A 57671-nucleotide genomic window follows, 5' to 3' on the forward strand; every position below is an offset into this window, starting at 1 on the left:
ACAAGGCTTGCTCCATACCTTGCAGGAAAATGTCCTGGGGCAGATCGATACCAATAAATACCATTTTGCTACAACGTTTTTCGTCTTTGGCCCATGCCGGGCCCAGGTCACTGCCCATCAACTGGTGCACGCCCTGGAAAATCACCTTGCGCTCGGTGCCCTGCATGTACAGCACACCTTTGTAGCGCAACATGCGCGGGCCATAGATGTTGACCACCGCGCCCAGAAAGTCTTCGAGCTTGGCCGGATCGAACGCGCGATCTGAACGGAACACAAAACTTTTCACGTCGTCATCGTGGGCGTGGTGGTGGCCATCATGCTGGTGCGACGGGTGGTTGCAATGTTCACCATGTGCGTGGTCATGGTGTTCGTGATGATCGTGCTCGTCTTCCTTGAGGAAGTCCGGGTCAATGTCGAGTTTGGTGTTGAGGTTAAAACCGCGCAGGTCAAACACCTCACTGAGCGCCACCTCACCAAAATGCACGGCTTTTTGCGGCGCACGCGGGTTCATGTGTTTGAGGCGATGCTGCAGGTCCGCCACCTCGTCGGCCGACACCAGATCGGTCTTGCTGAGGAAAATCTGGTCGGCAAACCCCACCTGGCGGCGGGCTTCCTGGCGGTCATCAAGCTGCTGGTTGGCGTGTTTGGCATCCACCAGGGTCAGGATCGAATCGAGCAGATAACTCTCGGCGATCTCGTCGTCCATGAAAAAGGTCTGCGCCACCGGGCCGGGGTCGGCCACACCAGTGGTTTCGATCACCACGCGGTCAAAGTCAAGCAGGCCCTGACGCTTCTTGGCGGCCAGCAGCTGCAGCGCTTCACGCAAGTCTTCGCGGATGGAACAGCAGATGCAGCCATTGCTCATCTGGATGATCTGCTCCTTGGAGTCGGTCACCAGGATGTCGTTGTCGATGTTTTCCTCACCAAACTCGTTCTCGATCACAGCAATCTTCTGGCCATGCGCCTCGGCCAGCACACGTTTGAGCAGTGTGGTTTTGCCGGAGCCGAGAAAGCCGGTAAGGATCGTGGCAGGAATCAGGGACATGGTAGAGCGGGGGTTGGAAAGGCAGCGAGTGTAACGACGAACCGGCTACAGCTTACTTACGCATGACCACCAGACCTTTCAGGTATTCCCCCTCGGGGAAATGGATGGTCATCGGGTGGTCTGGCGCGCCGCCCAAACGCTCGTGGATGAAACCGTCGACCCCGGCGTCACATCCGGCCGAGGCCACAATTTTGTGGAACAGGTCGGCGCTGATGCCGCCCGAGCAGCTGTAGGTGAACAACACACCCCCGGGCTCCAAAATCTTGAAGGCCAGGCGGTTGATGTCTTTGTAAGCGCGTGCGGCGCGTTCGGCATGTGCCACCGTGGGTGCAAACTTGGGCGGGTCCAGCACGATGGCATCAAACGTGCGGCCCTGTTCGGCAAACTGGCGCAGCGAGGCGTTCACATCCGCGTCCATAAAACTGGCACGTTCTGGCGCCAGCCCATTGAGCGCCACATTGGCCGCTGCCTTGGCCAAGGCCGGGCCGCTGGAGTCGATCGAGGTGACATGCGCCGCGCCGCCCTGCAGCCCGGCCACAGTGAAACCACCGGTATAACAGTAACAATTGAGCACCCGCTCAAACCGGAGCCGTTGGCAGTAGTCAAAAAAGCGTTTGCGGCTGTCGCGCTGGTCCAGGTAAAAGCCGGTTTTGTGGCCTTCGGCGATGTTCACCGCGAGCTGCCAGCTGTGCTCCTGCAACAGCAGCTCCACCTCACCCTCACCACGCAGCCAGCCGGTGGCCTCGGCCAAGCCTTCGAGCGTGCGGCTGCTGGCGTCGCTGCGCTCGTACAGTTTGGTCAGGCCCGTGGCGGCGAGCAATGCGTCGGCAATCACGTCTTTCCAGCGCTCGACACCGGCACTGGTGAACTGCGCCACCAGCGTGTCTGCGTAGCGGTCCACAATCAGCCCGGGCAAACCGTCAGACTCGCCATGGATCAGGCGCACACCATTACTTTGTATGCCAAATCGGCCTCTAGCCCTTATCGCGTTTGAGCAAGTAGCTACAAAAAACGATGCATCGATGCGTTGCTTTTCGTCAAAACTCCAGGCTCGGGCGCGGATTTTGGAGCTGGGGCTGAACGCCGCCCAAGCCAGAAACTGGCCTTCGCTCGATTCCACACGCACGGTTTCACCGGGGTCGGCACTCCCGCGGGCGATGGCCGACTCAAAAATCCAGGGGTGTTGGCGCAGGAGGGAACGCTCCTTGCCAGGTCGTAGACGGATAATTTTCATTCAATAGGTGATGGCCATGGCAGGCACATCGACACGGATCATGGGTTTGCCCAGCGCCGAACTCACCGCTGCAACGTAGCCAGCGGCCCACTTCGGATCTTTCAACAACGCGGCACCGGCGGCTTGGGTTACCACCAGCACCTTGTCAGCGGTCAGCACCTTGCCACTGGCGCGCAGCGGCTCACACTCCAGTTCGGTGAACTGTTTGTCGAGCCAGGCACGTGCGGCGTCGTGCGCCAGAGGGGTGCCATCGGGCACGGGGAAAGTCAGTTCAACTCCTTTGTCCAAGACAACGCTGATTTGCTTTTGCATAGGGCACCTGTTGATGAGAAGTTGAGGGGAAAGTCGCTATTTTGAACTACCCGGCTTGAGGTGAGCGCGCGGGTGCGCCGCATCATAGGCCTTGGTCAGGTGGCCAAAGTCCAGCCGGGTGTAGATCTGGGTGGTGCTGATGTTGGCATGGCCCAGCAACTCCTGCACCCCACGCAGGTCGCTGCTGGACTGCAACACATGGCTGGCAAAGGAATGGCGCAGCATGTGCGGGTGCACCGGTGCGGCCAGTCCGGCTTGCAGACTGCGTGACTGCAGCCGCTTCCAGACCGACTGCGCCGACAAACGCGTGCCGTTGCGCCCAATAAACAGCGCGGCCTGCTGAGTCGGCTCGGACAAGCGGGCCAGTCCCTGATCCCGCACAGCCAGCCAGCGCTGCACCGCAGCCACCGCCTGGCTGCCGACCGGCACAATGCGTCGTTTGCTGCCTTTGCCCAACACATGGGCCTCACCGGCTTGTAAATCGAGCCAGCCACGTGCGCTGGCGCTGGCCACCACATCCAGACCGGTGACTTCGGCCAGACGCAGGCCACTGCCGTAGAGCAACTCGACCAGGGCCGCGTCACGCGCTTCCAGCCAGGGCTTGTCACTCTCATTTTGGAAGCTGGCGAGTTGCACCGCGTCGTCCACTGTGAGCGCCTTGGGCAAGGGTTTGGCGGCCTTGGGCGAGCGCACATTGAGCACCGGGTTGACCTGCACCAGGCCTTCATGGCCCAGCCAGGTATAAAAACCGCGCCAGCCCGACAGAATCAGCGCAATCCCCCGGCCACTGCGGCCACCGCTGTGCATCTGCGCCGCCCAGCGCCGGATGTGGGCCGGCTGGACCTCGGTCAGCCCCACACCGGCGGCAGCGGCCAGGTCCGCCAATTTGGCCAGGTCCAGGCCGTAAAGCGTGACCGTGCGCTCGGCCAGGCGTTTTTCAAAACGCACATGGTCCAGATAACGCTGAACCAGGGGGTCGATCATGCGCGGTACAAGCGGTGCAACAGAGACTAACGCAGCGGCGAGAGCGCGGCGCTGGCCAGCTCGGAAATACGCGCCAGGAAATCGGTACCCATGGTGCTGGCAAAACGTTGTGCGTCGGGGGAGGCCAGCACCAGCAGACCAAACGCTGGCGCCACACCGCCGTGTGCGCCGTTGGTCTCGGGCAAACCACGCAGCGGCAAAATCGCCAGTGACACCGCCGCCTGGGGTTCGGGCAGCCAGTTGATCGCCTCCAGCCCGGTGTTGACACCGCAAAACGGTTCGGTCAGCGAGGTGGCAAAGGACTTGGCATCGTCGCTGACGCCGGTAGCAAACTCGCAGGACGCGTACTGTGGCGCCACACCCCAGACCTTGATGCCGACCTGCGGCACCGAAAACTGGTCGGCCAGTTCGTCGGCAATCAGCTGCGGCAATGCCTGCACATCGGTGTTGAGGAACAGGGTGCGCGCCCAATACAGCAGCTTGTCGGACAACACCATGTTTTCGTTGACATTGCGGATCATGTCCATGATGCGCTGCTCCAGCATCCGGATTTTTTCGCGCAACAAGGTGGCCTGGCGCTCTTGCAGGCTGACCGCACGCTGGCTGTGCGGGCTGGTGAGCTGCACGGCGGCCAGCAACTCGGCATGGCGTTCAAAAAAGTCGGGCGTGTTGGCCAGGTAGTTGGCGATGTCGTCTTCGGTGATCGGGCTGCCAATGGCGCTGGGGAGATGGGAGGTGGGTGACATGTTTGCCTTCAGTTCGGGAGTTCAATTTCGCCATCAAAAACCACGGTGGCCGGGCCGGTCAGCAGCACCGGCGCGCTGCCGCCCTGCCAAGCAATGGTGAGGGTGCCGCCGTGGGTGGCCACATCAACCGTGGCGTCGAGCAGGCCCAGGCGGATGCCCGCCACCACCGCCGCACAGGCACCGGTGCCACAGGCCAGGGTTTCACCGGCGCCGCGTTCATACACGCGCAGGCGGATGTGGCTGCGGTCTTGCACCTGCATAAACCCCACATTGACACCACGCGGGAAAGCGCCTTGCTGCTGCACCAGCGGCCCCAGAGTCAACACCGGGGCCGTGTCCACATCGTCCATCAGCATCACCGCATGGGGGTTGCCCATGGACACAAGCGCTACTTTAACAATAGTATTCAGCCCTTGATTATCAAGGGCTAGAGGCCATTTTTGCCATGATCCAGAGGATTCGGCCTGCAAACCGGTGGCATCAAATGGCAGGTGGGCCAGCGCAAAGTCTGGCGCTTCCATGTCGACCGTCACGCGGCCATCGGGCTGGCGTTGCAACTGCAAAACGCGGTTCATGGTCTGCACCGTCACCTGGTCTTTGGCTGTGAGGCCCTGGCGGCGCACAAAAGCCATGAAACAGCGTGCGCCGTTGCCGCAGTGCTCGACCTGGCCACCGTCGGCGTTGTGGATGACGTAGGAGAAATCCATATCGGGACTGGTGGCCGGGCGCACCGTGAGGATCTGGTCGGCACCCACACCAAAGTGGCGGTCGGCCAGAAAGCGGTATTGCGCGGGGCTGAGGCCGTAGTGGGTGCGGGTTTCGTCCAGCACCACAAAGTCGTTGCCAGCACCTTGCATTTTGGTAAAGGGGATTCGCATGGGTGGCATTATCTATGGGTGTCAAGTCAGGCGCCGCCTTCTGGGTCCGCACAGGCTCCACTTTTTATCCGGGGTGCAGACAGTGCAGATGCCGGGGGCTCATGACGCTTCGCTTTTTGAAATCGCCCCCGACCTCCGCCCAGCCCGCACCCCTGCCGATGTGGTATCACACGCTTGTCACCTCTGTGTCGTCATAATTTCCCCATGCCACGCCCCAGCCAACAACTTCACCCCCACCGCGAACCCGCCCCGGCGCGGCTGGCGGCTACCGTGCTATTGCTGCGTGACGGTACGGACGGGCTGGAGGTGCTGATGACCCGGCGCTCTGACACGGCGCGTTTTGCACCGGGCGCTTATGTGTTTCCGGGCGGCGGTGTGGATGCGGCCGACGCCTTGCACCATCACCTGGCCACCAGACGCCCAGGGCAACACGATGAACCCCTCACCGAGGCCATTGCCGCGATCCGCGAGAGCCTGGAGGAACTCGGTGTGTTGCTGGCGCGCCACCCGGATGGGCGCTGGGCCAACCAGCAGGACATTGACACCCTGGACCGCCAGCGCGACTTCTTTGCCCAGGTTGAGGCACGCGGCCTGACGTTGGCGGCCGACCAGGTGTTTGTGCTGGCGCGCTGGACCACCGACCGCCAGCTGCCCCAGCGTTACGAGGTGCCGTTTCTGGTGTCGCGTATGCCCGACGGCCAGGTGCCGGTGGCCGATGAAGCGGAACAGTTTGAACCAGTCTGGCTGCGCCCGGCGGATGCGCTGGCGCGCCATGCGGCGGGCAATTTCTTCATGATCTTCCCGACGATCCGCACCTTGGAGCGGCTGCGGAACTTCCCCGACGTGGCGGCCGTGCTGTTGGCCTGCGCCGAGACCGAGGCGCCGCTGTGGATCAGCTGCCCCCGCACTGGGCAAATGGGGGGGCGCGAAGTCCGTTACATGGAGTTTGAGAGCGCCTTTGGTGAGCTGGCCCTGGTCTGCCCAGACGGCCAGGCGCAACACCCGCTCGATTGGCAGAGTGAACGGGTGGTGCCGTTGCTTAAAAATGTGCAGCGCCTGACCGCACCCAACCCCGGCGCGATGACCGGCCCGGGCACCAACAGCTACCTGGTGGGTGACCCCAACACCGGCTACATCGTGATCGACCCCGGCCCGGCCGACCCGCAGCACTTGGAGCAACTCTGGCGCGCAGCGGGCGGTGACATCCGGGGCATCGTCTGCACCCATTCCCACCCCGACCACGCCCCCGGCGCCCGGCCCCTGCAGGCTTTGTGCCAACCGAAACCGCCGGTTCTGGGCCTGCCCAGCGCACCCACGGCGCGTGCTGCCAGCCAGTTCAGTCCCGACAGGACGCTACAACATCATGAGCTGCTAGCCCTTCATCCAAAAGGGCTAGAAAGTGATTTAGCTTATAACGCTGGCCACACGCTGCAGGTGATCCACACGCCCGGCCACGCCGCCAACCACTTGTGCCTGGTGCTGCTGCAGGACGGGCTGCTGTTCTCAGGCGACCACATCCTCAACGGCAGCACCACGGTGGTTGACCCGCCCGATGGCGACATGGACGACTACATGGCCTCGCTGGATCTGCTCAGCCACACCTGTACAGAACTGGGTGTGCACTACATCCTGCCCGCCCATGGTTATGTGATCGGCGGCCCAGAGGACGAAGCACAAACGGCCATCGCCCGCCTGAAAGCCCACCGCCAACAGCGCGAAGCCAAGGTGCTGGCGGCAATGCAAAGCATGCCCGATGGCAGCCCCGACGACTGGCTGGCGCTGGCCTATGCCGATGTACCCGAACGCATGTGGCCAGTGGCCAAACGCTCACTGATGGCGCACCTGGCGCGTATCACCGCCCACGTGCGCTGAAAAACGCCCGCCAGCCACAAGGGCACGCGGGTTAACATGCCCGGCATATGACCTTGCCCCGACCGCCACGCACCGCCGCGCCCAAGCGCCCCACGCTCAAAGTTCCCGCGCGCGCGCCAGCGCCTGCCCCACTTGCCCACAGCGCCTCCCAAAACGTCGTGGCACGCGCCCCTGCTCCTGTGCCCAAACCGGCTCCTGCCAAAGCGCCCCGCCCCGCTTCCGCCAAAACCCCGAGCCAAGCACGCGCGCGCCAAACCTCGCCCGCTGGCGGCGCCATCAAGCCACGCCTGCACAAAAACACACCACCACCCGCCCCAGAGATGGCCGGTGTGCGCCTGTCCAAACTGGTGGCAGCGCAAGTCAACTGCTCACGCCGCGAGGCCGAACAGATCATTGAGGGCGGCTGGGTGCAGGTCAATGGCAAGGTGGTGGAGGAACCGATGGCGCGGGTGCTGGACCAAAGCGTGGTGGTTGACCCGCAGGCCAACCCGATGGCTTTGAGCGAGGTCACGCTGCTGTTGCACAAACCGCCCGGTTTTGAGGCCATGGCGCCCTTGGGTGCCGCCAACAAACGGCTCAAGCCCGCACACACCCTCTTACAAGCAGCCACGCACTGGGAGCAGGACGAATCGAACGAACGCGTGCTCAAACGCCATCTGGCCAAACTCACCGCGGGTGTGCCGCTGGAGCTGGCAGCCAGCGGGCTGATCGTCTTCACCCAGGACTGGCGCGTGCTGCGCAAGCTGACCGAAGACGCGGCGCAGATCGAACATGAGTTGGCGGTGGAGGTGCAAGGCGAGGTATCGCCCGAGCAGTTGCAGCGCATGAACGTGCCGTCCACCCATGCGGGCAGCACGCTGCCGCCAGTCAAAGTCAGTGTCAACAGCACCGGTGAAACCTCAACCCGGCTGCGTTTTGCCGTCAAGGGTGCGCACCCCGGGCTGGCGGCTTACCTGTGTGAACGTGCCGGGCTGCAGATCCTGAGTGTCAAGCGCCTGCGTATTGGCCGCGTTACGCTGGCCCATCTGCCCGAAGGGCAATGGCGCTACCTGCTACCGCACGAGCGGTTTTAAACCCTCAGGCCAGCAGCGCCCGGCCTTCGACCTCGTCGCTCAGCGGCGGATAACGGGTTGGCTCGGGCAGGTTGTAATGCCACCACTCGTGCGGGTGGTGCGCCCAGCCCCCAGCGGTCATCACATCGAGCAACAGGCGCCGGTTGTGCTGCGCCTGCTCAGAAATGTCGGTGCGGCCATGGCGTGACTGCTCGGTCATCTCGTCAAACTCGGTGCCCATGTCCAGCGGTGTGCCGTCCGCCTGGCACAGCGTCAAATCCACCGCCACACCGCGCGTGTGCATCGAGCCGATGCGCGGGTCGGCCACAAACATCGGGTTGGGCAACACCGCCCACAGCCGCCACTGCGCGGCCGAGGGCCGGTACGCGTCCAACACACACAAGCGCAGGCCCTGCGCCTGCGCCAAGTCGGCGGCGGCCACCAAGGCGGCCAAGGCGTCTTGGTGCAAAAAGGCGACGGCGTGCTGGTAAATCGGGATGCCAGTGAGGTTGTTGGCCGTGGCGTAACGCAGATCGATGTCGATGGCGGGGTGGGAGATTTCTTGCAAAGGCATGGGTGTGCATTATCCCGGCAGCATTTGCGGGGACTTACAGATTGAAAAGTTGCCCCCGGGCGGCGTCGGTGATCGCCTGCACACAAGGGTGGCTGATGCGCCGCTCCACCGACACCGCATAAAACTCCTCCACCAGCTCATCGGTGCGGCCAATCACCGACACCCCGAACTGGGCGCAGGTCTCCTCTTCCAGCACACGCGGCGCCATGAACACACCTTGGCCTTCCCGACCAAAGGCTTTCATGAGCGCGGCGTCGTCAATCTCACCCACCACCACAGGCGCCACCTGGTGCCGGGCAAACCAGCCCTCCAGCTGGCGGCGCACGGAGGACGACGCGCCGGGCACCAGCATCGGCGCACCGTCCAGGCACGCCGGAAACGGGCCATTCACCCGTGGTTTCAGTCCCGGCGCGCAAAAGAAACTCATCACACTGCGGCCCAGCGCGTGGTTGAAGGCCTTGACACTGACGCGCCGTGGCATCGGCTCGTCGGCAATCACCAGGTCCAGCCGGTGCAGCGCCAGTGCGGCCAGCAAATCGTCAAAAGTGCCCTCACTGGCCAGCAGCTTGACCGGTTGCGCCATCGACAAGGCCGGCTCCAGCAGGCGGTAGGCCAGCGACTTGGACACCGAATCCGCCACCCCGACTCGGAAGTCCAGCCGCTTTTGTGCACCACGTGTCTGACGCAGCGCGGTCTCCAGGTCTTGCCCCAGGCTGAAGATCTGGTCGGCATACCCCAGCGCCAAGCGGCCGTGCTCGGTCAGCTCCAGCTGGCGGCCACTTTTGCGAAACAGCTTGCGCCCTAACCGGTCTTCGAGTAACTTGATCTGCCCCGACAGGGTTTGCGGCGTGATGTGCAACTGCTCCCCCGCGCGCATGATGCCGCCGGCCCGGGCCGTGACCCAAAAATAATAGAGGTGCTTGAAATTCATCTGACCAGCCTCATGTGTCTGCTTGATTGTTCGTTTTAATCGAAGTTTAAATGCCTTAAATTCGAATTTACGCGAAGTGAGTTGAACTTTATAGTTCCATCCGTGTCATCTTCACAGACACTGACAGGAGTAATACATATGCGCTTAAGTACCAAAGGTCGTTTTGCCGTCACCGCCATGATTGATGTCGCCTTGCGCGAGAAACAAGGGCCGGTGCCGTTGTCTGACATTTCCGTGCGGCAGCAAATTTCACTGTCGTACCTGGAACAAATGTTCAGCAAACTGCGCCAGCAGGGTCTGGTGCGCAGCACACGTGGGCCGGGCGGTGGTTACACCCTGGGTCACCGCACCGATGCGATCACGGTGGCCGACATCATCTGCGCGGTGGAAGACGCCGTGCCAGAAGTCAAGCCAGCCGAGGCGGCTGACACCAAAGACATGGCTCAGGACCTGTGGGACTCGATGAATGCCAAGGTGTTCGAGTTCATGCAGTCGGTCAGCTTGCGCAGTCTGGTGCTGGAACAACTGGCCAAGGGTGTCAAGATCGAACAAAAACCTGCTGCTAACCGCGGTGTGTTCAAAAAGCCGGTGCATGCGCCGCTGCGCACCAGCGCACCGAACTCGGTGTTTGCCCTCGGCCAAAGCCTGCTGGCACGCGGCTGATTGGCCTCTGGCCCAGGTAGCACCTGGGCTGAGCGCTATGAAAAAGTGTGAAGCCCGCCGATAAGCCGGATTCTGTGCACCCGGGTTGCCCCGGGTGTGACTGCCATTAATCTGGGCTGTTGGTCACCCAACAGCTCGGTGCTACCTACCCGCCAACTCCGGGGGCCCCGTCAACGTTGGCCTACTTGGTATTGCTGCGCGTAGAGATTGCCCGTTTCACCCGAACTTAATCGGCTCGTCTCTGTTGCTCTGATCCTCACCTTATACCCCTGGCTTGCGCCAAAGGCTTTCAGTGGACAGCCGTTAGCTGCTACGCTGCCCTATGCAGTCCGGACGTTCCTCCAGTGCTCTGTTTCCAGAATTGCACCAGCGGCAGTCTGGCGGGCTTCACACGGGGGATTATCGCGGCAATCGGCGCGGCCTTTCCCAGTGGTTCATCAGATAGACCGCACCCCACGTGCTGGCATAAGCTTATATGCATTCGGACAGAACAACTGGTTCAAAATAGCTTCACTCACGCACACGGCGTGACCCATTCGAGGAGCCCTGATGAAAGTCGACAACGTCCTGCAGACCATTGGCAACACGCCACACATCCGTATCAACCGCCTGTTTGGCAACACACACAAGGTGTACGTCAAATCCGAGCGCGGCAACCCCGGCGGCTCGATCAAGGACCGCATTGCGCTGGCAATGGTCGAGGCTGCCGAAAAATCAGGGGAACTCAAACCCGGCGCCACCATCATTGAGCCCACCTCGGGCAACACCGGTGTCGGGCTGGCGCTGGTGGCTGCGGTTAAAGGCTACAAGCTGATCCTAGTGATGCCCGACAGCATGAGTATTGAGCGCCGCCGCCTGATGCTGGCCTATGGCGCCAGTTTCGATTTGACACCGCGTGAAAAAGGCATGAAGGGTGCGATTGCCCGCGCCCAGGAACTCGCCGCCAGCACCCCCGGTGCCTGGATCCCGCAACAGTTTGACAACCCCGCCAACCCGGCGGTACACGCCCGCACCACGGCCCAGGAAATCCTGGCCGACTTCCCCGAGGGTGTGGATGTGCTCATCACCGGTGTCGGCACCGGCGGCCACCTCAGTGGTGTGGCCGAGGTGCTCAAGGCCAAGTGGCCGCAGCTCAAGGTCTACGCGGTGGAGCCTTCGGCCTCGCCGGTGATCTCGGGCGGCGCACCTTCACCGCACCCGATCCAGGGCATTGGCGCCGGCTTTGTGCCCAAAAACCTCAACACCAGCCTGCTCGACGGTGTGATCCAGGTCGACGCCGAACCCGCGCGTGAATACGCCCGGCGCAGCGCGGCTGAAGAAGGCTTGCTGGTCGGCATCTCCAGCGGCGCCACGCTGGCCGCGATTGCACAGAAGCTGCCCGAGATCGCCCCCGGCGCCACCGTGCTGGGCTTCAACTACGACACCGGTGAGCGTTATCTGTCGGTGGAAGGTTTCCTGCCGACATAAACGTTCCCGCCAGTAGGGCTGCCCGCTTGTCGGGCGAAAAACGCTCTATGGCGTAGCGCAACATGGTGCGCGGCATGGCCCGCTGGTGCTGGCTCAGAAAGTCTTCCAAGACCGCTGCGTCACGCTTGCCAACTTCGCGCAGCATCCAGCCGCAGGCCTTGTGCATCAAGTCCTGCGGGTCAGCCAGCAGCAACTCGGTCAGACGCAAGGTGTCGGCAAAGTCCTTGGCCCGGATGAAGGTCAACGTGGCCAGCACCGCGATCCGGCGCTCCCAGAGCATGGGCGAGCGCACCCATTCATACAACACCGACCGATCGCGCGTCAGCAAGTGCCTGCCCACGATCTTGGGCGCCGAGTTGTCCACCAGATTCCAGTTGTTGATCCGCTGGCGATGGGACACGTAAAACTGGTACACCTTGTCCTGGGTGGCTTGGTCCGCTTTGGGGTACTGCCCCACCAGAATCAGCAAGGCCAACAGCCGCTCTTCGTTATAGGGTGAGGCCAGCAAGACGTCGCAGTCAGCCAGTGGCAGCAGACGAAACTGCTTGGCAAGCTCGCGCACGGCGGGGACCACAACACCCAGAAAGTGATCACCTTCGCCGTACTGGCCTGGTCCGGTTTTGAAAAATCCGGCCAAGAACTTCGCTTTCTCAGGGTCGGCCCATGCCCGCAAGGCCGCTTGGGCACGCAGGCAGTCTGCACTCCCGACACATTCAGCACCGAGCGACAGGTTGGAAGCGGCCGTCTTGTTCATTTTTTCGTCGCAGAGTTTGCAGAAATTCTAGACCGCAGGCTTGCGCGCTGAGCACCCGCCAGGCCCAATCTGACGGCGCAGCGTACCGCGCCATTTATCATCACCCCCCTGCTTGATGAACACGAGCCCGCCATGATCAGACTCTCAGAACTCAAACTTCCCCTGTCCGCCCTGCCGGTGGTGACCCGCCGCTCTGCCGATGCCCCGGCTGAAACCGATGCCGACCGCGCACCCATCATCCATCCGTTTGAGGCCCTGACGCGAATGAGCGCGCAGGCGTTGGGTGTGGACCTAGCAGACATCACCCACTTGCACGTCTTCAAACGCAGTTTTGACGCGCGCAAGGCCGAACTGCTGGCGGTGTTCATCGTCGACGTCACGTTGAACGATCCGGCGCTGGAAACCCGGCTGCTGGCCCAGTTTCAAGGCAACCCACACATCCAGCCCACACCCGACATGGCTTACAAGCTGGTGGCCAGCGCGCCCGCCAATTTGCCGCGGCGTCCGGTGGTGGTGGGTTTTGGCCCGTGTGGCATGTTTGCCGCGCTCATTTTGGCGCAGATGGGGTTCAAACCCATCGTGCTGGAGCGTGGCCGCAAGGTGCGTGAACGCACCAAAGACACCTGGGGCCTGTGGCGCAAACACGTGCTCAACCCCGAGAGCAATGTGCAGTTTGGTGAAGGCGGCGCCGGCACGTTTTCGGACGGTAAGTTGTGGAGCCAGATCAAAGACCCGCGCCACCTGGGCCGCCAGGTGATGACCGAGTTTGTGAATTTTGGCGCGCCGCCCGAGATTCTGGTGGAAGCGCACCCGCACATCGGCACCTTCAAGCTGGTCAAGGTGGTCGAGAACCTGCGCGAACGCATCATCGCCCTGGGTGGCGAAATTCGCTTTGAGCAGCGCGTGATGGATGTCGAGGTCGACACAGCCAACGGCAAACGCCAGCTGCGTAGCCTGACGGTGCTGGATCAGGCCAGCGGTCAGACGTATGACTTGCGCGCCGACCAGGTCATCCTGGCGCTGGGCCACAGCGCACGCGACACCTTTGCCATGTTGCATGGGCGTGGTGTGGCCACCCAGGCCAAACCGTTTTCGGTGGGCTTTCGGATTGAACACCCACAAAGCCTGATCGACCGCGCACTGTGGGGCCGCCACGCGGGCAACCCGGTGCTGGGCGCCGCTGCCTACAAGCTGGTGCACCACGCGCAAAACGGCCGCGCCGTCTACAGCTTTTGCATGTGCCCGGGCGGCACCGTGGTGGCCGCCACGAGTGAGCCGGGCCGGGTCGTGACCAACGGCATGAGCCAGTACTCACGCGCCGAGCGCAACGCCAACGCCGGGCTGGTGGTGGGCATCGAGCCCATCGACTACCCGCAAGACAGCGCCGCGTTTATCGAGGCTTTTGGGCCTGTGACCGGCGAACAATATGCGCAGGAAGCTCTGGAATTGAGAGCACTCGACCCGAAAGCCGTGCACCCACTGGCGGGCATCAACCTGCAGCGCCAGCTCGAAGCCAACGCCTATGTGCTGGGCGGCAGCACCTACGAAGCACCCGGCCAGCTGGTGGGTGACTTCATCCGGGGTGAGGCATCGAGCCAGTTTGGCAGTGTGTTGCCCTCGTACAAACCGGGCGTCAAGCTGGGCGATTTGCATGGCGCCCTGCCCGACTACGCGATAACCGCGCTGCGTGAGGCGCTGCCGGTGTTTGGCAAAAAGATCAAAGGTTTTGACCTGCCCGACGCGGTGTTGACCGGGGTGGAGACCCGCACCTCGTCGCCCTTGCGCATGCCGCGTGGTGAGGATTTTCAGAGCATCAACACGGCGGGTCTGTATCCGGGTGGTGAAGGCGCGGGTTACGCGGGCGGCATCCTGTCGGCGGCGGTGGATGGCATCAAGCTGGCGGAGGCGCTGGCGCGGCGGGTAGTTGGGTAGTTATTGGTCACATTGGCCTGCAGCCCTTATCTTTCAAGGGCCTGTAGCTATCGTTTCTTTGGATTGCTTGGTGCGCGTGGCGCTAGGCGAGCGGCGGGGTAACCGTTCTGCCGACGACGATATCCCTTGACAGTCAAGTCTCGATAAAAAAATCAGACCACATACGTCTACCCTCCGATAAGACCGATTTGGTTTCCCTTCGGCCCGCGGACTACGACATCTACTTTACGGACCTCGTACTCGGTGTGTACCACTTCGTTGTCATATCCGTAGGAGACTTCTTCATAGAGAGTAACGCGAAGCGAGTCACCAGGACCCAGCTCCACGAGTCCCTTTTGAAAGTTGTCGAGCCAATATTCATCACAAATCTTAGCCTCAATAGTCAGCGTCCCGTACTTGAATGTCCACTTTGAGGTTCCGAGATAGTCAGGCTTTTTGACTTTGAGGATTCGCTCCCCAGTGTTTTCTAACCGTTCCCGCGTAACTATCTCACGAATGACTTCACCAGAAACAACAAGGTCTGGATTGAAACTGGATCTACCTTCCAGGGATGCGAAAGTTGCGCGATCACGCTTTTCAAGCGGCACCATTGCGTCGTTTACCGCTGATATGTCAGACAGGAGCGAGGGAGTGTCAATCTGAGCATATGCGGGAAGAAGCTTAATGTCAGTGTCATGGGCGAGCTTTGTTAGATCAGCTTCGAGTCGCTTCACATCCTCTCGGTCAGATATTTCATTTCTTTCCCCGCACCAATCAAGGATTGTGTGCTTACCCTTTAGCAGGAAGTGACCGATCAGCTTCTTTATGTCACCCTGCTGAAGCGGTTCGTCTGGTATCGCGTCAATGACAGTTCGCAAACGTGACTTTAACGAGGCGGCTTCGATATCTTGAAGAACAAGGCTTGTCCGAACGGAAGCGCCGAGCATCGGAGCAAGATGACCATCTAACCGTTGGAAGGCATCAATTAGTCCCGCCATGGAGCGGAAAACTCGCGTCGGATCACCTTCGCCTCTGGCGAACTCGATGCGAATATCGAAGTCGACAAATGCTCGGTCATTCACGATATATCCACCTCCGGTCTAACTTGATGTGGCCCAGTCGTCCCGCTTGCTGAATCAGTTGCGGAAGATACCGGGGTTCAAGCACTATAGCCAGCGCATCACCCCGGCAAACTTACATGGCATGAAGTTCTTCTTCCAGTGGCAACAGCACAACGGTGATTCGCGTTGTCTGTGCGGCATGGGGGGACGTATCTGCACGATTGGCAGCCCATCTCAGCGCCAACACACCTTTGCGCAAAAAGTGCCTACATCCCTCATAGATTAAGGGATAGCCGCTATCAATACCATACTAATCCAGCCACCCTCACAAGCTGGCGGTTGGCTCTGACTCAAGCCGCTTCCCCAGCTTCCAGCCGTAGCAGCAAGTCGTTGGCCTCCACAAACTGCGCCTCGCTGAAGACGCGGATACCGGCACTTTCCAGCAGAGCCGCTGTCACGCCGCGCTCGACCATGCGCTGGCCGGTGAAACTGCCGTCGTAGATGTAACCCGAGCCGCAGGAGGGGCTGCCTTCCTTGAGCACGGCCACGCGGATGTCTTGGCTTTGGGCTTGTACCAGCACGTGCCGGGCGCCGGAGATGAATGCATCCGACACGTCCTGGCCTTGTCGGTCAATCACCCTGGCTTGGCCCAGCAAAACCTTGGCGCCGCCCGCGCCCAAACTGATTTCAGCGGGTGGGCGTGGCACGGGCAGGCCGCCTGAGACCTCGGGGCACACCGGGACCACGCGGCCCTGTGCTAACCAGCGTGCCAACACCTCGCTGTCGCAGCGTTTGTGGATGGCGTTGTAACGGACCGGGCTGCCAAGCAGGCAGGCGCTGACCAGCACCAGCGGCAAGGGTGCCGGCCAGACGGAGGGGGGTGCGGCGTCGCGGCTCATCGTGGCACCAAAACAAACACGCCCCAGCCCAGGTACTCGCGGGTGTAGGTGGCGTAGCGCTGTGGCTCGGAGTGGAGCCGGGCGCGCACCTCGGGGGCAAAGTCGTCGCCCGGGTTGGCATCCAGCCAGCGGCGCATGGTGAGCCATTTGGCGGCCTCGTAGCGGTCCCAGCTGTCCTGGTCGGCCAACACCATTTCAACCACGTCGTAGCCCAGGTGGCCCCAATAGGCGATCAGCGCGGGCAGTGTGTAGAAGTCGCTGATGGCGTGGGCCTGGCAGCCTTGGGCCACCTCTTCGGTCGGGGGCAACTGGCGCCAAAACGGCTCACCAATGAGGATGATCCCGCCGGGGCTCAGGCTCTGCGCCAGCAGCGCCGCCGTGCCCGCAATACCCCCGGCAATCCAGGTGGCGCCCACACACGCGGCCACATCCACCTTCTGGTCAGAAACGTACCCTGCTGCATCACCGTGGATGAACTTGACCTGGTGGGCCACGCCGAGTTCTTGCGCACGGTGTTGGGCTTGCTCGGTGAACAGCTGGCTCATGTCAACACCGGTGCCGGTGATGTGGTGGTCACGCGCCCAGGTGCACAACATCTCGCCCGAGCCGCTGCCCAGGTCGAGCAGACTGGCCCCAGGCGTCAGTCGTAATGCCGCGCCGAGGGTGGCGAGTTTGTCGGGGGAGAACGGGTTGTGGATGCGGTGCGCGCTCTCGGTGATGGTGAAGATCCGTGGGATGTCCATGGCAGAGAAAGTCCTGGCAGGTGTTAAGGGTCCATGTGATCACGTTGTGAGTGATGTCACCAACCGCCCAGAGGGGTGGACGGCTGTGCCCTGTGGTCCTGCGGGCTGGATCAGCGGCGAGAGGCACCGGGCTGCAAAGACTATAGCGCGCGCCTCACAGCGGCATGGCAGGAATGGGAAGAGGAATTTGTCCCAGTGGCGCTGTCGCAACAGCCCAGCGGGAGACAGCCACCACCGTCAGCCTCTCAATGAACCCGTAGAAGCCTTGAGCACAGAGCAAGATGTCTTCAGGCACCAGCACGTCAGAACCGCTGGCGGCTGACGACCTGTGAAAGATATGCGTCGGGCGGCGCCATCTCTCGACGGGGGTCGAAGGCTATGGGTTTGTCATCGAGCCCTACTCGGTGACGCGCTTGTCTGCCTGCGAATGGCCGCCACCCAGCGCCTTGTAAAGCGCAACGGCGTTGGCCATCTCGGCGCTGCGCAGATCCAGCAGGGTTTGCCGCGCGGCATACAGTTGCCGTTGTGCATCGAGCAACTCCAGGCGGCCATCGACACCGGCTCGGTAGCGAAGGTCTGACAGCGCAAGCCGCCTTGTCGCGCTGACCACCACCCGCTGTTGCGCATCCACTTGACGGCCGTAGGTTTCCCGCCCAGCGAGCCCATCGGCAACTTCGCGGAACGCGATCTGGATGGCTCGCTCGTATTCGGCCACCGCGCTGGATGTGCGCACTTCAGCCAGACGCAACTCGGAACGCAATCTGCCCGCATTAAAAATCGGAAGGCTGAGCTGTGGCGCAAAACTCCAGACCCGGCTGCCGCTGTTGAACAAGTTGCCCATCTCCGGGCTGGCATAACCCAGAGCGCCGGTCAGCGACAGACGCGGAAAGAACGCTGCTCGTGCCGCACCGACATCGGCATTGGCGGCGCGCAAATTGTGTTCGGCTTGAAGAATGTCCGGGCGGTGTGTCAGCAGCTCGGAAGGCAGTCCTGCCGACAGTACGGGCCGGGGCAGATCGTCCAGCAACAGCGCAGTCGGCAAACCGTCGGGAATCGCTGTGCCAAGCAGCAATTGCAGGGCATTGCGGGTTTGCTCCAGCGCACGGGTGCGCGCCTCCAGGTCGGCCTCGGCGCTGGCCACCTGCCCCTCCGCTTGGGAGACATCCAGCCCGCTGCTCTGCTTTGCGGCTTTCAGACTACGGGCCAACTCAAGGGATTGCCGCCAATCCGTCAAGGTTTGCTGCGCCAGCCGCAACTGTTCCTGCGCAAAGAGCCCGGCATGGTAGGCATCTGCCACCGCGCCGATCAGGGCGACCTGAGCGGTCTTTTGCCCTTGCTCACTGGCCAGATAGCGGGAAAATGCCGCGTCGCTGAGCGCACGTGCGCGGCCAAACAGGTCAAGCTCGAACGCACTGATGCCCAGCCCCAGGTTGTGCTGGGTGCTGACAGAAGATCCGGCGCTGCGGCTTTCGCCACGTTGGCGGGTGACACCCGCAGTTGCGTCGATTGCGGGCAGTTGCATCGCGCGCTGAATACCGTATTGCGCTTGCACGGCCTGGACGTTCAAGGCAGCCAAACGGAGATCGCGGTTGTTCTCAAGCGCCAGGCTGATCAGACCTTGTAGATGTGGGTCGGGAAACATCGCTCGCCAGTCCAAGTCTGAGATCTTGGCTTGTGTATCCGCGCCACTCGCCAACGGGTAGCGCGTCGGCACGGGCGCTTCGGGCGTTACCAAGGGGGGTGTCAGCGAACAAGCCGACAGGCCCAAGGCTAGTGCCAGCAAAAACAGGTGTCGTCTCATGGGTATCACTCCTCTTGAGCCTGAACATGACGCGACTGGCGCGCTGCGCGCCAGGATGCGAAACGCTCCTGGAAGCCCATCACAAACACAAAAAACACGGGCACAAAGAAGATCGCCAGAACGGTGGCGCTGACCATGCCGCCGAACACCCCTGTACCGATGGCATGCTGGGTTTCGGCACTGGCCCCCATGGCCAGCATCAAAGGAACAACGCCCAGACCGAAGGCCAGCGAGGTCATCAGAATCGGCCGCAGCCGCAAGCGCGACGCTGTGAGCGCCGCATCGACCAAGCTGCTGCCTTGGTCACGCAGCTGTCTGGCCACTTCGACAATCAGGATCGCGTTCTTGGCGGAAAGCCCGATCACAGTGATCATGCCGACCTTGAAGAACACATCGTTGGGCATACCTCGCAGCAGCACCGCAAGCACGGCGCCCAGCAAACCCAAAGGCACCACCAGCATCACCGATACCGGAATACTCCAGCTTTCGTAAAGTGCCGCCAGCACCAGAAACACCACCAGCATCGACAGGGCCATCAGCATGGGGGCCTGTGCTGCGGATTGGCGCTCCTGCAAGGACTGCCCCGTCCAGGATACGCCAAAACCGGGTGGCAGCTGTTTGACCAGACGTTCCATCTCGGCCATGGCCTGGCCGCTGGAGACCCCCGGTGCTGCGCTGCCGGTGACTCGCACCGCCGGGAACCCCTGGAAACGCACCAACTGTTGCGGCGTGTCGCTCCAGACCGGCTTCACCAGTTCGGAGAGAGACACCATGCCGCCGTTGGCGTTGCGTACATGGAGCTTGAGCACATCATCGATCTGCATGCGTGCGGGTGCATCCGCCTGAACAATCACTTGCTGCATACGCCCGGCATTCGGGAAATCATTGACATAAAGTGAGCCCATGGCCGTAGACAGCGTGTCGCTGATGCTGGTGAAAGCGACGCCCAGGGCCTCTGCCTTCTGACGGTCGATATCCAGGCGGATGCTGGTTCCGGTCGGCAGCCCTTCCGGAATGACTTCGGTCACCAGCTTGCTTTGCGCCGCCAGCTTGAGCAGTCTGGCCTCGGCGGATTTCAATGCCGCGTGTCCCTGGCCTGTGCGGTCCAGCAGGCGCATGGTGAAGCCCGAGGTCGTGCCCAGCTCATCAATGGCAGGCGGTAGATGACTCATGACCATTCCATCAGACGTATCGGCCATGGCCTCTTGGGTCAAGGTCAGCTCTTCACGTGCCGTCGCACCGTCGCGTTGCCCCCAGTCCTTCAAGGTTGTGAAGGACATCGCAGCATTCGGGCCAGAGCCTGAGAAACCAAAGCCGAGGACGGACAGGCTGGACTCGATACCCGGGCGCGACACAATGTGGCGCTCGAACTTTCGCACGACATCCAGGGTTCGCTCACTGGTTGCATCGGCCGGCAACTGGAATACCGTCATGAAGTAACCCTGATCCTCCTCGGGCAGAAACGAGGAAGGCAGTTGCCTGTATCCGACCAGCAGGACCGCCGTCAGCGCAGCAAATACCAGCATGACCCTGCCGGACCGCATGATCAGCCTGCCGACCTGAGTTTGATAACTTTGGCTCATCTGCTCAAAGCGCCGGTTGAACCAGGTCGAAAAGCGATCTCGCGGGTGATGCGCCGGATCAACAGGCTTCAGCAGCGTGGCACACAAAGCGGGCGTCAGGCTCAGTGCCAGGAAAGCCGAGAACAGAATCGATACGGCCATCGACAGACTGAATTGTTTGTAGATGGCGCCGACCGAGCCGCTGGCAAACGCCATGGGAATGAACACAGCCGTCAGCACCAGCGTGATGCCGATCACTGCCCCAGTGATCTCTTGCATGGCCTTGATGGTGGCGGCGCGCGGAGACAAACCCTCGTGCGCCATGATGCGCTCAACGTTCTCAACCACGACGATCGCGTCATCCACCACGATGCCAATCGCCAGCACCATGCCGAACATGGTCAACACATTGATCGAGAACCCCGCCAACAACATCACGGAGAACGTTCCGAGCAAGGCTATCGGAACCACGATCGCGGGAATCAAGGTGTATCTGATGTTCTGCAAGAACAGGAACATCACCAGGAATACCAGCACCATGGCTTCGGCCAGCGTATGGAGAACCTTTTCGATCGAGATCTTGACGAAAGGCGCCGTATCCAGCGGAACGGAATAACTCATGCCAACCGGCATCGCCTTGCTTAGCTCTTCCAATCGCGCTTTGATGGCATCCGATGTTTTTACCGCGTTGGCGCCTGGCGCAAGTTGCACGGCCGCGGCAGTGGCACTCTTGCCGTTCTCCCGAATGTCAAAACCATAGGCCGCAGCCCCGAGTTCAACACGTGCAACATCGCCAAGCACCACCCTGGAGCCGTTCGCCCCAGCCTTGAGCACAATGCGGGAAAACTCTTCAGGGTCGGTGAGTTGCCCCCGAATTGTGAGTGGCACGGTGACACGCTGACCCGGTAACGTCGGAGCCGAGCCAATACTGCCGGGCGCGATAGGTGCATTCTGCTGGCTGATGGCTGCGGACAGATCGGCCATGGTCAGGCCGTAGGCAATCAGCTTGTCGGGGTTGACCCAGATCCGCATGGCCCGTTCGGCACCGAACAACTGCACACGCCCGACACCCTGGATGCGACGTAGCTCTTCCACCATGTTACGAGCCATGTAGTCACTGAGCTCGACTTCACTGAAGCGACCGTTGTCTGATCTCAGTGCGATGATCATCAGGAAGCCGGACGAAGCCGACTCCACCGTCAGACCATTCTGGCGAACAGCCTGGGGCAGGCGAGATTCAACCGATTTGAGTCTGTTCTGTACGTCGATCTGAGCCATCTCAGGATCTGTGCCCGGTTTGAACGTTATCTCGACCGAGGCCGAACCCGAGGTGTCGGCCGATGACTCGAAATACAACAGGTTCTTGACACCGGACAACTCCTTTTCGATGAGGCTGAGCACCCCATCACTCATCGTCTCCGGCGTGGCGCCCGGATACGTGGCCATCACGGTGACACTGGGCGGCGCAACGGATGGATACTGTGCAATCGGCAGGTTGGGAATCGCGATGACGCCGAGCACGATGATGAACAGGGCGATCACCCAGGCAAAGACCGGGCGATGAATGAAAAACTTGGGCATGGCAAACGTCTCCCGATCAATCAGGCGTGGCGGGTTCAGGAGCGGCATGCTCTCGGGGCAAGACCGGCATGCCATCCGTCAGGCGATTCATGCCCTCGACGGCAATACGCTGGCCATGGGCCACCCCTGAAACGACGCGATAGTTGTGACCAACCAGTTCACCAAGCTCAACCGGCGTGAGGTGCGCAAGGTTTTGAACATCGATCACCCACACGAACACCTTCCCTTTGGATCGCACCACGGCCTGCTGTGGCACGGTCAAGGCGTCGGGATAACGAGCGACGGGCACCCGTGCATGCACGAACATGCCCGGCAGCAGCTGACGCTTCGGGTTATCGACCTGAATGCGCAACAACACATCACCCGTACCGGGATCAACACTGATCCCGGAAAACAGGATCTGACCGCTGGCCACATTGGATTCGCCATTGCTGCTCAGAATGCTGACCGGCAGCCCTTTGCCGACATCCTGCCCCTGGGCAAGAGACTGCTGAAGGCGAGCGAGCGAGGCGGCTGAACGACGCACATCGACATACACCTTGTCGATCTGCTGAATGCGCGCCATCGGCTGGTTATCGGTGCTGCTGACCAGCGCGCCCTCGGCGACCAGTGCCTGATCGATACGACCGGAAATCGGCGCGTCCACGGTGGCGTACTTCAGGTCGAGTTGCTTGCGCACCAGTGTGGCCCGTGCCAGCGCCACGTCAGCCAGCGCTTGGTCGCGCAGTGACACCGTATCGTCGTAGGTCTGACGGCTGATCGCATCGGTGTCCACGAGTGGCCCCAGACGCTGTACTTGAAGCTGAGCACGCGACAGTACGGCCTCTGCCCTTTGCAACGCAGCCGCCGCCGTATCTCTGTCCGCAGCAAGCGGCGCCGGATTGATCTGGAACAAAGGCTGTCCAGCGATGACGTCCCGGCCTTGCTCGAACAGGCGTCGCTGGACGATACCGCCAACTTGCGGACGGATTTCGACGGCACGCAAGGCCTCCACCCGGCCATGTAGGTCTTCAGTCAGTTCCACCGGCGAAGAGGCAACAAGCACCGTGGATACATGGGGGGCAGACGATGCGTCCTCTGGCTCCAGCTTCCCACAGGATCCCAGCATCAAGGTGACGACGACCATCGCGGCCAATGCACAAACCAACTGACAACGTTTATCAAAATTCATATACCGTTCCTTTGAAAACTGGCGACAAAGCGTCCAGCACGTCAAGTTCTGAAGCCACCTTGGGGTTTCGCTACAGACATGTGAAGCCTCATCAGTGCAGGCAATGCAGCCGCACTTCCAAAATCCCTGGCGCGTTTCGGCAACCGATGGCGATCCAGGGAGACACGATCAACCTTCGCTTCATGCATACGGCTCGTCGGTTCGAGCTGAAGGAGAGGATCGCTCTATTGACCGGCGGGATTTCGCGTTCGCGTCAGACTGGAGCGGCGCGGTGCAGGCAGAGGCAAGGTCGTAGCGACTGTCGTAGATACCCGAGCGAATGTCCAGCAGGCCGAGCACAGAATGGAACAGATGGTCGTGCGCAACCGGCTCCACTGCGCGGGCACGCAAGCAATCCGTGTTTAGGGAAAAACTGGAACGGTACTGGTCCGACACCCACATCACCATCGGCACCTCTTTCTGGACCGACGGCGCGACAGCGTAAGGCATACCGTGCAGGTAGAGCCCGTACTCACCAAGCGACTCGCCATGATCGGAGACGAAGATCATCGCCGTGTCGTGGGTGGCCTGCTTCTCCTTCAAAAAGGCGATGGTCTGCGCGAGCACGTGATCGGTGTAGCGCAGCGCGTTGTCGAAGGTGTTGACGATTTCCTGCTGTGTGCAGCGGCCGAGATCGGCCGTTTCACAGGTCGGGGTGAAGTGCCGGAACTCGGCTGGGTAACGCTTGGCGTAGTTTGGGCCATGGTTGCCAATCATGTGCAGGAACAGCACCGTGTTCTCGGCCCTGCCCGCAGTCAGTGTGCGGGCGCCGGAGACCAGGGCGCTGTCGAAACAATTCCCGTCGGGACAGATGGCGGGCATCGCTGCGGGCTCCGGGCGCCATGTTTCCAACCCGTCGCAGGTGCCCTTGCAGCCAGATTGATTGTCGAGCCACACCACGCGCCATCCGGCGTGGGCCAGGACATGCGGCAGGGCTTCGCTGTTGCGAATGCGCTCTTCGTCGTAGGCGCGTCGGCCAACGGCGGAGAGCATACACGGCAGAGATACCTCGGTGCTGGTTCCGCAGGCCGTGACTTTCGGGAAGTTGATCACATCCAGTGCGGCCAGTTGTGGTGTGGTTTGCCGCGCATAACCAGAGAGTCCCCAATTGGCGGCCCGCGCGGTTTCGCCGACGACCACAACCAAAAGTACCGGCTTGGTGCGATCGGCCCACCCTGGGCCGAGCACGGCATCGGTTCCAACGGGCTGTCGCGTCTGCTTGGCGGCACCATCTGCGATGGCGACGCGTACGCTCGAATAAAGAAGGTTGGCTGGTGTGATCAGATAACGTGCCTCCTTGTTCCCGCGCATGAAGGCCGAGAAATCCTTGAACGACGTCATCAATGCCCCGACACCAACGAGCAAAGCAACCGCGACGCAGGCGACGCGCACACCGATGGCGTTCAGTGCCGGTTGGCTGCGAATGTCGACCGCATAAATCAACGCAAGTGGCGGCAGCAGTCTGACCGCTATGGGCAGCACCATCGCGTAGGACAGCAACTCACCCGCCTCGCGCGGATCGGTGGCGAGAACGTTGCGGACCATCCCCGGGTCCAAATAGACGTGGTAGCCCTGCATGAAATAGGTGGCCACCGCCGTTCCCGCCGCGAGAAAGGCCAGCAGGGCACGGACTGTTGGCCGGGGAACAAGTGTTGCGAGCACCGCCAGCAGCACAAAATGCAGTGCCGTCAACGCCACGCCAAGTGCTATTGCATAAAAGATGCTACTTGGTTCGGACAGGGATCGGCCAGCCAGTGCCACGCCCCAAAACAGCGGGTTGGCGGATGCCGTAAACCAAAGGGAGAGGATCAGCGCGAGGGTTTCGATGCGCATGACCAGACGACGGCTGGGCATGCCGACAGAAACAGGGAGCAGTGCAGTGGTGGTCATTGTGGTCTTGTCGGTGTCGCGTTTGCGTTCAGCCACTTCCAGAAGATCGACAGCATGGCGAACAGAAGCACCGTACTGAGCCAAGCCGTGGCGAGGGTGTGAGAAAGGAAATGCATGCCACGCATCTGCTGAACCCAACCCATCGTCAGGCCGACAGAAAGGCCACCACAGAAGGCCAGCGGGCCGTGCAAGTTGGACAACGCCTTTAGGCTGCCCACAAGCAGCGGTTCAGACATGGCGGCGACAACCAGCGCGGTTGGCGCAATCAGGACGAATGCTGAAGCGGCACCTGATTGCGTGTGCGTGGGGATCGTTCTCCTCGTTGTCGGGCCCCGCATTGCCAGAGCCGACGCAGCCGCAAACAAGCGGCCGCGCCAGGAGAACGGATTGGTCTTCATGCATATTCCTTCATTGCGCATTGCTCACGCCCAATTCTCAATAGACCCTATGGAGCGCTCGCTGACACAATGTGAAGATTCAATGGAGACAGATGACGCAATGATCAATCAGCAACCCAACACCAACCCACCTGGAAAAACTCAGGCCTTGGTGCTCATTGCAGAAGACGAAGAAGAGATTGCAGAGATTCTTGCCGCCTACCTCGTTCGCAGTGGCTTGCGCTGCCTGCATGCCAGAAATGGACGGGAAGCCTTGGTTTTGCACCTGCGCCACAAACCCGATCTGGTGCTGTTGGATGTGCAGATGCCTGAAGTGGATGGCTGGCGCGTCCTGTCGGAAATTCGCCATCGGGGCACCACACCGGTGATCATGCTGACCGCCATGGATCAAGACATCGACAAACTGACCGGGCTGCGTATTGGAGCGGATGACTACGTGGTCAAACCCTTCAACCCTGCCGAAGTGGTTGCGCGCACTCAGGCAGTTCTTCGCCGCGCTTCCCCGCAAAGTGGCCGCAACGACAAACAGGTGATGCGCGTTGCGCCGTTTCAGATTGACCTGGACAACCATGAAGTCATGGTGGAGGCAAATGGCAGGATGCAGAAACTGGAACTCACACTAACCGAGTTCAAACTGCTGGCGCAACTGGCGCGCACACCCAAGCGCGTTTTCAGTCGGGCAGAGTTACTTGTCAACTCGCTGCCAGAAGGCGATGCCCTTGAGCGAACCGTGGATAGCCACCTCAGCAAACTGCGCAAAAAGCTTGAGGGCTTGGGCATAACGGGCATTCCCAGCGGGGTGCGCGGAGTGGGCTACCGGCTTTGGAGCGGGGAATGAAGCTGGTCGGGCTCAGCCGACGGATTGCGCTCTCCATGATGGCCATGGCCTTGGGTGCCATCCTGCTGGTTGTCACAACGTCCTATGCCTTTTATTCGCTTTGGGAACAGTACTGGCCTGACAATCCTCCTACGGAAAGTATTGTTCCGACGGGCCCAGAATGGGCCTGGTTGATTGCCACCACACTGGCTTCGCTGGGACTGGCTGCCGTCCTTGCCGTCAACTTGTCGCGCCGCATTCTTGCCCCGCTGAACTCGTTGACAGAGGCCATCCGTCGTGTTGCCCAAGGAGATTTGTCGGCGAGAGCGTCGGCAGATGACAGGTCGCTGGGTGAAGCCACGCAATTGGTGGACGACTTCAACCTGCTCGCCGACAAATTACAGCGCATGAGCAAAGAGCAGGTCTTCTGGAATGCGGCGATCGCCCACGAACTGCGCACCCCAGTCACCATTTTGCGTGGACGCTTGCACGGGCTGGCCGAAGGTGTGTTCGCCCCGGAAGAGGCTCAATTCCGCAGTTTGTTGCTGCAGGTTGAGGGCTTGAACCAGCTCATCGAAGACCTGCGCGTGGTCAGTTTGGCCGAAAGCGGTCATCTTGACGTGCGCGTTCAACAGGTCGACCTGGGCGCAGAAATCAGGTCAGTTGTTGGTCTTGTTGCGGCGTCTCTTGCCAAGGCCGGCCTGCGACCCATCCTGGACCTGCAGGTACAGCATGCGTGTTGCGACCCAGCCAGAATTCGGCAGGCTCTTCTGGCCATTCTGGAGAACGCCAGAAAACACGCCGTGCCCGGCACCATAAGGGTTCTGACACGCTTGGATGATGGTCAGTTTCGCCTCATCGTTGTCGATGAGGGGCCTGGTATCGCCGAAGACTTTTTGCCACATGTTTTCACAGCGTTCCGACGTTCTCCGCAAGCGCGAGGCAGTGGCAGCGGCCTCGGTCTGGCCGTGGTTGCGGCCATTGCACAGGCACATGGCGGACAAGCGAAGTGTTATCCATCACCTGAGACTGGGACAACCTTCGAAATGTGTTGGCCACATCACGATGATCTCGGAGTCACCGAACCACCACGTGCGCCTCAATCACCCTCTGCGGCTGAACCGCCGAGGGACTAAACCGCTTGCGGTACTCGTCGATCAACGAAGTTGGCGATACACCCACCTTCTGATCAGAAACGTACCCGACGGGAGACACCCAGCACCGATTTCATATAAAAAAAGCGCCTGCAGCCCTGATGAATCAAGGGCTAGGCGCTATCAATCGTGTAATGCTGGTTAAGCTGAGCCAGAGGCACGGCTCCCAACGAAGCCTTGCCCCAGCAGCATTTATTTCCCGCTGCGGATCTTCTTGAGCTCAGCCTGGGTTTCGTTCCACAGGTCCATGCCGATATCGGCACCAATGCTGGCGTACACCTTGGTCAGCTTGTCGCGCATGCGGCCGGCTTCAACGGGAGACAGTTCGTTGATCTGCATGCCCTTGGCTTTGAGGTCGCCCATGGCCTTGGCGGCTTCGTCGCGGGTGTCCTTGCGCTCGAAATCACGGCTCACCTTGGCGGCATCCATCAGCACCTTTTGCTCGTCTTTCGAGAGCTGGTCCCACCACTTCTTGCTGGCGGTGACGATCCAGGGGCTGTAGACGTGGTTGGTCACCGTCATGTACTTCTGCACTTCGTAGAACTTGCTCGACAAAATGGTGTTGAACGGGTTTTCCTGGCCGTCGACCGTGTTGGTTTCGAGTGCGCTGAACAGTTCAGAAAAGGCCAGCGGGATGGCGTTGGCACCCAGGGTCTGGAAGCTGCTCAGGAACACGTTGTTCTGCATCACACGCAGCTTGATGCCCTGCATGTCTTCCATCTTGGTGATGGCGCGTTTGCTGTTGGTCAGGTTACGGAAGCCGTTTTCCCAGTAGACCAGGCCCACCATGCCTTTGTCCTGCAGCTTGTTGCGCACCTTGTCACCAATCGGGCCGTCGAGCAGGGTGTCGGCCTCTTTCACGTTGCCAATCAGGAACGGTGTGTCCCACAGCGCCATTTCTTTGCTGATGCCCACCAGGGTGGCGGTAGAGCCGACCATCATTTCCTGCGCGCCACCAATCAGCGCCTGTTGCATCTGGTTGTCCGGGCCGAGCGCGGCGGCGCCAATGGCGCGCACCTTCATCTTGCCACCGGAGAGTTTGGCCACTTCGTCGGCAAACACCTTGGCGGCGCGGCCCTGGTTGCTTTGTTCGTTGAGGCCATAACCAAAACGGATCAGGCGCGGCTTGATGTCTTGCGCCAAGGCGGAAAACGAGGCGCTGAGCACGGCCACACTGGCTGCGGCGATGAGGGTTCTGCGAAGCAATGTCATAAGAATCTCCTGTTGTTGAAATGAAACACGTGAAAAGAGTTGGAAAAATGAACGTCAGCGCATCCAGGCAACGGGTGCGGTAACGATCTGCGGGAACGCAATAAACAGGGCCAGGATGCACAGGTAGGTGATCAAGAACGGGCTGATGCCCCTGATCACATGGTGCAGCGGTACCCGCCCGACACTGGCCACCACGTTGAGCACCGTGCCCACGGGCGGGGTGATCAGCCCGATGGAGCCGTTCAGAATGAACATCAGGCCAAAGTAGACCGGGTCAATACCGGCCTTGACCGCAATCGGCAACATCACCGGGGCGAAGATCAGGATGGTGGGCGTCAGGTCGAGCGAGGTGCCAATCATCACCAGCACCAGCATCATCACCACCATCAGCAGCTTGGGGCTTTCCACCAGGGGCCCGAGCCAGGCGGTCAACACATTGGGCAGGTCAGCCAGGGTCACCATGTAGCTGGCCACCTGGGCACCGGCACACAAGAACATCACGATGGCCGTGGTGCGAGAGGCACGCACCAGCACGTCGTAGATCTGCACCAGCTTCATTTCGCGGTGGATAAACAGCGAAACGGCCAGCGAATAAAACGCAGCCACCACAGCGGCCTCGGTCGGGGTGAACAGGCCAGACTTCATGCCGCCGATGATGATGATGGGCATCAGCAGCGCCCAGAAGGCCTTGAGCGTGGCTTTGAGACGTGCCTTGATCGGAAGCGCCTCACCCTTGGGCAGGCTCAGGTCACGCAGCACCAGCTTCCAGGCAAAGATCAGGCCCACACCCATGATCAGCCCCGGCACGATGCCCGAGAGGAACAGCAGCGAGATCGAGGTGTTGGTGGTCACGCCGTAAATGATGAACGGCATGCTGGGTGGAATGATCGGCGCAATGATGCCACCGGCCCCAATCAGCCCGGCCGAGGTGTGCAAGGGGTAACCTTGCTGGCGCATCATCGGCAGCAAAATGGTCGCCAGCGCAGCGGTGTCGGCCAGTGCCGAGCCGCTCATGCTGGCCATCAACACCGCAGCACCAATCGCCACAAAACCCAGGCCACCACGGATGTGGCCGACCCAGGCCTGCGCCATGGTGATGATGCGTTGGCTGATGCCCCCCGCGTTCATCAATTCACCAGCCAGAATGAAGAAAGGCACCGCCAGCAGCGGAAAGCTGTCGACCCCACCCACCAGGTTTTGCGCCAGCAGCTGGGTGTCCCAGAACCCCAGCACATAAGACATGGCGGCACCGGTGAGCGCCAGCGCCAACCCCATGTTCATGCCAATGCCCAACAGCGACAACATGCCACCGATGAACACAAAAAAAGCCAGACCTTCGATTGACATGACGACTTACTCCTGCTCTGCGGTCACACCCAAAAACAAGGGCGTGCGCTTGATAAATTCGACCAAAGCCATCACACAAATCGCACTGGTACACAAAAAGGCGGGCAAGGGCAACAGCGCGGTGGGGTAACGCAGCACCACCGAATAGCTGTCCAGGCCCACCACCACCTGCTGCCAGGCACCCCAGGCAATCAGGCCGCTCGAGGTCATCACCAGCAGGCGGATCAACAGCGTGGCGGCCAACAAGGCCCGAGGCTTGTGGCGCAACAGCCCGACCAGGCTGGTGAAGGTCATGTGTTCACCGGCCGGGTAAGCGGCGGTGGCACCAATAAACACCATCCAGACAAACAGCAGGCGCGACAGCTCTTCGCTGGCGGCCACACCGCTGCCAAAGCCATAACGCAGCACCACATTGATAAAGACGGAGAGCGCCATCACCCCCAGACAGATCGCCATCAGGGTGCTGGCCAGCCGCCGGAAGGTGCTGTCCTTGGGTGCGATGTGTGTGCTGTTGCTCATGTCAACTCCTTGTGAGTCATCCAGGCCGCGACTTCAGCCTGCAGTTGCGGCAGCGGTTTGGCCGCGTCCAGCGTCAACACACCGGGTTCACCACTGGGATCTTGCAGGGTGGCAAACTGGCTGTCCACCAGCGTGGTGGAGAAAAAATGCGCGTCGCGTGAACCCACCCGCGCCTGGGCATCTTCGCGGCTGATCTGCAAAAAGGCAAATCGCAAGCCCGGCGAAGCCAAGCGCAGCCGGTCGCGGTAGGCTTGTTTGAGCGCCGAGCAGGTCAGCACAATGCCACCCGGCTGCTGGCGCAGCTGCTCACCCAATCGGTCCAGCCAGCCCGCACGGTCCGCGTCAGTCAGGGCGATGCCTTGGCTCATCTTCTGGCGGCTCTCGGGGCTGTGGAAGTCGTCACCCTCCACCAGTGGCAGCTGCAACACCTGGGCCACACCACTGCCCAGGCTGGACTTGCCACACCCGGCCACCCCCATAATCACAATTGAAATATTCATCATCGTTGTTTGGATAGCGCTATCCCAAAAAATCAAATAAAAAGGTGGTGTCGCTGCCAGCTTGCCCCACCGTGCCTCTTGACAACAAGCGGCGAAGGAGCAATCTGGCTTGACTCCGACCTTCGGATAGCGCTATCCTAGTCCCGCTCACTTTGGTTGTACCCTAGTATTTACCCTATGTCCTCCACAAAAAAATCCAGCCCCCGATCTCGTGCCACCGGCCGTGTCACCCTGGCCGATGTGGCCCAACTGGCGCAGGTGAGCCCGATCACCGTGTCACGCGCACTGCGGGGTGAGCGCGCGGTGGACGCGCTGCTGGTGGCTCGGGTGCAGGCGGCGGCCAAGGAGCTGGGCTATGTGCCCGACCCGGCAGCACGCGCCCTGGCCTCTCGCCACAGTGCCCAGGTGGTGGTGCTGGTGCCGCTGCTCTCCAACGCCTTGTTTGTCGATGTGCTGGAGGCGGTGCAGCGCAGTCTGCGCCCGGCGGGTTACCAGATGCTGATGGGGGTGACGCATTACGACGCCAACGAAGAAGAACACCTGCTGCGTGAACTGCTGCAGCACCGCCCGGCGGGCCTGCTGGTCACCGGGTTTGAGCGCAACGAAGCCACCCGCCAGATGATGGCGACCAGTGGGGTGCCCTGTGTGCACCTGATGGAGGTGTCCAACACCGAAGGCGTTTACAGCGTGGGCTTTTCACAAACCGATGCGGGTGCCGAGATGACCCGGCACCTGCTGGCGCGCGGCAAACGCCGCATCGCTTTTGCGGGCGCCCAGCTCGACCCGCGCACCCGCCAGCGGCTGGCGGGCTGGCGCACCGAGCTGCAGCAGGCCCAGCTGTATGACCCGCAACTGGAGTGGCTCAACCCCGCGCCCTCTTCCATGGCCCTGGGTGGGGAGATGTTGACCCAGATCCTGCAAACGCAGCCCGAGGTGGATGCCATCTTTTTCTGCAACGACGACTTGGCGCAAGGCGCCCTGCTGGCGGCCCTGCGTCTGGGGCTGGCGGTGCCAGAGCGGGTGGCGATTGCCGGGTTCAACGACCTGACCGGCAGCGACCAGATGTTGCCAGCGCTCACCACCGTACACACCCCACGCAGCGAAATCGGCACAGCGGCGGCCAATATGCTGGTGGCGCTGATCAACCGCGAACCGGTGGCCTGTCCCGGTGTCGATCTGGGCTACAGGCTGGTGGTGCGCGCCAGCACTTGACCGGTGGATATATAGAAAATCGGCCTATAGCCCTTATATATCAAGGGCCAGCAGCTATCAAAGACGTAACACTCAGGCCGAGCGTTTGAACAGCGCCAGCAGGGACCCGGCCAGCACAAACAGACTGCCAAAGGTGCGGTTCATGGCGCGGATGTGGGCCGGTTTCTTGAGCGCGCCCAGCACCCGTGAAGCCAGCGCGGTGTAACCCGCCATCACCACCATGTCGGTGAACGCTAGCGTGGCGCCGATGATCAGGTACTGCGGCAGTAAGGGCTCGGCGGTGCTGATGAACTGCGGCACCACCGCCAGCAAAAACACCGTGCCTTTTGGGTTGACCACATTGATCATCCAGGCCTTGAGGATCAGCTTGCGCTGGCTCACCACCTCGTCGCTGTCGGATGCCGCCACCATCGGCCGCGCCGGTGCCCGCCACTGCTGGATGCCCAGCCACACCAGGTAAGCCACACCGAGCCACTTGACCACCACAAACGCGGTGTGTGAGGTGGCCATCAGCGCACCGAGCCCCACACCCACAATCAGCAACTGCGTCCAGATGCCCAGCACCAAGCCAAATATCGTGACATAACCGTATTTGAAGCCGTGGTTGAGCCCCGCGCTCATGGACGCAATGGCGCCCGGGCCGGGGGAGATGCTGATGGCCCAGGAGGCCGCGAAAAAGGTGAGCCAGGTTGAGAGTTCCATACGGCAAGTCTAGCGGTTCTGAACGGTGCTTGGTCTGTGCCGATCAGGGTTCGCTGATGGGTACTCGCCAATGAATGATCACCGATGGCACTGGGGCGAATGCTTGCGCGAATGTCCCCCGCCCTGCGGGCTCCTCCTTGATTTCGCTCCACCATTCACCCCAATGTCATCGGTAGCCAACACTTTGGGGTTGTCGCATGACGACCGCAAGCTTGAAGCCTTGTTGGCTGACTCAGGACGGCGTGGCATTCAGCGCAGCGAGGACTTGGGGTTTTGCCACATCAAGGAGGAGCCCGCAGGGCGGGGGACAGCCGCGGAGCTGAGTGCCGCGTCGTCCTGAGTCCTGTGACCAGCGCATAAAAAAGCCCCAACCAAGCTCACCTGGTTGGGGCAGAAAAACAGTACGGAGCGCTTGTGGACTCAGCTCTGTGCGTTTTGCAACGCGGCAATACGGTCTTCCAGCGGCGGGTGGGTCGAGAACAGCTGCCCGATGCCACCGGCAATACCAAAGGCCGCCACACTCTTGGGCAACTCACCGGGCTGCAAACTGCCCAGGCGCGCCAGCGCGTTGATCATCGGTTGTTTGCGGCCCAGCAACTGGGCAGAACCCGCATCGGCACGGAACTCGCGGTGGCGGCTGAACCAGGCCACCACAATGGCAGCGGCAAAACCCAGCACGATGTCGAGCACGATGGTGGTCACGTAATAACCAATGCCGGGGCCAGAGTTTTCCTGGTCACCCTTGCGCAGGAAGCTGTCCACCAGCGAACCCACCACCCGGCTCAGGAACACCACAAACGTGTTCATCACGCCCTGGATCAGGGTCATGGTGACCATGTCGCCGTTGGCCACGTGGGCAATTTCATGGCCGATCACCGCCTCGATCTCGTCGTGTGTCATGCCCTGCAGCAAGCCGGTGCTGACCGCCACCAGGGCCGAATTCTTGAACGCACCGGTGGCAAAAGCGTTGGGGGCCCCCTCAAAAATGCCGACCTCGGGCATGCCGATACCGGCTTTTTCAGACAGCTTGCGCACGGTGTCCACAATCCAGGCTTCGTCGGCGTTGGACGGCTGGTTGATCACCCGCACGCCCGATGTCCACTTGGCCATGGGTTTGCTGATCAACAGCGAAATGATCGCGCCGCCAAAACCCATCACCAGCGCAAAACCCAGCAAAGCACCCAGGTTCAGGCCGTTGCTGGTCAGGAAGCGGTTGACGCCCAGCAGGCTGGCCACAATGCCCAGCACCGCCACCACAAGGACGTTGGTGAGAACAAACAAAAGAATGCGTTTCATGGTTTCCTCTTGATAAAACAGTGTGCTTTGCGGCGAATCTGCCGCGTAATGGCGCGAATGGTAAGGGTGAAGTGCGCGAATTCAAGCCAATCGGCGGCCAAATCCACATGCGGTTTAGCTATTTGTGTGCCGCGCCCGCCGCGCTGCGCGGCGCCCGGAACACCGAGGCATCCTCATAAAAACCAGGCACCTCGTTGCCCGGCCACCAGCCCGGCACACCGAGCACCGGCAGATGGGCAAAAGGTTTCTCAGCCAGCCTGTCTGCGCTCAGATCGGTTGCCAGCCAGGCGTCCAGAGTTGCTATGTCGTCCGTAGCAGGGCACACCCGGTACACGTGGGCTGTGGCCGGTTTTCTTGGGACAACCAGTTTTTCCATCAAAGCATGGCCAAACAGCCACAGGCCCGACTGTTGCCACAGCGGGCGCAGTCTGCCAAACACCGCTGACCAGTCTTTGACCACCAGCGCGTCCCACAAGGCATCGGGCGCACGCAGCAGCGCCACGTTTTCGTCAAACAGCGTGAGCGCATCCCGCGCGGGGCCGCGCACCGGGGCAATGCCCAAGCGCTCGATCTGCGCCGCCTGCAACTGGTTCAGGCGGGTTTTGGTGTGCGGCAGATGCAACCACATCAATCCGTTGAAAAAGTCGTGCAAGCCCTCACGGGTCGGGCATTGGCCGCTCTCAAAAATGTACTGTTCGTAGGCTTTGCCGGGTGGCAAATCGGCCTGTGGCACAAAATGCACCGGGGGCCGATCCGGCGCAGGCCAGAGCTGTTGTGCAGCTGCATTGAGCGCCTCGGGCTGGGCCACACCGGCGCACACCTGCTGCGCGATGGCCTCACCCCGTTGCCGCCAAGGCGCCAGCCAGGGTGCGGCCCAGTCGATGTCAGCAATCAAGCCGCTGGCGGTGCCGGGATGTACTGCACCGTTCTGGGTTTTTCGGGTGGGGCCAGCACAAACAGGTGGGGAAATTTTTTGAGCAGTTTGGTGGCCGTCATGTTCTTGCCACGCAAGCGGGCGTCCAGCAAAGCCTTGGCCACCGCCGCCAGAGGCTGCGCCTGACCGGTTTGCAAGGCAGGCACGGCCGCCAGAATGGCCGCCAGATCCAGCAGGGGCATGGCATGGGCCGCACCTTCAGCAGGTTGGAGCGCTGGTTTCTCGGGTGCAGGTGGTGGCACGGGCACCGGGCTGGTGGCTGGCTGTTCCTGCGGGGCTTTGGTGCGTGCGCTGGTTTTGGCCGCCACTTTTTTGGCGGGGGTTTTCGCCGCCGCTGGTTTGGGGCTGGCCGCCGGGCTGCTGGTTTTGGCGGCCGTTTTGCGCGCGGTCTTGCGGGCCGGCGCTGAGGGTGCTGCGCCCTGCTCCGGCCCAACCAGGATCACCCGGTCGTAGGCGGGCAAAGCCTCACGGCCCATCTTGCTGCGCTCGGAGACACAGACCACACGGATGCCTCGCTCACGCAGGCGTACCACCAGCGGGGTGAAGTCGGCATCCCCCGAGCCGATGACGATCAAGCCGGGCGTGGGGCTCTGGCAAGCCAGTTCCATCGCGTCCACCGCCAGCGCCATGTCGGTGGTGTTTTTGGTCAAAGCCAAATTCACAAACGGGCGCACCGCCCAGGCGCACAAGGTGTCGGCCAGGGCTTTGAGGTTCTCGGCGCTGCCGTAGGCACGGCGCACCGGCAAGGGGCCTTCGGTTTCCTGCAGCACACGAAAGGCCTCGTCCACCCAGGCGCCCGAATTGAGGTTGTCGGCGTCGATCAGGAAAACATTCATGGCAACTCCTTGTGCGGTGGGAATTCTGGCGCGTGCGCTGTGGCTCAGGCCACCAGCCGCCAGGCCAGCGCTTCACCACTGGCCAACGGTTTTAGTTCGGCCTGGCCAAAGGCAAAACTGGCGGGGGGTGTCCAGCTCTCGCGCTTGAGCGTGATCTGGCCGCTGTTGCGTGGCAGACCGTAGAAGTCGGCGCCAAAAAAGCTGGCAAAAGCTTCGAGTTTGTCGAGTGCCCCCACCGAATCAAAAGCCTGCGCATACAGCTCCATCGCGGCATGGGCGGTGTAACAGCCGGCGCAGCCGCTGGCGTGTTCTTTGAGGTGCACCGCGTGCGGTGCGCTGTCGGTGCCCAGGAAAAACTTCGGGTTGCCACTGGTGGCCGCCGCCAGCAGGGCTTGGCGATGGGTTTCACGCTTCAACACCGGCAGGCAGTAATAGTGTGGCCGGATGCCGCCGGTGAAGATGGCATTGCGGTTGTAGAGCAGGTGGTGCGCGGTCAGGGTGGCGCCCAGAAAACGGTCACACTCCTGCACATACTGCGCGGCTTCACGCGTGGTGATGTGCTCGAACACGATCTTCAGCTCAGGGAAATCGCGGCGCAGCGGGATCAGCTGCTGGTCGATGAACACCGCCTCGCGGTCAAACAGGTCGATCTCGGGCGAGGTCACTTCGCCATGCACCAGCAGCAGCAGGCCCGCGCGTTGCATGGCCTCCAGGGTTTTGTAGATCTTCTTGAGGTCGGTCACCCCTGCATCGCTGTTGGTGGTGGCACCGGCCGGGTAGAGCTTGGCGGCGACCACTCCAGCGTCTTTGGCGCGCTGGATTTCGTCGGCGGGCAGCTTGTCGGTGAGGTAGAGCGTCATCAGCGGCTCAAAAGCCACACCAGCTGGCACAGCGGCCTGGATGCGCGCTTTGTAGGCCAGCGCGGCTTCGGTGGTGGTCACCGGCGGGCGCAGATTGGGCATGATGATGGCGCGGCCAAACTGGGCGGCCGTGTGCGGCACCACGGTGGCCAGCGCGTCACCATCACGCACATGCAGGTGCCAGTCGTCGGGGCGGGTCAGGGTGAGGGTCTGGATGGGTGAGGATGTCATGGTGGGTATTGTCATCAAAGCTTGGGAGAGTCTGGCGGCGTCACACGCTGCAGCGCCAGGCGGATGCGCTCCAGGGTGTCGTTGACCGGGGCGTGGGTCGACACCTCCAGTCCGAGACTGCGGGCAATGGCGTTGATGCGGGCCGCGTTGAGCGGGATGCCACCGGCATCAATCGCGGCGATCAGCGCCTGGGCCCGCTGCACATCGGTCAGGACCGGTCGGCTACCCAGGCACGCGGCCTTGAGCCGGCCCCAGAGCTTGGGCGCAGGCATTTACACCCCGACCAGGGCGCGATAAGCCTCGCGCGTGGACGATGCAACCGAGCGCAGCACCTGCGCGTACGGGCTCTTGTGCTGAGCCACGAGCCGCGCCGAGGCCACCATGCGCGAGCGGCAGAACCAGTGGCAGGTGTGTTGCATCAGGAACAGCTCGGCCATCAGGGTGAAGGCCTTGTCTTTCTGGCTCAGGCCAGGCTGCGGGCTGGCTGCCAGGGTGATCGCGTGGGCGTGCAGGCTCAGCGCCTTGCGCGCGTCAAAGCTGTAACCCGGCAGCCATTTGGTGATGTAAGGCAGCGCAAACGGCAGCTTGCTGATGCGCGCCTGGGGTTCGGGCACTTTGGAGAAGGACAGCACAAAAGCGTTGAACTGGTTGCACAGCTCGGTCTCGGCGGGCTCGAGCATGCTCCAGATGGCGGCTCGGCGCTGTGCATCGGGTTCACCCAGGGCGCGTAAATAACCCTGCAACAGGCTCTCCATCAGCTTCTCGATCTGGAATTTGGCCAGGCAGGCGCCAAGCAGAGCAATACGCACCTGCTGGTCACGCTGGGTGAACGAATTCAGGCCAAAACCAATGATGAAGACCGAAATAAAAATATCCATAAAAAAGTACGCTGCCCCTCGTTCTGTATGCGCTTGTTGCTATTTAATCAATAGTTTGCAAAGACCCTACCCAGCCAAGGGTGCCCATGCCAAAATAAACCATGCCCGAACCCATCACCCGTGCCCAAGACACCGTCTCGCTGGACAGCTCGCCCACCATGGCGATGACCACGCTGTACGGCGCGGCGGTTGGCCCGATTGGCAAGGATTATTACCTTCCCATCTTCAGCCGCTTTGAAGCCGCTGGCCAAGCCACCTTGTCGTGGAACCTGTCGGCCTGCCTCTACACCATCAACTGGATGATTTTCCGGCGCCTGTGGGGCCCGGCGCTGGTGTTTGCAGGGGCTCTGCTGGGCAGCGCGGTGCTGCTGGTGGCGCTGGGCCTGCTGGTGTTGGACTGGCCCCACGAGCTGATCTACCAGCTCTTGCTGGCTTGCCTGGGCTTGGGCATGCTGGCCAGCGGCCTGTGGGGCAACGCCCTGCTCTACAACCACTGCCGCCAGGCCATGATGACGGCAGTGGCCGACAACAAGACCCTGGTGCAGGCCTGCGCACAGCTCAGCCAGCAGGCCAGCACGCGCCAGCGTTTTATCCGGCTGCTGCTGACCAACACCTTGTTGCTGACACTGGCGGGGCTCGCTTACCTGCGCTGGGTGGGGTGGGACGGCACAGACACCCCGGTGCCAGACAGCAGCCCAGCGCCCGCGCTGGCGGCCAGTGCCGTTGAACCCGCTGCGCCTGCGGCCAGCCAGGTGGCATCGGCCGCGCTGGCGCCTGCGTCAGCGGCCTCGACACCGCTGGAGGTGCCTGTCCTGTTGGCGGCGCCAGCTGCCTCGGCGGCCAGTGCCACACCAGCATCAGCAGCGGTGTCTGCAGCTGCTTCTGCCCCCCTGGCAATGCCCGCATCGGCCCCGGTTTCGGCGCCCGCCGTGTTGCCGACCACATTCACCCAGCCACCAGCCTCAGCTGCGCTGGTGGCATCCGCCCCGCCCCAAGCTGCGGCTTCGGCCTTGGAGCGCGCAGCCAGCGCGCCACGGGGTCGCAGCGCTGCGCCAGCCTCGGCATACAGCTCGGCTGCGGCACCCTCTGCGTCCAAACCGGCAGCCCGAGCGGCTTCCAAACCCGCAGCGCGCGCTGCCTCCAAACCGGTGGCCAAAGTAGCCAGCGCCAAAACACCAAAACCCACGGCGACCAAGGCCAGTCAGGTCACCAAGGCAGCGCCGCCCACCAAAGGCCTCTACATCAACGCTGGCCTGTTTGCCAACCCAGACAACGCGCGCAATGCATTGGCCAAATTGCAGGCCGCAGGCTTGCCCGCCACGGCACAGGAGATTGACACCAGCCAGGGGTCACGCACCCGGATTCGGGTCGGTCCTTACGCCAAACCGACCCAGGCTGAGGCCAGCATCCAGAAAATCAAAGCCCTTGGTCTGGACGCGGCGCTTGTCAAACCCTGAGCTTGTGATTACATTGGCGCCCTCCCCCTTTGCCACAGGAAGCACCATGGCCTCTGTCTCATCCATTTCCCTCTCAGGCATGAACGCCGCCCAGACCCAGCTCAATGTGGCGGCGCACAACGTGGCCAACCTCAACACCGACGGGTTCACGCGGCAACAGGTGGCTCTGACCGAACAATCCGAAGGCGGTGTGTCGGCCAGTGTGGGCAAGGCGTCCCAACCCGGTGCGGCGTTGGAGGAAGACGTGGTCTCGCAATTACAAGCCAAACACGCCTACCTGGCGAACCTGGCGGTGTTCAAGACCAGCAACAAAATGGCTGGCGCCCTGCTCGACCTCGACGCCTGAGCCAGAGCACCATCAGCTGCCGGACAGCTCAGTCCTCGGCGGTGTGGCAAGCCACACATAACTTGTTGCCATCCGGATCACGAAAATAAGCCCCGTAGTAGTTGGCGTGGTACTGCGGACGCCGACCCGGCGCCCCCTCTGAACGGCCACCATGCTGCAGCGCGACCGCGTAGGCCGCGTCCACCATGGCCCGGCTGCTGGCCAGAAAAGCCACCATCTGCCCATTGCCCGGCGCATGGGGCTGCTGGTCAAACGGCTTGCCCAGCAAAAACAGCGGCCTCGGGTCGGGCTGCGACTGCCAACCGGCCCAAGGCCGATCAGCCTCAACAAACCGCGCCTGCACCCCCAGTACCTCCATCAGCGGCTGGTAAAAGGCCAACGCAGACTCGAAGTGATTGGTGCCAACAAAGATGTGAGAGAACATGGTGTGGTTCCAGCTAGTTAAGCAAAGACAGCTTCATAAAGGCACTCGTGGCACGACTAAGCCTCATCGGACAACGCTTTTTCAACATGCCGCAAGAGCCAAGCGATTGTTGCCGGGTTGAGTTTGCCTTGCCCCCAGTGTGTACTGGTACGCCGGATATAGCGCCCAATCTCTTCGTCTATGCGAGTGACTACGGCTTCGTTCCTTTCTAGCCCAACAAATGGCTTCTTTCCGTACAAAAACTCGTACTCCAGAAATCCGCGCTGATACCAATAGGTGCCACAAGCTGAGGCAGCATGTGCACGAAGCCACGTCCACATGAAATCCGGATCTTCAACGTTGGGAGCCTCGGCGTGGCACTGACCACACAGTAGGACCAAGTTGCTAGGGCATTCGGAGTCGCCAAGGGCACGGGGGTCAATGTGACAACGCTGAAGCTGCCGACTTTGCGCACAGCACCAACATAACTCCTCGGCTTCTGCCGAATCCACAGACAGACCGCACTCACTTTGGTGTTGAGTCCAGTAGTCAACGATTTGGCGGCGAGTTGTCTCCATGTCTTTCAATCAACAAGTCATTTTCAAGCCGAAAGAGCCACTGGTTCTGTTCTCTTTGGCATCGCACACCACCATCACTCGCCAGCCGAAGAGGCATGGGGGTGGCGGCCGATTTCTGGGCCTTTGACAGTATGAGGCCGAAGCCCCCATGCCTCTTCGGTCCCCCACCAGCGCGACCAGTTGCCACCTCGTACAACGGCACCTGGCAGCCCCGCAAGCAGAAATCCCTTATCAATAGCAGTTAGTCCTTGATTCATAAAGGACTAGAAGCCCAAAAGGCTTGCACTCACTGGACCGGTCTTGCTTGGGCCTGAGGCCGCAGGGCCGCGCATTGTCGTCTGGTCAGTGCCAACTTCCTGACGGCTGTTGTGCGGCACATCCATCTTGATCCACATCAAAAAATTACCGATTCTCAAGCTAGCCTCGCTAGAATTTCATGCCACCCAAACACAAGTCGCTCAAGCGACACCGACTGGCACTTGCCACCTAACGCACCCGTCGGCCTCCCCCTCGTTGGTTTTTTTGCTTTTTTTGTTCCCCTGAAGATCTGGAGAGTCAAGCCTGCCCGTTTGTTCAACCTGTCCCACCAAGGAGCGTCATCATGGCCAAGAAGGCACTGTGTATCGGCATCAACAACTACCCCGGCACCCACATGGACCTGCAGGGCTGTGTCAACGACGCCAACGACTGGGCGGACACCTTGGGCGCACGCGGCTTTGGGGTCAGCAAGCTGCTCGACGACCAGGCCACCAAGGCGGCCATGGTGGCGGCTTTGAGCAGCCTGATCAGCAAAGCCAGCAAAAACGACAGCCTGGTGATCACCTTCTCAGGCCACGGCAGCTACCAGCCCGACACCGATGGTGACGAGGCCGACGGGCTCGATGAAGCCCTGTGCCCGTATGACCTGCAGACCAACGGTGAGGCCTTGACCGACGACGAGATCAAAACCCTGTTTGCCGCGCGCAAGCCCGGCGTGCGCCTGGTTTTGATTGCGGACAGCTGCCACTCCGGCACCGTGACCCGTGCCGCCAAGGCGGAGCCCGGCGCCGACACCAGGCCACGTTTTATGCCCATGGGCAACTGGTTGCCGGCCAAAGATTTGCCCAAAAACCGCGCGGGCAAACTGGCAGCCACTGTGCTGGCACCGGCGGGCGCCTCCCCGCTGCTGGGGGCTTATTCACGGCTGCTGGGTGACTTGCTTTTGTCGGGCTGCAAAGAAGGCCCCAACAACTTCAGTTATGACGCGCGCATCAACGGCCGCTACAACGGCGCCTTCACCTACTACGCGCTCAAAGCCCTCAAAACGCTCAAACCAGAAGCCAGCTACGCCGACTGGCACAAGGCCATCCTCAAATACCTGCCCTCGGCCAGTTACCCGCAGTCGCCCCAAATTGTGGGCAGTGACACCGCCCGGAAAAGCAAGGTTTTTGCGTAAGTTCCCGCGCCGGTGTCGCGCGTGCGGCACCGGTTGTGTTCCATCTGGCAGGAGCGTCCCATGGCAGAGCAGCTGTACAAGATCCGCGGCACCCTGAGTGACACCCGCGCACCACGTTTCGGAGGTGTGACACCCAGCCACCGGCTGATCCCCGGTGCCGCACGTGACGGTGCCGGTGACCAGATCGAGGTGGCGGGCAATACCGTGGTGCGGGTCGAGCTGGACAACGGTTTTGCACTCTGGAGCCGGGTGGATGACCTGACGCAAGAGTACGGCGCCTTGCCCAGCCGGGACGCCGGTGCCGCCTGGGAGTTCTCGCGCCTGACACCACGCACCAGCAGCGGGGGTGAACGTGGACTGCTGGGCCTGGCGATCCGGGTGCTGGATTTTTTTGGCCTGGACCTGGCAGAAAAATCCGCCCGCAAACTGGGTCAACACTTTGAACAAAAGCTGCTGGGTGACCACCCTCCTGGCCTGTACCAGCTGGACCTCAGCGGCGATCTGACACTGCGCAGCCTGCCCGACACCAGCCCCATCCCGTCCAACCAGGGCCCGCTGCTGGTGTTTTTACATGGCACGGCCTCCAGCACAGCGGGCAGTTTTGGCAAGTTGTGGGAACCGGGCGCCACCGAAGCAGCGCGTCTGCGCCAATCCTTGGCACCGGTGTATGGTGAGCGGGTGTTGGCGCTGGAGCACCGCAGCCTGACCGAGAGCCCGATCCAGAACGCGCTGACCCTGGTCAAACGCCTGCCCAGCGGCGCCGAGCTGCATCTGGTGAGCCATTCACGCGGCGGCCTGGTGGGTGAGCTGCTGGCCCTCTCTGGCTGCCCCAAGCTGGACCAGCTGCTGACCCCGGACAAGGTGCAACAGCTGTTTGCTGCCGACCGCAGCATCGCCCCCCAACTGGGGCTCTCGCCGCTGTCTGACACCGAGGCCCAGGCACGTGATGCCGACTACCACGCCGACCGCCAGCACCTGCTGGAGCTGGTGGCGCTGCTGGCCCAGAAACAGTTACACGTCACCCGTTTTGCCCGTGTGGCCTGTCCAGCGCGTGGCACCACCCTGGCCTCGGGTCGGTTGGACCGTTGGCTCTCGGTGCTGGACTACCTGGTGAACGCGGCCACCGGCAACGGTCTGTTTGGTGACAGCCTGGATTTCCTGCTGGCGGTAGTGAAAGAGCGCACTGACCCACGCACCCTGCCCGGCATCGAGGCCATGGTGCCCGGCTCGGCGCTGACCCGGCTGCTCAACGGTGTGCCCGAGTTGGTGACCAGTGCCGACCTGAGTGTGATCGCCGGTGACATCGAGCCCGGTGACGGCCTGTGGAACACCCTCAAGGTGCTGGCCAGCGACTGGTTCTACAAAAACGAGCACGACCTGGTGGTGGACACCGCGTCCATGGGGGGGGGTCTGACGCGCCTGGCACCGGGTGCACGTTTCCGCCAGGACAGCGGCCCCAAGGTCAACCATTTCCGTTATTTCAGCAACGAGGCCAGCATCCGCTGGCTGGGCGCAGCGCTGGGGCGCAGCGACGCCGACAGCGGTGGTTTTCTACCTCTCACCGCACCCCCACCCGCCGCCCCGCGCTGCTTGGCCGCCGCAACACGCAGCCGCAGCAGCCCCAACAAACCGCGCCCGATTGTGGTGCTGCTGCCAGGCACCATGGGCAGTCAGCTGCGCGTGCAGGACGACACCGTGTGGCTGGACTACTGGGCGCTGCTCAAAGGCGGCCTGAAACGCCTGGCCATGGATCGGCCAGGCATCAGCCCGGTGGGGCTGGTCGACGACTTTTATGGCCCGCTGGTCGAGTTTTTGGCCCGCAGCCACCAGGTGGAGCTGTTCCCCTACGACTGGCGCCACTCGGTGCGCCAGGCGGCCGCCCGCCTGGCGAGCACGCTGGAGCCGCTGCTGGCCCAGGCCGAACGCAGTGGCCAGCCGCTGCGCCTGGTGGCCCATTCGATGGGGGGCCTGGTGGTGCGCGCCATGATCGCCGACGGTGGCCTGGGCAGCGCAGTGTGGCAGCGCATCACCCGCCTGCCCGGCGCACGCTTCCTGATGCTCGGCACCCCCAATCTGGGCTCGTACGAGGCGGTGCGCTGGCTGACCGGTTTTAACCCGACCCAGACCAAGCTCACGCTGCTCGACATCACCCAGAACACCGACCAGATCATTGGCCTGGTGGCGCGTTACCCGGGCCTGCTGGAGCTGTTGCCCTTTGCCCCGAGTGACCCCGACTTTGCCGACACCAGCCGCTGGGACAAGCTGCGCCAGGCCATTCGCGCCAGCTGGGCCACCGCACCCACCGCCGCGCTGCAGGAAGCCGCCACCACCTGGCAGTTGCTGCGCAGTGCACCGCCCGACCCGCAACATATGGTGTACGTGGCGGGCTGCCAGCCCAGCACGGTGATCGACTACCAGCTCAGTCCGGGCCCCTCCTGGTGGCGGCCTGAGCAGAAGCGCCTGCAGTTCATTGCCACCCACGAGGGCGATGGCACGGTGAGCTGGCAGTCGGGCTGCCTGCCCGGTGTGCCCACCTGGTATGCCGAAGACACCGCACACGATGCCTTGTGTGCCCAGCCTCGGGCCTTTCCCGGCTATCTGGACCTGCTGGTCAACGGCCAGACCCGGCTGCTGCCCAACACACCACCAGCGCGCGCGCGTGGCGCGGCGGGTGAGGAGCGCTTTGTGCTGCCCGACACACCGCCGGTGGACGGTATGCCCGCGCCGGGTGACATCAGCGGCCTGGGCTGGTCTGGTCAGGCGCTGGCGCCACAAGCCACGTCCGAGGCGGCGCTACCACCCATCGAGATCGCCATCCGCCACGGCAACCTGGCCTACGCGCGCCACCCGGTGCTGGTGGGCCACTACCAGGGTGACACCGTGGTCAGCGCCGAGGCGGTGCTGGACCGCCAGCTCGGTGGTGCGCTGACGCGTCGGCTCGATCTGGGCATTTACCCCGGCCCGCTGGGCAGCAACACGGTGTTCCTCAACGACTCGGCCAGTGCCAAACCGGCCGGGGCGGTGGTGGTGGGGCTGGGCCAGGTGGGGGCCTTGAGCCCGGGTCTGCTGGAAGATTCGGTGCGCGCCGCACTGCTGGACTTTGCGCTGGATGTGGCGCACTGGCCCGACCCACGTTTTGGTGAGGGCGGGCGGCCACGCTCGGCGGCAGTGACCTGCCTGCTGGTGGGCACCGGCTCAGGCGGGCTGCCGGTGGCCGATGCGCTGGAGGCGATCTTGCGCGCTGCGGTCTGCGCCAACCGCCGCCTGGCCGATCAGGGCCTGGACAACCGGGTGCTGATCGACCGGCTGGAGTTTCTGGAGCTGTTTGAGGACATTGCGATTGCCGCTGCCGACGCCCTGGGCCGCCTGGTGGATAACGAGGCCCTGGCGGGTGCTGTGCGCTGGGAGGCCAAGGCGGTGGAAACCGGGCAAGGCGGGCACCGGCGCGTGCGTTTTGTGGCCTCACCCGAGTGGTACCAGCGCCTGGAGATCACCGAAGACACCGGGCGCCTGCGTTTTGTGTTCCCAACCGACCGCGCCCGCGCCGAAGAAACCCTGGCCACCGGGCAGCTGGCGTTGGCGCAGAGTTTTGTGCAGATCGCCAGCCAGAGCACCGGGCACAACTCGGAGGCCTCCAAAACCCTGTTTGAGATGCTGCTGCCGCTGCGCCTGCGCGAAATGGCGCTGCAACAGGGCAACCTGGTGGTGATGGTGGACGCGCAAACCGCGCCCTACCCCTGGGAACTGCTAGAAAACCGCTGGGCCACCGGTGAGCGCCCGCCTGCGGTGGCGGCGGGTTTTATCCGCCAGTTCCGCACCAGCACCTTTCGCCAGCGGCCGGTGCACGGCCTGAGCAACACCGCGCTGGTGATTGGCAACCCCGACCTGGGCGGCTCGGCCGACTTTGCCGACCTGCCCGGCGCGCGTGAGGAAGCCCAGCAGGTGGCACAACAACTGAGTCACAACGGCTACGAGGTGCTGGACTGTGTGGACCAGAGCAGCACACCCATTCTGGAGGCGTTGCACAAAAACAGCTGGCGCATTCTGCATCTGGCCGGTCATGGGGTGCACCAGTACCGGCGCCCGGGTGCAGTCGTGGGTGCCGAGGCGATCTCGGGCATGGTGATGGGGGCAGACACCTTCCTGACCCCGGGCGACATCGCGCAACTGCGCTTTGTGCCCGAACTGGTGTTTGTCAACTGCTGCCACCTGGGCCGACTGGACGGCCCGCGCCCGCTGGACCGGCTTGGGCTGGCGGCGAATCTGGGTGAGGAACTGATCCGCATGGGGGTGCGCGCCGTGGTTGCCGCAGGCTGGGCGGTGGACGACCGCGCCGGACAGGTGTTTGCCACCAATTTCTACCAAGGCATGTTGTCGGGTGATGCGTTTGGGGAAGCCGTGCGCCGCGCGCGTGAAGAGGTCTGGACACGTTGCCCCGATGTCAACACCTGGGGCGCCTACCAGTGTTATGGCGACCCGGACTTCCGGCTGCACCGTGACGGCAGCACCACACAAACCGTCTGGCCCGACTTCGGCACACCACATGAGCTGGTGGTGGACCTCAACAACCTGAGCGCCGACCTGTGCGCCGGTGGCCACACCAGCCATGGCAGCGAACGCATCGCCAGCCGACTGGCCCGCGTGCCACAAGCCCAGGCCGAGCAGTGGTTACAACGCGCCGATGTCTGCGCAGCGCTGGGCCTGGCCTGGGGTGAATTGCGCGAGTGGCAGCAGGCGCTGGACTGGCTCGACAAAGCCCTGGCCGCCGAGCGCGGCGACTGCCCAATGCGGGTGCTGGAGCAACATGCCAACTTCCGGGTGCGCCTGGCGCAACACAGCTGGCGCGCCGCGCGCCGCCTGAGCCCGGCCAAACGCGAGAGCGTGCGGCAACAGGCGGTGCACAACATCGACACCGCGGTGGCCGACCTGCAGCTGCTGTGCCAACGCAGCCCCAGCTCTGAGCGGCAGAACCTGCTGGGCAGCGCCCACAAACGCCTGGCCGTGTTACAAACCGATGCCTCGCAACAGCTGGACGCCTTGCGCCAGATGGCGCTGCACTACCAGCAGTCGCTGCTGCGCCACAGCGATGCCTATGCCTTCACCAACTGGCTGGCCGCCACCCTGCTCATCGCTCAACGTGACACCGCGCCCAAGCTCGACACGGCGGGCATCACCGCCCAGCTGGCGCAACAGCGCAGTGCACTGAGCCACCGCCTGGCCGACAACCCCAACTTCTGGGACGCCGCCAGCCTGGCCGACCTGAGCCTGAGCCAGCTGCTGTTACAAGCAGCCAGCCAGCCACGCCGCCGCGCCAAAGTGCCTGCCGGTACGCAAGCTGCTCCGGTGCTGGCGGCCTACCGGGCTGCGATTGGCCGGGCCAGCAGCCCGCGTGAACTGGCCGCGTTGACCGACAACCTCGACTTTTTGCTGAGCCTGTGGTCAGCAACTGACAAACCCACGCGCCACCTGCTGGAGCAGCTGCTGGAGAGCCTGACGTGAGCAGCCACACCCTGCGCGCCAGCAGACAGGCCTGAGCGCCATGGCCTCCGGCAAGATCCTGACCCTGCTGGTCCTCGCCACGCTGCTGGCGGTGGTATGCGCCCAACTGGTGGCCTGGCGTTACCGCGTCAGCATGCAGCGGCTGATGCGCGCGCCCTTGAACGCCGCCGCCCACAGCACCGGGCCCGAGCACAGCACCGGGCCCGAGCACAGCCCCAGCCCGCAGCGGCCCGCCCCGGCAGCCGCGGTCACGCTGGACCACAACCGCGCCGCTTACCACCGGCTGCTGGCGCAGTTTCTGCTGCTGACGCTGCTGATCGCCTTCACACGCACCCTGCTCACCCAGTGGCTGGCCGACGCACCCATCACCTTCAAAACCGTGGCCACGCTGGGCACTGCCTACGCCTGGCCGGTGCTGCCGGTGCTGGCGGTGATAGGCCGCTGGTCGCGCTGGCGCTTTGTGGCTGCCATGCTGGGCTGGTTTGTGCTGGCGGTGCTGTTGCTGAGCTGGCGCACCAATGCGAATGTGACGCTGCTGATGCTTGTTCAATGGATGGCGTTTGACATCGGGCTGCCGCTGCTGGTGGTGACCGCACTGTGCCTGGGCGGCGCCACCCGCGCGGTGGGGCCGTGGCTGGCGCCGGTGTTTGTGCTGCTGTGTGCGTCCTCACAGGCCGGGCTGGATGGTCTGGCCGCGCTGGTGGAGGCCAACAGCGGCTTCATCCAGTGGCTGGCCAGCTGGCTGGGCGCCACTGCTGCGCTGATGCTCTTTGCGCTGCTGCCCTGGCTGCTGGCCTGGTGGCCAGCGCGCTGGCTGGGCCGCCAACTGGCCCAGGCCTACCGCCAGCAACAGGTGTCCGAGCTGTTTTACCTGTTCACCGCGGTGTGGACGGTGGCACTCACCGGCCCGGCGCTGGCCGCCTCCAGCAGCCTGGGCTGGGGCGCGCTGGTGTGTTTTGCACCCTTGTTGTGGATTGTGCTGGCCGGGGCCTGGATGCGCCGCTTGGCCACGCCGCAACAGGCCGGGCGGCCACCGACGTTGCTGGTGTTGCGCGTGTTCCAGCAGGACGCCCAGGTGCAGCAGCTGTTTGACCGGGTGATTGAGCGCTGGCGCCTGACGGGCAACACCGTGCTGATTGCAGGCACCGACTTGCTGGATCGCACCATCGACGTGGATGACATCTTCACCTTCATCGACGGGCGGCTGGGTGAGCGTTTTATCCAGACCCCGGCCGACGTGCCGCGCCGCCTGGCCGAGTTTGTTTGGCGCGCCGATGTGGATGGCCGACACCGTGTCAACGAATGTTATTGCCACGACAACACCTGGCAGCAGGCGCTGGCCGAGCTGGTCCAGCTCAGCGACGTGGTGCTGATGGACCTGCGCAACTTTGAGGCCCACAACCGGGGTTGCCTGCACGAGCTGCAGGTGCTGGCCGAGACCCCCAACCTGCGCCGTGTGGTGGTGCTGACCAATGACCAAACCCACCTGCCCCCGGCCCAGGCGGCCACCACAGCGGCACCGGCGCAACGTTTTGTCTGGCTACACCAGCAAGGTGGCCAACCGCTGGCCACCGAGACGGTGTTGGCGCCGTTGTTTTGATATGGTTTTGGTAGCTATTGGCCCTTTTGTTAAAAGGGCTGGAGACCAAAAAGACTTATAACTTCTCGTGCATGGACCGGTGACTGTTTGAGGCTGGGAGCTGGCATACAGCTTGCCGATCTGCCTGACAAATACTTGCCATTCAATCGAGAAACTTTGAGGTTCCCGGCCAGAGACCCGCCGGCCGCGCGTCAAGTCCTGCGAAATGGGCTTGTCGGCCTGCGTTTGGGAGCTGCACCCTGGTACTGACTGGCGTCAAACGTCTGTCGCTGGCTCAGCAATTCGTCACCGTCGAGGCGTTCTGCCAAGCTGTCCAGGTCGCGCTCCGATACCCCAATGGATTCAAAGTGCGCGCGCCAGGTGTTGACCACCCCGATGACTTGAACGACTTGCGCGGCGGCCTGGGCCGGCGTCAGCCCAAACGCGTCGCACTGGGACATCGCGTTGGCCAGCGTGGAATCTTGTCCGTCCGTCCCGCAGATGAACTCTTGATAGCCCTGCCCGGAGTTGGTGGGCAGTACGTCATAGGCCGGTGCCAGCCTCAGCCGTCCATGGGCGGTGGGGTTCACGACCAGGAGTGCATGGTTCTTCTCATGGTCGTCGGTGTTGTCGACCAGGATGTTGAACACCATTCGGCGGAACAACTCTTGGGCATCGGCCAGATGCGCATCGCCGTGGGTGACGCCGATTCTGCGAAGGATTCGGGCAAGCTGTGGGTACCCCATTTCTGGCTCGTTGCCGGCCGGGGTTGCCGCTCGGATAGCAGTGCCTGCCGAGATGCTGTGAATTCGCCGACCGTTCACGCGGTCGAATCGCCGAATGGCCACGGCGTTCGCCGCCACCAGGCGAATAACCTGGGTCTGGGCGACGGAGATACCGGCCTTCGCCGCCAAGGTCATGGTCGCGTGCTCGATGAGCGGCGCATCCACATACTCGTGGTTGAAGAACTTGATGACCCACTGCTCGCCCTCGATGTCGATCAGCGCCTTGGGCTTTGCGCCGCCTAACGGGCTGCCACCCCCTTCAATGATTTTGGCTTCGAGAGCAGTCAAGGTGTCGCCGGCTTCGATCTTGGCCACAACCTCGCTGAGCTCTTGGGCTTGCGCCAACATCGGCAGGGGGCCACCTTTTCTGGGAAGGTAGGTGTCGGGTGAGGTCGAGACCCCCAACGCACCAAAACGGTCGTCACCAGCGTAGTAGAGCATCTCCATCAACGACGTACGCTTGGGTTTGTCGATGAACCGGATGACTTTTTCACCCCATCGGTCCGGACGCGCGTCATCCACGGCACCGACTGCGCGGGGCGCGTTGGCGCTCAGCCGCCCGGGCGGGGAGAACTCGTTGTCCACGAGAGGCAAGTCTTCGCTGAGTGCGAATCCATTGGCAAGCCAGTCCCCGGCGTAGTGGAGCGAGACGCCCTTGCCAGCAGCAACCAGCTTCAACGCACCTACGTAGCGAGGCGTCGGGTCTCCCAGGTACCAAAGGTACAAGTCATCCAGACGCATGTCAGTCCTTCTTGCTGTTGTTGGGGGGATCTGTGCGCATGCGGGCTTCTGCGGAGGCCTGCGCACGGGCCTGGCCAAGCGCCACTGCTTCTCGAATGTTCAGCTCGAGCGCACCCTGATCCTGTTCTGGTGCCGCCAAGTTTCCCAACTCGCCATCTCGGTTGATGAGCCACAAGGCACTTGCGACGATGCCAATGCTCACGGTCGGGTCGCCGGCTTCGAGACGCTGGAGCGTGGAAAGTGTGACGCCCAAGCGCTTGGCCCAGGTGCGCAGCGATTCCTTGCGGCGTAAGCGGGCCACCGCCAGGTCGGCACCCAGCTTCTGGAGTGCACCCAAGGTGGCCGGAGGCAGCTGTTGGATGGCTTTGGTGGCTTTTGACATACCGCCATATTAGTACAAATTAACCAATATTGTCTATATTTATCGGTACACGAGGAGGCACCGTGCGATTGCTGGCGAGAGATGGTTGATCGGGGCCACGACAGCGGCCGCGAAAAAGCCTCAAGAGTCTGGTTCTTAAAGTCAGTTTAAGGCTGGTTGGAGTCATTCGACATATGGAACTGGTCGCTCAGTTCCGTTCGCCGGCATCTGCAGATCGCTGCAGCGAACTTTGAACGACCTCTTGCTAGAACGCTTCCTGCACGCTAGACGTATGATTTGTCTCGACGAATAAAAACTCTCATTCATGACTAAGGGGGGGGGGAGAGTATGCGTATAGAAAAAATCGCAATCGAAAATTTCAGGCTCTTACAGAGTGCTGAAATGTCGCTTGAACGGACGACGACATTGATCGTTGGCCGAAATAACAGCGGCAAGACCTCCATCACGGAGTTCTTCGCGCACGTCCTAGGGGATGAGCCGAAGAAGCTGAGGCTGGAATATTTTTCGGCAGCAAGAAGGGATGCTTTTCTCGCCGCCAAGCACCTACGTCTTGAAGGCAAGGACGAGAAGGATGTGCTCGCAGCGTTGCCGGTTATCGCGGCTACGGTCTTTGTGTCTTACGACCCAGCCCACGAGCTTGGCGCACTTGCCCCTTTTGTGATCGACCTCGACCCGGAATGCAAGACCGCCAAGATTCGAATTGAGTATCGGCCGGCACAGACGGCTTTAGCTTTGCTGCTTGATCCACCTGTCCCAGCAGGAGGCACTGATGACGCAACGCTTCTCTTTAAGAACCTCAAAGAGGTTGTTCCGAAGGCCTACGAGTACTACGTAGCGGCGGTTGATCCCAACGACTCGACCAACGAGCGCACTATTGAACTGAAGCAGCTTGGGAAGCTTTTTCAATGCGGCCTTGTAGCCGCGCAGAGATCCCTCGATCAACAAAAGCGCGGCGAGCCCAACGTTCTGGGGAAGCTCTTAGAGGCGTTGTTCACCACGGCCGCAAGCGCTACCGCAACGACCGCTGACCAGGCGATTGCCGCAGAGTTGAAAGAGGCCGTTTCGAACATCGAGCAGAGCATTCACAACGGCTTCAACGAGAAGCTCACCGCGTTGCTGCCGAAGATCAAGAGCTTCGGATATCCAGGCCTAAATGACCCGGACTTGCGGACGGAGACGGCTCTGAATGTCGCGAGTCTCCTAAGTGAGCACACAAAGGTCTTTTACACGGGAGCACATGGGGTCCATCTCCCAGAGGGATACAACGGTCTCGGTACACGAAACCTGATCTATATCCTTCTTCAGCTTCTTAGCTTTCACAAGTCTTTTCGCACGAATCCGACTCTGCCGGCAGTCCATCTGATCTTCATCGAGGAACCTGAAGCCCATTTGCATCCTCAGATGCAAGAGGTGTTCATCAAGCAGCTGAACGCAGCAGTTCAGGTCTTTTCAGCGGAGTATCCAGATCAAGAGTGGCCGGTCCAGTTTGTCGTCACGACACACTCCTCGCACATCGCGAACGCCGCCCCGTTTGACGCAGTCCGCTATTTCCTCGCCAAGCCATCCGCGGACGGGGTGACACGGCACACAGTCATCAAGGACTTCCGAAAAGGAGCTGACAAGATCAAGGAGTCCGATCGGAATTTCCTTCACCGATACATGACTTTGACGAAGTGCGACTTGTTCTTCGCCGACAAGGCCATCCTGATTGAAGGTCCAACCGAACGCCTCTTGATGCCGCGCATCTTCCAGCTCATTGACGAGGCGCTAGACGAATCCAAAAAGCTCTCACTGCAATACGTATCGACAGTGGAGGTTGACGGAGCGAACGCGAAGATTTTCTCGCCGCTACTCGATTTCCTTGAGTTGCGGACGCTGGTCATCACCGATCTTGACGCCGTAAAGATGGGCGACAAGGGTCGCTATGTGAAGTGCCCTTACTCGCAGGGCGAGCGGTCGTTGAACACGACCCTACGTGATTGGTTCGATATCAAAGACGGTGAGGCGCTAACCCTCGATTTTTTGAAAGCAAAGACGCCTGAAGAGAAGGTAAAGGGCTATCGGCGAGTCGCTTACCAGGTTCATGAAGCCGGATCGAACTTCTGCGCGCGCACATATGAGGATGCTTTCATCCTTGCAAACCCGACGCTCTTCGGGTTGAAGGAAGGTGATCCTTGGGGCGACCTTGCTTTCGACATTGCCGCAGACATGGGCAAGGTCGAAACCGCATTGAAGTTCGGCCTTTCCGAAGACGCATGGAAGGTGCCTGCCTATATCAACGAAGGCCTGCTGTGGCTAGCGGATTCAGCACCGCTGCCACTGCCACCCGCCGCCCCACCGTTAGATGGAGGGGCGGATCATGGCGCTTGAAACACCAAGTCCCGCTATTGAAGCCGCGCAGAATGCGCAGAAGCGCGTCAACGAGTGCATTGATCAGCACCAGTGTTTCCGTCTCGAGGCCGGCGCAGGTGCAGGGAAAACCTATTCCCTCGTCCAAGCCCTCAAGCGGCTCATCTCTGAGCGTGGCTCGGACTATTTGCGTCGCGGCCAGAAGGTCGCATGCATCACCTACACGAACGTCGCAAAGCGTGAAATTTCGCAGGAAATTGACGAGCACCCTGCCGTGCTGGTGGACACCATTCATGCCTTCTGTTGGGGGTGCATGAGCCAGTTTCAATCGGCTCTCAGAACAGAAGTTGGAAAGCTTGAACGGCATACAGAAAAGATCGCGGAGGCGGGTGGCGTCGGCAAGCGACGCATTGAGTACGACCTCGGATATTTCGGCATTCACGATGACCGGATCACGCTCTATCACGACGACATCCCAGAGCTGATGGCCCGGTTCCTGGCCATGCCGAAGTTCCAGCAGGTGTTCACTGCGTCTTATCCGGTAGTTTTCATTGACGAATACCAGGACACGAATAGCGAGTTCATGGGCGCTCTAGCGACGCACTTTCTTGAGCCCAAGAAGGGACCGTTGATTGGGCTGTTCGGCGATCACTGGCAGACCATTTACCGAGACGATTTCGACTTGGCTGCACTGCCTAACGTCGAGGCAGTGGACAAGGGCGCCAATTTCCGCTCTGTGCCCGCCGTTGTGGACATGCTCAACCGTCTTCGGCCTTCTTTACCTCAGGTCGTCGATGACGAGTCAGCGGAAGGTGAGGCGCGCGCGTTCCATGCCAACAGCTACACAGGGGAGCGGACTGACACTGCGCACTCGAAACAGGACACTCCGGCAGATGTCACGCGCGCCTACGTCGCAGCGCTTCGTAAACAACTTGAGGCTGAGGGCTGGGACTTCTCACCGGCAGTCACGAAAGTACTGATGCTGACGCACGCTGCCTTGGCGGCCGAACAAGGCTACCCCTCAATCGTTGAAATCTTCAAGTCCCACCAAGACGCTATCTCCAAGCTAGATGATGCGACGCTGGAATTTCTTGGCAGAGTCGTTGAGCCCACATGTGCCGCGTACAAGGCGAAGAAGTATGGGCAGATGTTCGACTTGCTTGGCCGAGCGGGCACCCTGAATAAGCCATCTGAGAAGCAGGCGTGGGCGGACGACATGAAGTCTCTCGACGCTCTCCGCGAAAGTGGCACTGTGGGGGAAGTGCTGGACCTTCTGAAGAAGACGCGCCGACCTCGTATGCCTGACAACGTGACCCGTCGTGAAGACGAGATGGCTGCGTTCGATCCGGATGCGGGAGAGCCGGAGAAGCCCTCTGTCAATCGCCATCGACGCTTGCGTGACGTGAAGTATCAAGAGGTCGTGAACCTCGTGCGCTTCGTCGATGGCTTCACGCCCTTCGCCACTCAGCACAGTGTTAAAGGTGCAGAATTTGAAAACGTCCTCGTCGTCTTCGGGGGCGGTTGGAACCACTACAACTGGCCGCGCATGCTCGAATACATGGCTGCTGGTGCGAAACCGACTGCCGCGCATCAGAAAGGCTTCAACCGAGCCAGGAACCTTTTCTACGTTAGTGTCTCGCGGCCAAAGCGCCGTCTAGCGGTCCTATTTACGCAGACGATGAGCGACAAATCGTTGGGGGTGCTCAACACGTTGTTCGCCAACAAGGTTGCCGTGGTTAACCTTCCGTGACCGTAGCTCTATGCGGTCTTTTCGCGCGTTGGTGTCCAATGGCGCAGCGAAATGTGGCCGACGCAGTTCAGGTCAAATGCGTTGACGCGGATATCTCTCCTTCTTTCCTCCCTATAGATTTGTCCATTGATCAATGGCAATGGTTTAGGTTGTCCGGAGCTCAAGCGTAATTTGGCGACCGCCACATGCACGGTGAAAGTTGATCGACTGTCCTGGAGCTTGTGAAAAGTCCGCCTTCGCTGCAAGCCCGACTTACGTGAGACAACGTTCTCCTGCACCCCATTCACTACCATTTAAATAGTGACCAACCCTTATTCCCAAAGGGCCTGCGCCCAAAAATACCCTCAACTACTCCACACTCTGCTGCAGCGCCCACATCTGCGCATAACGTCCGTTGGCGGCCAGCAGCGCCGCGTGGGTGCCGCGCTCGAGGATGGTGCCGGCTTCCATCACCAGGATCTCGTGGGCGTCGACCACGGTGGACAGGCGGTGGGCGATGACCAGGGTGGTTTTGTTTTGCGCCACGCTTTGCAACTCGGCCTGGATGGCGCGTTCGTTGGCCGAATCGAGCGCACTGGTGGCTTCGTCAAAGATCAGGATCGGCGGGTTTTTGAGCAGGGTGCGGGCAATCGCCACGCGTTGTTTTTCACCGCCCGAGAGTTTCAGCCCGCGTTCACCCACCATGGTGTCGTAGCCCTTGGGTGTGGCCGCGATGAAGTTGTGGATGTGCGCGGCTTTGGCTGCGGCCTCCACCTCGGCGCGGCTGGCGCCGGGGCGGCCGTAGGCGATGTTGTATTCCACCGTGTCGTTGAACAACACGGTGTCTTGCGGCACGATCCCAATCACCGCACGCACACTGGCCTGGGTGACCTGTTTGATGTCTTGCCCGGCGATTTGAATCTGGCCCTGTTGCACGTCGTAGAAGCGGAACAGCAGCCGCGCCAGCGTGGACTTGCCTGAGCCGGACGGCCCAACCACGGCCACGGTTTTGCCCGCCGGGATCTCAAAACTGATGTCATGCAGGATCGGGCGCGCCGGGTCGTAGGCAAAGTGCACGTGTTGGAAGCTGACGCTGGCGTTGGTGTGGCCCTCACCCCTGCCCTCTCCCTCGGGGAGAGGGGGTAAGTCCGGCACTGTCGCGGGTGTCAGGGGGGTGATTCCCTCTCCCTGCGGGAGAGGGTTAGGGTGAGGGCTGGCGGCGCCATTGAGCTTCAAAGCCAGCGCACCGGGCACATCGGCAATCTCGCGCTCGCGTTCCATCAGGGTGAACATCTTTTCCAGGTCGGTCAGGCCTTGTTTGATCTCGCGGTACAAGACCCCCAGGAACCCCAGCGGGATGTAGAGCTGGATCATGAAGGCGTTGACCATCACCAGGTCGCCCAGGGTCATGCGACCATCAACCACGCCCTGCGTGGCGCGCCACAACATGGCCACCAGCCCGGCGGCAATGATCAGCTGCTGGCCGGTGTTGAGCATGCTGAGCGTGCTCTGGCTTTTGAGCGCGGCCTTGCGGTAACGCTCCAGGTTGTCGTCGTACCGTTTGGCCTCAAAGTCTTCGTTGTTGAAGTATTTGACCGTCTCGTAGTTCAGCAGCGAGTCGATGGCGCGGCTGTGCGCGGTGCTGTCCAGCTCGTTCATCTGTTTGCGGAACTGGGTGCGCCACTCGGTGACCACAATGGTGAAGGTGATGTAGAGCACCAGCGCAATGATGGTGATCCAGGCAAACCACATGTCAAACTTGACCGCCAAAATGCTCAGCACCAGCGCCACCTCAATCAGCGTCGGGAAGATGCTGTAGAGCGAATAACTGATCAGGGAGTGCACCGCACGTGTGCCGCGCTCAATATCGCGGGTCATGCCGCCGGTCTGGCGCTCCAGGTGGAAGCGCAGGCTCAGGGCGTGTAAGTGGCGAAACACCTGCAGGCTGATGGCGCGTGAGGCACCCTCGGTGGCCTTGGCAAAAATCAGCTCGCGCAGTTCGGCAAACAAGGTGGTCGACAGGCGCAGCAGGCCATAAGCCAGCAGCAGGCCCAGCGGCACCACCAACAGCGCGGGCATGCCAACACCGGCCTTGGGGTTCATGGTGTCGACCAGCTGTTTGAGAAGCAGTGGCACACCCACATTGGCGAGCTTGGCGCCCACCATGAAAGCCAGCGCCAGCATCACACGCCACTTGTATTGCCAGAGGTAGGGGAAAAGCCGCTGCAGCGTGGCCCAGTCGGAACGCGGGGCGACTTGGCCGTTGGGCAGCAGGACGGGAGGTGGGGTAGGTTCGCCAGAGCGGCGCATGGGTGACAATTC

At 61.8% G+C, this 57671-nt stretch carries 47 protein-coding genes and 1 other RNA gene (1 of these 48 only partly in view); 15 read left to right on the forward strand and 33 right to left on the reverse strand.

Translation table 11 applies throughout. The features are described from left to right. The 6 genes in view from RF819_RS07380 to dapF are tightly spaced (at most 52 nt apart) and all read right to left on the reverse strand, a layout consistent with a single transcriptional unit that may run on beyond the window. Positions 1–1045, reverse strand: the 5' portion of a protein-coding gene (locus RF819_RS07380; protein WP_078364395.1) for a CobW family GTP-binding protein. Its footprint begins 17 nt before the window's first position; only the first 1045 of its 1062 coding nucleotides appear in the window; the start codon lies at positions 1043–1045; its stop codon lies beyond the left edge, outside the window. A gap of 52 nt (positions 1046–1097) precedes the next feature. Then, positions 1098–2279, reverse strand: coding sequence for a class I SAM-dependent rRNA methyltransferase (locus RF819_RS07385; protein ID WP_078364396.1), 1182 nt, complete (start codon positions 2277–2279; stop codon positions 1098–1100). Beyond that, on the reverse strand, positions 2280–2591 hold the full coding sequence (locus RF819_RS07390; RefSeq protein WP_078364398.1) for a hypothetical protein: 312 nt from the start codon (positions 2589–2591) through the stop codon (positions 2280–2282). A gap of 36 nt (positions 2592–2627) precedes the next feature. After that, positions 2628–3575, reverse strand: coding sequence for a tyrosine recombinase XerC (locus RF819_RS07395; protein ID WP_078364399.1), 948 nt, complete (start codon positions 3573–3575; stop codon positions 2628–2630). Between the two features lie 26 nt (positions 3576–3601). After that, positions 3602–4321 (reverse strand): DUF484 family protein, encoded by a 720-nt coding sequence (locus tag RF819_RS07400; protein WP_078364401.1) that lies wholly within the window; start codon positions 4319–4321, stop codon positions 3602–3604. Between the two features lie 8 nt (positions 4322–4329). Then, positions 4330–5199: a diaminopimelate epimerase gene (dapF, locus tag RF819_RS07405; protein ID WP_078366822.1), complete on the reverse strand. Its 870-nt coding sequence runs from the start codon at positions 5197–5199 to the stop codon at positions 4330–4332. Positions 5200–5403: 204 nt separating this feature from the next. On the opposite strand from dapF, the gene RF819_RS07410 reads away from it, so the two are divergent. Continuing rightward, entirely contained in the window at positions 5404–7071 is a 1668-nt protein-coding gene (locus RF819_RS07410) for an MBL fold metallo-hydrolase (protein WP_078364403.1), read from the forward strand. Between the two features lie 47 nt (positions 7072–7118). Beyond that, complete coding sequence (locus tag RF819_RS07415; protein ID WP_338109573.1) at positions 7119–8144, forward strand: RNA pseudouridine synthase; 1026 nt, start codon at positions 7119–7121, stop codon at positions 8142–8144. Between the two features lie 4 nt (positions 8145–8148). On the opposite strand, the gene ddpX is transcribed toward RF819_RS07415, so the two are convergent. Together ddpX and nhaR are read right to left on the reverse strand one after the other, a co-directional pair. Next, the gene (gene ddpX, locus RF819_RS07420) at positions 8149–8697 is read right to left on the reverse strand and encodes a D-alanyl-D-alanine dipeptidase (RefSeq protein ID WP_078364404.1); all 549 of its coding nucleotides are present in this window, start codon (positions 8695–8697) and stop codon (positions 8149–8151) included. A 34-nt stretch (positions 8698–8731) separates the two neighbouring features. Beyond that, a complete protein-coding gene (nhaR, locus tag RF819_RS07425) occupies positions 8732–9628 on the reverse strand; it encodes a transcriptional activator NhaR (protein ID WP_078364405.1) in 897 nt (298 codons plus the stop codon). Positions 9629–9766: 138 nt separating this feature from the next. Between nhaR and RF819_RS07430 the strand changes: the two genes are divergently transcribed. Beyond that, positions 9767–10291, forward strand: a complete 525-nt coding sequence (locus tag RF819_RS07430; protein ID WP_078364407.1) for an Rrf2 family transcriptional regulator — start codon at positions 9767–9769, stop codon at positions 10289–10291. 45 nt (positions 10292–10336) lie between these two features. On the opposite strand, the gene rnpB is transcribed toward RF819_RS07430, so the two are convergent. Then, positions 10337–10680: RNase P RNA component class A (rnpB, locus tag RF819_RS07435), an RNA gene on the reverse strand. A gap of 160 nt (positions 10681–10840) precedes the next feature. Between rnpB and cysK the strand changes: the two genes are divergently transcribed. Further along, complete coding sequence (gene cysK / locus RF819_RS07440) at positions 10841–11758, forward strand: cysteine synthase A (protein ID WP_078364408.1); 918 nt, start codon at positions 10841–10843, stop codon at positions 11756–11758. Here the strand turns inward: cysK and RF819_RS07445 are convergent. After that, positions 11703–12512, reverse strand: coding sequence for a DNA alkylation repair protein (locus tag RF819_RS07445; protein ID WP_078364409.1), 810 nt, complete (start codon positions 12510–12512; stop codon positions 11703–11705). The genes cysK and RF819_RS07445 overlap by 56 nt on opposite strands. Before the next feature lie 132 nt (positions 12513–12644). Between RF819_RS07445 and RF819_RS07450 the strand changes: the two genes are divergently transcribed. Further along, a complete protein-coding gene (locus RF819_RS07450; protein WP_078364410.1) occupies positions 12645–14444 on the forward strand; it encodes an NAD(P)/FAD-dependent oxidoreductase in 1800 nt (599 codons plus the stop codon). A 167-nt stretch (positions 14445–14611) separates the two neighbouring features. Here the strand turns inward: RF819_RS07450 and RF819_RS07455 are convergent, their stop codons facing one another. The 8 genes from RF819_RS07455 to RF819_RS07490 form a co-directional block, all read right to left on the reverse strand. Next, entirely contained in the window at positions 14612–15505 is an 894-nt protein-coding gene (locus RF819_RS07455; RefSeq protein WP_143541626.1) for a hypothetical protein, read from the reverse strand. 329 nt (positions 15506–15834) lie between these two features. Further along, positions 15835–16341: a 2-thiouracil desulfurase family protein gene (locus RF819_RS07460; RefSeq protein WP_143541814.1), complete on the reverse strand. Its 507-nt coding sequence runs from the start codon at positions 16339–16341 to the stop codon at positions 15835–15837. A gap of 38 nt (positions 16342–16379) precedes the next feature. Then, positions 16380–17126, reverse strand: a complete 747-nt coding sequence (locus tag RF819_RS07465; RefSeq protein ID WP_078364413.1) for an SAM-dependent methyltransferase — start codon at positions 17124–17126, stop codon at positions 16380–16382. Between the two features lie 397 nt (positions 17127–17523). Further along, positions 17524–18927 (reverse strand): efflux transporter outer membrane subunit, encoded by a 1404-nt coding sequence (locus tag RF819_RS07470; protein ID WP_078364414.1) that lies wholly within the window; start codon positions 18925–18927, stop codon positions 17524–17526. Positions 18928–18932: 5 nt separating this feature from the next. After that, the gene (locus RF819_RS07475; RefSeq protein WP_078366824.1) at positions 18933–22070 is read right to left on the reverse strand and encodes a multidrug efflux RND transporter permease subunit; all 3138 of its coding nucleotides are present in this window, start codon (positions 22068–22070) and stop codon (positions 18933–18935) included. Between the two features lie 16 nt (positions 22071–22086). Beyond that, positions 22087–23241, reverse strand: a complete 1155-nt coding sequence (locus RF819_RS07480; protein WP_078364415.1) for an efflux RND transporter periplasmic adaptor subunit — start codon at positions 23239–23241, stop codon at positions 22087–22089. 180 nt (positions 23242–23421) lie between these two features. Then, positions 23422–25254: a phosphoethanolamine transferase gene (locus RF819_RS07485; protein ID WP_244899878.1), complete on the reverse strand. Its 1833-nt coding sequence runs from the start codon at positions 25252–25254 to the stop codon at positions 23422–23424. After that, positions 25167–25568, reverse strand: coding sequence for a hypothetical protein (locus tag RF819_RS07490; protein WP_143541627.1), 402 nt, complete (start codon positions 25566–25568; stop codon positions 25167–25169). Before RF819_RS07490 ends, RF819_RS07485 begins: the two co-directional genes overlap by 88 nt. A gap of 100 nt (positions 25569–25668) precedes the next feature. Here RF819_RS07490 and RF819_RS07495 point away from each other — a divergent pair, with 100 nt between their 5' ends. Together RF819_RS07495 and RF819_RS07500 are read left to right on the forward strand one after the other, a co-directional pair. Beyond that, positions 25669–26406 (forward strand): response regulator, encoded by a 738-nt coding sequence (locus tag RF819_RS07495; RefSeq protein WP_078366826.1) that lies wholly within the window; start codon positions 25669–25671, stop codon positions 26404–26406. Further along, complete coding sequence (locus RF819_RS07500; RefSeq protein WP_078364417.1) at positions 26403–27521, forward strand: ATP-binding protein; 1119 nt, start codon at positions 26403–26405, stop codon at positions 27519–27521. Before RF819_RS07495 ends, RF819_RS07500 begins: the two co-directional genes overlap by 4 nt. A 210-nt stretch (positions 27522–27731) precedes the next feature. Here the strand turns inward: RF819_RS07500 and RF819_RS07505 are convergent, their stop codons facing one another. The 4 genes from RF819_RS07505 to RF819_RS07520 are packed head-to-tail and all read right to left on the reverse strand — an operon-like array spanning position 27732 to position 31117. After that, positions 27732–28751 carry a TRAP transporter substrate-binding protein gene (locus tag RF819_RS07505; RefSeq protein WP_078364418.1) on the reverse strand — a complete coding sequence of 340 codons (1020 nt, stop codon included), beginning with the start codon at positions 28749–28751 and terminating at the stop codon, positions 27732–27734. 54 nt (positions 28752–28805) lie between these two features. Then, entirely contained in the window at positions 28806–30098 is a 1293-nt protein-coding gene (locus RF819_RS07510) for a TRAP transporter large permease (RefSeq protein ID WP_078364419.1), read from the reverse strand. 6 nt (positions 30099–30104) lie between these two features. After that, positions 30105–30617: a TRAP transporter small permease gene (locus tag RF819_RS07515; protein ID WP_078364420.1), complete on the reverse strand. Its 513-nt coding sequence runs from the start codon at positions 30615–30617 to the stop codon at positions 30105–30107. Beyond that, positions 30614–31117, reverse strand: a complete 504-nt coding sequence (locus RF819_RS07520) for a gluconokinase (protein WP_078364421.1) — start codon at positions 31115–31117, stop codon at positions 30614–30616. Before RF819_RS07520 ends, RF819_RS07515 begins: the two co-directional genes overlap by 4 nt. Positions 31118–31294: 177 nt before the next feature. Between RF819_RS07520 and gntR the strand changes: the two genes are divergently transcribed. After that, on the forward strand, positions 31295–32329 hold the full coding sequence (gene gntR, locus RF819_RS07525) for an HTH-type transcriptional regulator GntR (RefSeq protein WP_078364422.1): 1035 nt from the start codon (positions 31295–31297) through the stop codon (positions 32327–32329). A 72-nt stretch (positions 32330–32401) separates the two neighbouring features. On the opposite strand, the gene rhtB is transcribed toward gntR, so the two are convergent. The 7 genes from rhtB to RF819_RS07560 all read right to left on the reverse strand — a co-directional run bounded on the left by rhtB (position 32402) and on the right by RF819_RS07560 (position 38066). Next, positions 32402–33031 (reverse strand): homoserine/homoserine lactone efflux protein, encoded by a 630-nt coding sequence (gene rhtB / locus RF819_RS07530; protein WP_078364423.1) that lies wholly within the window; start codon positions 33029–33031, stop codon positions 32402–32404. A 420-nt stretch (positions 33032–33451) separates the two neighbouring features. After that, entirely contained in the window at positions 33452–34327 is an 876-nt protein-coding gene (gene htpX, locus RF819_RS07535) for a protease HtpX (protein ID WP_078364424.1), read from the reverse strand. Between the two features lie 118 nt (positions 34328–34445). Beyond that, positions 34446–35222 carry a DUF3025 domain-containing protein gene (locus tag RF819_RS07540; protein ID WP_207160782.1) on the reverse strand — a complete coding sequence of 259 codons (777 nt, stop codon included), beginning with the start codon at positions 35220–35222 and terminating at the stop codon, positions 34446–34448. After that, positions 35219–36097: an NYN domain-containing protein gene (locus tag RF819_RS07545; protein ID WP_078364425.1), complete on the reverse strand. Its 879-nt coding sequence runs from the start codon at positions 36095–36097 to the stop codon at positions 35219–35221. The genes RF819_RS07540 and RF819_RS07545 overlap by 4 nt, the downstream gene beginning before the upstream one ends. 44 nt (positions 36098–36141) lie before the next feature. Then, positions 36142–37188, reverse strand: a complete 1047-nt coding sequence (gene pyrC / locus RF819_RS07550; protein ID WP_078364426.1) for a dihydroorotase — start codon at positions 37186–37188, stop codon at positions 36142–36144. Between the two features lie 14 nt (positions 37189–37202). After that, entirely contained in the window at positions 37203–37460 is a 258-nt protein-coding gene (locus tag RF819_RS07555) for a hypothetical protein (RefSeq protein WP_078364427.1), read from the reverse strand. Then, complete coding sequence (locus RF819_RS07560) at positions 37461–38066, reverse strand: hypothetical protein (RefSeq protein ID WP_078364428.1); 606 nt, start codon at positions 38064–38066, stop codon at positions 37461–37463. A 101-nt stretch (positions 38067–38167) separates the two neighbouring features. Between RF819_RS07560 and RF819_RS07565 the strand changes: the two genes are divergently transcribed. After that, on the forward strand, positions 38168–39523 hold the full coding sequence (locus RF819_RS07565; protein ID WP_078364429.1) for an SPOR domain-containing protein: 1356 nt from the start codon (positions 38168–38170) through the stop codon (positions 39521–39523). Positions 39524–39569: 46 nt separating this feature from the next. Beyond that, a complete protein-coding gene (locus tag RF819_RS07570) occupies positions 39570–39869 on the forward strand; it encodes a flagellar basal body protein (RefSeq protein WP_078364430.1) in 300 nt (99 codons plus the stop codon). A 28-nt stretch (positions 39870–39897) separates the two neighbouring features. Here RF819_RS07570 and RF819_RS07575 read toward each other — a convergent pair whose 3' ends face one another. After that, positions 39898–40293, reverse strand: a complete 396-nt coding sequence (locus tag RF819_RS07575) for a VOC family protein (RefSeq protein ID WP_078364431.1) — start codon at positions 40291–40293, stop codon at positions 39898–39900. Positions 40294–41451: 1158 nt separating this feature from the next. Here RF819_RS07575 and RF819_RS07585 point away from each other — a divergent pair. The 3 genes from RF819_RS07585 to RF819_RS07595 are packed head-to-tail and all read left to right on the forward strand — an operon-like array spanning position 41452 to position 49384. Further along, positions 41452–42285 carry a caspase family protein gene (locus tag RF819_RS07585; protein WP_078364433.1) on the forward strand — a complete coding sequence of 278 codons (834 nt, stop codon included), beginning with the start codon at positions 41452–41454 and terminating at the stop codon, positions 42283–42285. 60 nt (positions 42286–42345) lie between these two features. After that, complete coding sequence (locus RF819_RS07590; protein ID WP_078364434.1) at positions 42346–47784, forward strand: CHAT domain-containing protein; 5439 nt, start codon at positions 42346–42348, stop codon at positions 47782–47784. Between the two features lie 40 nt (positions 47785–47824). Next, positions 47825–49384, forward strand: coding sequence for a hypothetical protein (locus RF819_RS07595; RefSeq protein WP_078364435.1), 1560 nt, complete (start codon positions 47825–47827; stop codon positions 49382–49384). A gap of 191 nt (positions 49385–49575) precedes the next feature. Here the strand turns inward: RF819_RS07595 and RF819_RS07600 are convergent, their stop codons facing one another. Further along, positions 49576–50889 carry a type II toxin-antitoxin system HipA family toxin gene (locus tag RF819_RS07600; protein ID WP_078364436.1) on the reverse strand — a complete coding sequence of 438 codons (1314 nt, stop codon included), beginning with the start codon at positions 50887–50889 and terminating at the stop codon, positions 49576–49578. Position 50890: 1 nt separating this feature from the next. Then, positions 50891–51271: a helix-turn-helix domain-containing protein gene (locus RF819_RS07605; RefSeq protein ID WP_078364437.1), complete on the reverse strand. Its 381-nt coding sequence runs from the start codon at positions 51269–51271 to the stop codon at positions 50891–50893. A 327-nt stretch (positions 51272–51598) separates the two neighbouring features. Between RF819_RS07605 and RF819_RS07610 the strand changes: the two genes are divergently transcribed. Together RF819_RS07610 and RF819_RS07615 are read left to right on the forward strand one after the other, a co-directional pair. Further along, on the forward strand, positions 51599–53641 hold the full coding sequence (locus RF819_RS07610) for an ATP-dependent nuclease (RefSeq protein WP_078364438.1): 2043 nt from the start codon (positions 51599–51601) through the stop codon (positions 53639–53641). Then, the gene (locus RF819_RS07615) at positions 53631–55370 is read left to right on the forward strand and encodes a UvrD-helicase domain-containing protein (RefSeq protein ID WP_078366828.1); all 1740 of its coding nucleotides are present in this window, start codon (positions 53631–53633) and stop codon (positions 55368–55370) included. The genes RF819_RS07610 and RF819_RS07615 overlap by 11 nt, the downstream gene beginning before the upstream one ends. Before the next feature lie 348 nt (positions 55371–55718). Here the strand turns inward: RF819_RS07615 and RF819_RS07620 are convergent, their stop codons facing one another. Beyond that, positions 55719–57659 (reverse strand): ABCB family ABC transporter ATP-binding protein/permease, encoded by a 1941-nt coding sequence (locus tag RF819_RS07620; RefSeq protein ID WP_078366829.1) that lies wholly within the window; start codon positions 57657–57659, stop codon positions 55719–55721. Positions 57660–57671 lie beyond the last annotated feature (12 nt).

It is taken from the genome of Rhodoferax fermentans, from assembly GCF_002017865.1.
Taxonomy (GTDB): Bacteria; Pseudomonadota; Gammaproteobacteria; order Burkholderiales; family Burkholderiaceae_C; genus Rhodoferax; species Rhodoferax fermentans.

Bases quoted from the DNA above. Each gene is read 5' to 3' on its own strand.
- RF819_RS07385 (WP_078364396.1), bottom strand. From the start codon at position 2,279: ATGAAAATTATCCGTCTACGACCTGGCAAGGAGCGTTCCCTCCTGCGC.
- RF819_RS07390 (WP_078364398.1), bottom strand. From the start codon at position 2,591: ATGCAAAAGCAAATCAGCGTTGTCTTGGACAAAGGAGTTGAACTGACT.
- RF819_RS07395 (WP_078364399.1), bottom strand. From the start codon at position 3,575: ATGATCGACCCCCTGGTTCAGCGTTATCTGGACCATGTGCGTTTTGAA.
- RF819_RS07400 (WP_078364401.1), bottom strand. From the start codon at position 4,321: ATGTCACCCACCTCCCATCTCCCCAGCGCCATTGGCAGCCCGATCACC.
- dapF (WP_078366822.1), bottom strand. From the start codon at position 5,199: ATGCGAATCCCCTTTACCAAAATGCAAGGTGCTGGCAACGACTTTGTG.
- RF819_RS07410 (WP_078364403.1), top strand. From the start codon at position 5,404: ATGCCACGCCCCAGCCAACAACTTCACCCCCACCGCGAACCCGCCCCG.
- RF819_RS07415 (WP_338109573.1), top strand. From the start codon at position 7,119: ATGACCTTGCCCCGACCGCCACGCACCGCCGCGCCCAAGCGCCCCACG.
- ddpX (WP_078364404.1), bottom strand. From the start codon at position 8,697: ATGCCTTTGCAAGAAATCTCCCACCCCGCCATCGACATCGATCTGCGT.
- nhaR (WP_078364405.1), bottom strand. From the start codon at position 9,628: ATGAATTTCAAGCACCTCTATTATTTTTGGGTCACGGCCCGGGCCGGC.
- RF819_RS07430 (WP_078364407.1), top strand. From the start codon at position 9,767: ATGCGCTTAAGTACCAAAGGTCGTTTTGCCGTCACCGCCATGATTGAT.
- cysK (WP_078364408.1), top strand. From the start codon at position 10,841: ATGAAAGTCGACAACGTCCTGCAGACCATTGGCAACACGCCACACATC.
- RF819_RS07445 (WP_078364409.1), bottom strand. From the start codon at position 12,512: ATGAACAAGACGGCCGCTTCCAACCTGTCGCTCGGTGCTGAATGTGTC.
- RF819_RS07450 (WP_078364410.1), top strand. From the start codon at position 12,645: ATGATCAGACTCTCAGAACTCAAACTTCCCCTGTCCGCCCTGCCGGTG.
- RF819_RS07465 (WP_078364413.1), bottom strand. From the start codon at position 17,126: ATGGACATCCCACGGATCTTCACCATCACCGAGAGCGCGCACCGCATC.
- RF819_RS07470 (WP_078364414.1), bottom strand. From the start codon at position 18,927: ATGAGACGACACCTGTTTTTGCTGGCACTAGCCTTGGGCCTGTCGGCT.
- RF819_RS07475 (WP_078366824.1), bottom strand. From the start codon at position 22,070: ATGCCCAAGTTTTTCATTCATCGCCCGGTCTTTGCCTGGGTGATCGCC.
- RF819_RS07480 (WP_078364415.1), bottom strand. From the start codon at position 23,241: ATGAATTTTGATAAACGTTGTCAGTTGGTTTGTGCATTGGCCGCGATG.
- RF819_RS07490 (WP_143541627.1), bottom strand. From the start codon at position 25,568: ATGAAGACCAATCCGTTCTCCTGGCGCGGCCGCTTGTTTGCGGCTGCG.
- RF819_RS07495 (WP_078366826.1), top strand. From the start codon at position 25,669: ATGATCAATCAGCAACCCAACACCAACCCACCTGGAAAAACTCAGGCC.
- RF819_RS07500 (WP_078364417.1), top strand. From the start codon at position 26,403: ATGAAGCTGGTCGGGCTCAGCCGACGGATTGCGCTCTCCATGATGGCC.
- RF819_RS07505 (WP_078364418.1), bottom strand. From the start codon at position 28,751: ATGACATTGCTTCGCAGAACCCTCATCGCCGCAGCCAGTGTGGCCGTG.
- RF819_RS07510 (WP_078364419.1), bottom strand. From the start codon at position 30,098: ATGTCAATCGAAGGTCTGGCTTTTTTTGTGTTCATCGGTGGCATGTTG.
- RF819_RS07515 (WP_078364420.1), bottom strand. From the start codon at position 30,617: ATGAGCAACAGCACACACATCGCACCCAAGGACAGCACCTTCCGGCGG.
- RF819_RS07520 (WP_078364421.1), bottom strand. From the start codon at position 31,117: ATGAATATTTCAATTGTGATTATGGGGGTGGCCGGGTGTGGCAAGTCC.
- gntR (WP_078364422.1), top strand. From the start codon at position 31,295: ATGTCCTCCACAAAAAAATCCAGCCCCCGATCTCGTGCCACCGGCCGT.
- rhtB (WP_078364423.1), bottom strand. From the start codon at position 33,031: ATGGAACTCTCAACCTGGCTCACCTTTTTCGCGGCCTCCTGGGCCATC.
- htpX (WP_078364424.1), bottom strand. From the start codon at position 34,327: ATGAAACGCATTCTTTTGTTTGTTCTCACCAACGTCCTTGTGGTGGCG.
- RF819_RS07545 (WP_078364425.1), bottom strand. From the start codon at position 36,097: ATGAATGTTTTCCTGATCGACGCCGACAACCTCAATTCGGGCGCCTGG.
- pyrC (WP_078364426.1), bottom strand. From the start codon at position 37,188: ATGACATCCTCACCCATCCAGACCCTCACCCTGACCCGCCCCGACGAC.
- RF819_RS07555 (WP_078364427.1), bottom strand. From the start codon at position 37,460: ATGCCTGCGCCCAAGCTCTGGGGCCGGCTCAAGGCCGCGTGCCTGGGT.
- RF819_RS07560 (WP_078364428.1), bottom strand. From the start codon at position 38,066: ATGGATATTTTTATTTCGGTCTTCATCATTGGTTTTGGCCTGAATTCG.
- RF819_RS07565 (WP_078364429.1), top strand. From the start codon at position 38,168: ATGCCCGAACCCATCACCCGTGCCCAAGACACCGTCTCGCTGGACAGC.
- RF819_RS07570 (WP_078364430.1), top strand. From the start codon at position 39,570: ATGGCCTCTGTCTCATCCATTTCCCTCTCAGGCATGAACGCCGCCCAG.
- RF819_RS07575 (WP_078364431.1), bottom strand. From the start codon at position 40,293: ATGTTCTCTCACATCTTTGTTGGCACCAATCACTTCGAGTCTGCGTTG.
- RF819_RS07585 (WP_078364433.1), top strand. From the start codon at position 41,452: ATGGCCAAGAAGGCACTGTGTATCGGCATCAACAACTACCCCGGCACC.
- RF819_RS07590 (WP_078364434.1), top strand. From the start codon at position 42,346: ATGGCAGAGCAGCTGTACAAGATCCGCGGCACCCTGAGTGACACCCGC.
- RF819_RS07595 (WP_078364435.1), top strand. From the start codon at position 47,825: ATGGCCTCCGGCAAGATCCTGACCCTGCTGGTCCTCGCCACGCTGCTG.
- RF819_RS07600 (WP_078364436.1), bottom strand. From the start codon at position 50,889: ATGCGTCTGGATGACTTGTACCTTTGGTACCTGGGAGACCCGACGCCT.
- RF819_RS07605 (WP_078364437.1), bottom strand. From the start codon at position 51,271: ATGTCAAAAGCCACCAAAGCCATCCAACAGCTGCCTCCGGCCACCTTG.
- RF819_RS07610 (WP_078364438.1), top strand. From the start codon at position 51,599: ATGCGTATAGAAAAAATCGCAATCGAAAATTTCAGGCTCTTACAGAGT.
- RF819_RS07615 (WP_078366828.1), top strand. From the start codon at position 53,631: ATGGCGCTTGAAACACCAAGTCCCGCTATTGAAGCCGCGCAGAATGCG.
- RF819_RS07620 (WP_078366829.1), bottom strand. From the start codon at position 57,659: ATGCGCCGCTCTGGCGAACCTACCCCACCTCCCGTCCTGCTGCCCAAC.